The sequence below is a fragment of the Dyella sp. S184 genome (assembly GCF_009766065.1).
GTDB lineage: Bacteria > Pseudomonadota > Gammaproteobacteria > Xanthomonadales > Rhodanobacteraceae > Rhodanobacter.
Genome location: NZ_LMUE01000009.1, coordinates 619,701 through 666,271, shown reverse-complemented (window position 1 = coordinate 666,271; position 46,571 = coordinate 619,701). Strand labels below are relative to the sequence as shown.

Annotated in this window: 36 protein-coding genes (1 of these 36 only partly in view); 20 read left to right on the top strand and 16 right to left on the bottom strand. The window is 63.7% G+C overall.

The features are described from left to right. Positions 1 to 66: 66 nt before the first annotated feature. Complete coding sequence (locus GSQ75_RS15250) at positions 67 to 363, bottom strand: transposase (protein WP_158755692.1); 297 nt, start codon at positions 361 to 363, stop codon at positions 67 to 69. A gap of 102 nt (positions 364 to 465) precedes the next feature. Here GSQ75_RS15250 and GSQ75_RS15245 point away from each other — a divergent pair, with 102 nt between their 5' ends. Further along, the gene (locus GSQ75_RS15245) at positions 466 to 897 is read left to right on the top strand and encodes a hypothetical protein (protein WP_158755691.1); all 432 of its coding nucleotides are present in this window, start codon (positions 466 to 468) and stop codon (positions 895 to 897) included. An 11-nt stretch (positions 898 to 908) separates the two neighbouring features. Here the strand turns inward: GSQ75_RS15245 and GSQ75_RS15240 are convergent, their stop codons facing one another. Then, entirely contained in the window at positions 909 to 1,154 is a 246-nt protein-coding gene (locus tag GSQ75_RS15240) for a hypothetical protein (RefSeq protein WP_158755690.1), read from the bottom strand. 98 nt (positions 1,155 to 1,252) lie between these two features. On the opposite strand from GSQ75_RS15240, the gene GSQ75_RS15235 reads away from it, so the two are divergent. After that, positions 1,253 to 1,474 carry a hypothetical protein gene (locus GSQ75_RS15235; RefSeq protein ID WP_158755689.1) on the top strand — a complete coding sequence of 74 codons (222 nt, stop codon included), beginning with the start codon at positions 1,253 to 1,255 and terminating at the stop codon, positions 1,472 to 1,474. A gap of 200 nt (positions 1,475 to 1,674) precedes the next feature. Here the strand turns inward: GSQ75_RS15235 and GSQ75_RS15230 are convergent, their stop codons facing one another. Further along, positions 1,675 to 3,450 (bottom strand): acyl-CoA dehydrogenase C-terminal domain-containing protein, encoded by a 1,776-nt coding sequence (locus tag GSQ75_RS15230; protein ID WP_158755688.1) that lies wholly within the window; start codon positions 3,448 to 3,450, stop codon positions 1,675 to 1,677. Positions 3,451 to 3,505: 55 nt separating this feature from the next. Next, entirely contained in the window at positions 3,506 to 3,988 is a 483-nt protein-coding gene (locus GSQ75_RS15225; RefSeq protein ID WP_158755687.1) for a hypothetical protein, read from the bottom strand. Between the two features lie 122 nt (positions 3,989 to 4,110). Here GSQ75_RS15225 and GSQ75_RS15220 point away from each other — a divergent pair, with 122 nt between their 5' ends. Genes GSQ75_RS15220 through GSQ75_RS15185 form a run of 8 tightly spaced genes read left to right on the top strand, consistent with a single transcriptional unit; the run spans position 4,111 to position 11,791 of the window. Next, the gene (locus tag GSQ75_RS15220) at positions 4,111 to 4,578 is read left to right on the top strand and encodes an SET domain-containing protein-lysine N-methyltransferase (RefSeq protein WP_158755686.1); all 468 of its coding nucleotides are present in this window, start codon (positions 4,111 to 4,113) and stop codon (positions 4,576 to 4,578) included. Next, positions 4,530 to 5,183, top strand: coding sequence for an RDD family protein (locus GSQ75_RS15215; protein ID WP_254058599.1), 654 nt, complete (start codon positions 4,530 to 4,532; stop codon positions 5,181 to 5,183). Before GSQ75_RS15220 ends, GSQ75_RS15215 begins: the two co-directional genes overlap by 49 nt. Then, positions 5,183 to 5,863, top strand: coding sequence for an RDD family protein (locus tag GSQ75_RS15210; RefSeq protein WP_158755684.1), 681 nt, complete (start codon positions 5,183 to 5,185; stop codon positions 5,861 to 5,863). The genes GSQ75_RS15215 and GSQ75_RS15210 overlap by 1 nt, the downstream gene beginning before the upstream one ends. Then, the gene (locus tag GSQ75_RS15205; RefSeq protein ID WP_158755683.1) at positions 5,860 to 6,837 is read left to right on the top strand and encodes a stage II sporulation protein M; all 978 of its coding nucleotides are present in this window, start codon (positions 5,860 to 5,862) and stop codon (positions 6,835 to 6,837) included. Before GSQ75_RS15210 ends, GSQ75_RS15205 begins: the two co-directional genes overlap by 4 nt. After that, the gene (locus GSQ75_RS15200; protein ID WP_158755682.1) at positions 6,827 to 8,356 is read left to right on the top strand and encodes a DUF4129 domain-containing protein; all 1,530 of its coding nucleotides are present in this window, start codon (positions 6,827 to 6,829) and stop codon (positions 8,354 to 8,356) included. The genes GSQ75_RS15205 and GSQ75_RS15200 overlap by 11 nt, the downstream gene beginning before the upstream one ends. Continuing rightward, on the top strand, positions 8,353 to 9,480 hold the full coding sequence (locus GSQ75_RS15195; RefSeq protein ID WP_158755681.1) for a DUF4350 domain-containing protein: 1,128 nt from the start codon (positions 8,353 to 8,355) through the stop codon (positions 9,478 to 9,480). The genes GSQ75_RS15200 and GSQ75_RS15195 overlap by 4 nt, the downstream gene beginning before the upstream one ends. Then, positions 9,477 to 10,484 (top strand): MoxR family ATPase, encoded by a 1,008-nt coding sequence (locus GSQ75_RS15190; RefSeq protein WP_158755680.1) that lies wholly within the window; start codon positions 9,477 to 9,479, stop codon positions 10,482 to 10,484. The genes GSQ75_RS15195 and GSQ75_RS15190 overlap by 4 nt, the downstream gene beginning before the upstream one ends. Continuing rightward, positions 10,484 to 11,791: a DUF58 domain-containing protein gene (locus GSQ75_RS15185; protein WP_158755804.1), complete on the top strand. Its 1,308-nt coding sequence runs from the start codon at positions 10,484 to 10,486 to the stop codon at positions 11,789 to 11,791. Before GSQ75_RS15190 ends, GSQ75_RS15185 begins: the two co-directional genes overlap by 1 nt. 19 nt (positions 11,792 to 11,810) lie before the next feature. Here GSQ75_RS15185 and GSQ75_RS15180 read toward each other — a convergent pair whose 3' ends face one another. From GSQ75_RS15180 to fusA, 3 genes are all read right to left on the bottom strand, one after another. Beyond that, complete coding sequence (locus tag GSQ75_RS15180) at positions 11,811 to 12,320, bottom strand: GreA/GreB family elongation factor (protein WP_158755679.1); 510 nt, start codon at positions 12,318 to 12,320, stop codon at positions 11,811 to 11,813. Between the two features lie 103 nt (positions 12,321 to 12,423). Further along, the gene (locus GSQ75_RS15175; RefSeq protein ID WP_158755678.1) at positions 12,424 to 12,978 is read right to left on the bottom strand and encodes a DUF6438 domain-containing protein; all 555 of its coding nucleotides are present in this window, start codon (positions 12,976 to 12,978) and stop codon (positions 12,424 to 12,426) included. 87 nt (positions 12,979 to 13,065) lie between these two features. Beyond that, positions 13,066 to 15,105 carry an elongation factor G gene (gene fusA, locus GSQ75_RS15170; protein WP_158755677.1) on the bottom strand — a complete coding sequence of 680 codons (2,040 nt, stop codon included), beginning with the start codon at positions 15,103 to 15,105 and terminating at the stop codon, positions 13,066 to 13,068. Between the two features lie 327 nt (positions 15,106 to 15,432). On the opposite strand from fusA, the gene GSQ75_RS15165 reads away from it, so the two are divergent. After that, positions 15,433 to 16,377 (top strand): hypothetical protein, encoded by a 945-nt coding sequence (locus tag GSQ75_RS15165; protein WP_254058598.1) that lies wholly within the window; start codon positions 15,433 to 15,435, stop codon positions 16,375 to 16,377. Between the two features lie 41 nt (positions 16,378 to 16,418). Continuing rightward, positions 16,419 to 18,398 (top strand): hypothetical protein, encoded by a 1,980-nt coding sequence (locus GSQ75_RS15160; protein WP_174236739.1) that lies wholly within the window; start codon positions 16,419 to 16,421, stop codon positions 18,396 to 18,398. 673 nt (positions 18,399 to 19,071) lie between these two features. Here the strand turns inward: GSQ75_RS15160 and GSQ75_RS15150 are convergent. The 4 genes from GSQ75_RS15150 to GSQ75_RS15135 are packed head-to-tail and all read right to left on the bottom strand — an operon-like array spanning position 19,072 to position 23,764. Continuing rightward, positions 19,072 to 19,545 carry a hypothetical protein gene (locus GSQ75_RS15150; RefSeq protein WP_216840694.1) on the bottom strand — a complete coding sequence of 158 codons (474 nt, stop codon included), beginning with the start codon at positions 19,543 to 19,545 and terminating at the stop codon, positions 19,072 to 19,074. 59 nt (positions 19,546 to 19,604) lie between these two features. Continuing rightward, positions 19,605 to 21,860 (bottom strand): molybdopterin cofactor-binding domain-containing protein, encoded by a 2,256-nt coding sequence (locus tag GSQ75_RS15145; protein ID WP_158755675.1) that lies wholly within the window; start codon positions 21,858 to 21,860, stop codon positions 19,605 to 19,607. After that, the gene (locus GSQ75_RS15140; protein WP_158755674.1) at positions 21,857 to 22,393 is read right to left on the bottom strand and encodes a (2Fe-2S)-binding protein; all 537 of its coding nucleotides are present in this window, start codon (positions 22,391 to 22,393) and stop codon (positions 21,857 to 21,859) included. Before GSQ75_RS15140 ends, GSQ75_RS15145 begins: the two co-directional genes overlap by 4 nt. Positions 22,394 to 22,444: 51 nt before the next feature. Further along, positions 22,445 to 23,764 carry an amino acid permease gene (locus GSQ75_RS15135; protein ID WP_158755673.1) on the bottom strand — a complete coding sequence of 440 codons (1,320 nt, stop codon included), beginning with the start codon at positions 23,762 to 23,764 and terminating at the stop codon, positions 22,445 to 22,447. Between the two features lie 307 nt (positions 23,765 to 24,071). Here GSQ75_RS15135 and GSQ75_RS15130 point away from each other — a divergent pair, with 307 nt between their 5' ends. The 7 genes from GSQ75_RS15130 to murD all read left to right on the top strand — a co-directional run bounded on the left by GSQ75_RS15130 (position 24,072) and on the right by murD (position 32,888). Then, a complete protein-coding gene (locus tag GSQ75_RS15130) occupies positions 24,072 to 24,353 on the top strand; it encodes a hypothetical protein (protein WP_158755672.1) in 282 nt (93 codons plus the stop codon). Positions 24,354 to 24,495: 142 nt separating this feature from the next. Continuing rightward, positions 24,496 to 24,690, top strand: coding sequence for a hypothetical protein (locus GSQ75_RS15125; protein ID WP_216840693.1), 195 nt, complete (start codon positions 24,496 to 24,498; stop codon positions 24,688 to 24,690). Positions 24,691 to 25,137: 447 nt separating this feature from the next. Next, positions 25,138 to 25,719, top strand: coding sequence for an outer membrane beta-barrel protein (locus GSQ75_RS15120; protein ID WP_158755670.1), 582 nt, complete (start codon positions 25,138 to 25,140; stop codon positions 25,717 to 25,719). A 140-nt stretch (positions 25,720 to 25,859) separates the two neighbouring features. Continuing rightward, complete coding sequence (locus GSQ75_RS15115) at positions 25,860 to 27,374, top strand: fumarate hydratase (protein WP_158755669.1); 1,515 nt, start codon at positions 25,860 to 25,862, stop codon at positions 27,372 to 27,374. A gap of 158 nt (positions 27,375 to 27,532) precedes the next feature. Continuing rightward, positions 27,533 to 30,145, top strand: a complete 2,613-nt coding sequence (locus GSQ75_RS15110; protein ID WP_256369806.1) for a bifunctional aspartate kinase/diaminopimelate decarboxylase — start codon at positions 27,533 to 27,535, stop codon at positions 30,143 to 30,145. Positions 30,146 to 30,171: 26 nt separating this feature from the next. Then, positions 30,172 to 31,515, top strand: a complete 1,344-nt coding sequence (gene murL, locus GSQ75_RS15105; RefSeq protein WP_158755668.1) for a UDP-N-acetyl-alpha-D-muramoyl-L-alanyl-L-glutamate epimerase — start codon at positions 30,172 to 30,174, stop codon at positions 31,513 to 31,515. After that, a complete protein-coding gene (gene murD, locus GSQ75_RS15100; protein WP_158755667.1) occupies positions 31,515 to 32,888 on the top strand; it encodes a UDP-N-acetylmuramoyl-L-alanine--D-glutamate ligase in 1,374 nt (457 codons plus the stop codon). Before murL ends, murD begins: the two co-directional genes overlap by 1 nt. A 51-nt stretch (positions 32,889 to 32,939) precedes the next feature. On the opposite strand, the gene GSQ75_RS15095 is transcribed toward murD, so the two are convergent. From GSQ75_RS15095 to GSQ75_RS15075, 5 genes are all read right to left on the bottom strand, one after another. After that, a complete protein-coding gene (locus GSQ75_RS15095; RefSeq protein ID WP_158755666.1) occupies positions 32,940 to 35,015 on the bottom strand; it encodes a M13 family metallopeptidase in 2,076 nt (691 codons plus the stop codon). 219 nt (positions 35,016 to 35,234) lie between these two features. Then, positions 35,235 to 36,926, bottom strand: coding sequence for a DUF3300 domain-containing protein (locus GSQ75_RS15090; protein ID WP_216840692.1), 1,692 nt, complete (start codon positions 36,924 to 36,926; stop codon positions 35,235 to 35,237). A 537-nt stretch (positions 36,927 to 37,463) separates the two neighbouring features. Further along, positions 37,464 to 41,252: a translocation/assembly module TamB domain-containing protein gene (locus GSQ75_RS15085; RefSeq protein WP_158755665.1), complete on the bottom strand. Its 3,789-nt coding sequence runs from the start codon at positions 41,250 to 41,252 to the stop codon at positions 37,464 to 37,466. 10 nt (positions 41,253 to 41,262) lie between these two features. Continuing rightward, positions 41,263 to 43,032 (bottom strand): autotransporter assembly complex family protein, encoded by a 1,770-nt coding sequence (locus tag GSQ75_RS15080; RefSeq protein WP_158755664.1) that lies wholly within the window; start codon positions 43,030 to 43,032, stop codon positions 41,263 to 41,265. A 143-nt stretch (positions 43,033 to 43,175) separates the two neighbouring features. After that, positions 43,176 to 45,803, bottom strand: a complete 2,628-nt coding sequence (locus tag GSQ75_RS15075) for a glycosyltransferase family 2 protein (protein ID WP_158755663.1) — start codon at positions 45,801 to 45,803, stop codon at positions 43,176 to 43,178. Between the two features lie 271 nt (positions 45,804 to 46,074). On the opposite strand from GSQ75_RS15075, the gene GSQ75_RS15070 reads away from it, so the two are divergent. Beyond that, positions 46,075 to 46,571: the beginning of a pitrilysin family protein gene (locus GSQ75_RS15070; RefSeq protein WP_158755662.1), read on the top strand. 2,167 nt of this gene lie beyond the right edge of the window; only the first 497 of its 2,664 coding nucleotides appear in the window; it begins with the start codon at positions 46,075 to 46,077; the stop codon falls past the right edge of the window.

The following is a 46,571-nucleotide window of genomic DNA, read 5'->3' as shown; positions in this document are numbered from 1 at the left end:
CTGGCCGAAACATGCCAGAAAGTTCTACTTCTGTGGCGTCTACCTAGCGGGGGAGCTTACGGTACTTCATGGCAACTCCTTGGCGAAGTAAGCCGCCGCTTTTTTTAAAATGTCTCGCTCCTCCGTGACGCGAGCCAACTCGCGCTTGAGGCGCACGATCTCCGAGTCCTGATCTGCGGGCTTACGCCCGGAGCCCGGGAACGACAGCTCGCCCAACCGAACCTGTTCGGCCTTCCACTTGTAGAGTTGATTTCGGCGGATGCCCAAGTCGATTGCCACTTCTGACGCCGGGCGTTCGCCGGCGTCGAGCAGCCTTACCGCTTCGCGCTTGAACTCGGCAGTGAATCGTTGACGCTTGACCATCTGACACCTCCCAGGGGATTGTCCCTGTTCAAAGGTGTCCGTCAAACCCGGGCCAGCTCAACCTGACCCCGTTCCGGCGAAAACCCTGTCAGTGAGCAGATTATGACTCAAAGAAGCACCAAAAAAAGATACTGGCTTTATGTGCTGGGTATCGTTACAGGCCTCTCAGGCCTTGTAATTACATTAGTTTATTTCAGTGATTTTCTAGTGCGACTCTTTGGCATTTTTATGACATTAGGCGGTGCGTATTTGGTGAGAATTTCTAGAGCGCCAAGCTTGGTAAGATCAAGTGAAACGACCGCAAATAGCTCTTATTTAGTGAGTGTCAATCGGACAAGGCGTCGCTGGGTGTGGTTCTTAGGTGCCATCTCATTAGTCGCATCAGGAATTTCGTTTGCTTTTATGTATAAGGATGCACTAGATGGTTACAATCATGCTTGGCCTCTCTATGCATTTGCCTTAAGCATGGCGGTTTTTGCGCTAACTTCGAGTTACCTTGTTGGTATATTCGTAAGAAATTTGTTTTCTCGTTAGTCCGCGTAATTCTACGTGTTGCTCTCGGTCATCCCTACGACCTTGTATTCGTCGAACGTCACCACCTCCTGCCCCATCCACTCGTTGAGCTGCTGGAAGCGTGTCTGCAGCGGCAGTAGCTCGTTGATCGCGAACACCTGCGCTGCTGGAATGACTGAGCCGAACCCGGTCGTGCCCGCTGGCGCCAGGCCGAGCAGTTGCGGCGGCACACGGTGTGCCCCCAGTACGTCATCACGCGTGACGTTCTTGATGTTCAAGAACTCATCTTGGACGCTGCCCCGTTGTCGTTATCGACATCCCGCAGCCAGACATCGGTCTGCCTTCAAGTTGGCAAGCCTATTGCATAGCCTGTCGCATGAACGATCATGCCTACGACATCTCCTATCTGCTTGAGTCCGAACCGGCCCGGGTCGAAGTGCCTGATCTGCGGGTGGCAAGAGCTGCGCCCGCGAAGCCGCCCAAGCCGTCCGTCGCCGACGCGCAGGAAGCCATGGCGCGAGAACTCTTGCAGGCTGCCGAAGCCCACGAAGAGCTGATCCAGCAATACCTGCGGTTCAGTAGCAGTACCGTTCAGTAGTCACTTCGGACAGTGATGCGCTCATGGTCGCTGAGCGATGCCGCTCATGAGCCAAACATGACCAAGTTCGGCACATGTTCCTGCGAGTTGTCGAAAGCATCAGCTTTCGGTTGAATAGTTGTCGCTGCTACCCGCGGTACAGTCCCAAAAAAAGCCCGGGCAAGCCCGGGCTTTTTGTTGCCTGATGATCAAGTTGTGTTTCAGGCGATCTCGGGCAAGCTTGCCACGCCGGCCTCGATCGCCGCCTTGTGCACCAGCGTGCGCGGCAGGATGCGCGTGAAGTAGAAGCTGGCGGTGTCGCGCTTGGCCTGCTTGAACGCAGCCGACTGCGTGCTGGCTTCGGCGGCAGCCACGCTGCGTGCCCATAAATAGGCGAGGCTGACGTAGCCGGAGTAGTACAGGTAGTCGGTGGCGGCGGCGCCGAGTTCTTCCGGATTGGCCTGCACGCGCTGGGCGAGCTGCAGGGTGAGGTCGCCCCACTGCTTGGTGGCGATCGCCAGCGGGCCGATCAGGGTGCGCAACGCTTCATCGGCGCTGTGCTTCTGGCAGAACACGCTGATCTCCTGCAGGAAGTGCTTGAAGCCCACGCCTTGCAGCTGGAGGATCTTGCGGCCGAGCAGGTCGGCGGCCTGGATTCCCGTGGTGCCTTCGTACAAGGTGATGATGCGGGCGTCGCGGACGAACTGCTCGACGCCGTTCTCGGCGATGTAGCCATGGCCGCCATAGATCTGCAGGGCTTCCTTGGTGCATTCCTGCGCCAGCTCGGTGACCATACCCTTGGCGATCGGAATCAGGAATGCGACCAGTTCGCCAGCAGCCTTGCGCGCGGCTTCGTCCGTGCTGCGCGACTCGACGTCGGTTTGCAGCGCGGTATACAGCAGCAACGCACGCGAGCCTTCGACGAAGGCGCGCTGGGTCAGCAACATGCGGCGCACATCCGGTTGCACCAGCAGGTTGTCGGCCGGCTTGTCGGGGAACTTCGGGCCGGACAGCGAACGCGACTGCAGGCGTTCGCGCGCGTAATTGAGGCTGTTCTGCAGCGCGCGTTCGGCCAGCGCCAAGCCCTGCACGCCAACCGACAGACGTGCGGCATTCATCATGGTGAACATCGCCATCAAGCCCTTGTGCGGCTTGCCGATCAGGTAACCCTCGGCGCCGTCCAGGTTGATCACGCAGGTGGAGCATGCGTGGATGCCCATCTTGTGTTCGATCGCACCGGCGGCGACGGTGTTGCGCGCGCCCAGCGAACCATCCTCGTTGACCTTGAACTTCGGCACGATGAACATCGAGATGCCGCGGCTGCCTTCCGGCGCGTCGGGCAGGCGGGCCAGCACCAGGTGCACGATGTTCTCGGTGAGGTCGTGCTCGCCGGCGCTGATGAAGATCTTGGTGCCGGTGATCTTGTAGGCATTGTTGTCAGTGGGTTCGGCACGGGTCTTGAGCAGGCCGAGGTCGGAGCCGGCCTGCGGCTCGGTCAGGCACATCGTGCCGGTCCAGCGACCCTCCACGATCGGCTTCATGAAGCGTTCGCGTTGCCACTCTTCACCATGCATTTCCATGGCGTGGGTGGCGCCCTCGGAGAGCAGTGGATACAGGCTCCACGCCAGGTTGCCGGATTGGAAGATCTCGGTGGTGGCGGTGCCGAGTACGCCGGGCAGCGCCTGGCCGCCATATTTTTCCGAGTTGGTCAGCCCGGTCCAGCCACCCTCGGCAAACTGCTTGAACGCTTCCTTGAAACCCTTCGGTGTGGTCACCGCCTGGGTGGCCTTGTCGAAATGGCAGCCTTCCTCGTCGGCGGGGCCGTTGGTCGGCGCCAGCAACTGCTCGCTGAGGCGGCCGGCTTCCTCCAGCACCGCGTCGAGCAGGTCGCGGCTGTGTGCCTCGCCGCCCTGCAGCGAGGTCAGGGTCGATTCGGCGCCAAGCACGTCGAACAGGGCAAAGCGCAGATCGTCGAGCGGGGCCTTGTAGATGGTCATGGTGATTCCTTGGTGTCGGGGCGTAGTGGCGGGCGTGGGTCGAGGGTGTTGCGGGTCAGCGATAGGTGTTGGGGATGCCCGGTACCGGCGAGAGCCAGTCGTTGCCGCTGAAGTCGAAATCGCGAAGCTGCTTTTCCTGTTCGGGTTTGGCGCTGGCGCTGCCGCTGACGCGGTAGGCCAGTGAGCCGGCGCTGCCTTTGCCGGCGATGGCCTGCAGTGCCTTGCTCATCGGGGCCGTGGGCAACACGTCAAGCTGGACCACGTCGCCGACGAGTGCCGGGACGTCCAGCTTGAAGTTCGCGTGCAGCCGGATCGGCACCAGCTCGGCGATCTGCAGCTGGCCGTCGAACGACTTGAAATCCATCTCGCCGTAGCTGTTGTTCTGGATGCGCACGGTCAGTTGCCACTGGCCGTTCGGCAGCACCACCAGTTGCTGGATGCTCAGCGTGGGTGGATAGACGCTCTTCTTCTGCGGTCCGCAGGCGATCAGGCCGGCAGCCAGGGCGGCAAGCAGAAAGCCTCGCAACAGTCGTTTCATGGCTTCTCCTCAAACGATTGTTTGAATCTTATCCCAGCCGGCATGACAAAGTCAGCGGCGGTTCCCATCGCGAGGTGCAGCAGGCATCATCGCGGGTCTTCCCTTGCCAGCAGATTCCTTACATGACCCGTCGCATCACTGCCCGCCGCTCGCCGATCCACGGCAACGGCGTATTCGCTACCGCCCCGATTGCCAAGGGCGAGGAAATCATCGAGTACAAGGGCAAGCTGTTGACTCATGCCGAGGCCGACGACTTGTACGGCGACGGCGGCGAGACCGGCCATACGTTCCTGTTCACGCTCAACGACGACTACATCATCGACGCCAACCAGCACGGCAACAGCGCGCGCTGGATCAACCACAGTTGCGCACCGAACTGCCGCGCCGTGGTCGAGGAAAGCGCCAGCGGCGATCCGCGCAGGGATCGGGTGGTGATCGAGACGATCCGCGCGATCAAGCCAGGCGAGGAACTCACCTACGACTACGGCATCGTGCTCGAGGTGCCGCACACCGCACGGCTGAAGAAGCTGTGGGTGTGCCTGTGCGGTTCGCCGAAGTGCACCGGTACCCTGCTCAAATCCAAGCGGTAGTCAACGGTCAAAATTCGCTTCTATACTCGCCATCGTTGCCCGACATGGGGGAGGGCAATGGGGACAGCATCAAGGGGAAGGGCGCGATGGAAGCGAATCCGTATGCCGCGCCAGCGGCCGTGGTCGATGATGTGGCTGCATGGGATGCGTACGATCTGGAAAACCGCAAGGCCGGGCGTGGCAAACGCCTTGGTGCTGCACTGCTGGATGGCCTGGTCAGCCTGATCTGGATTCTCCCGATCATCTGGGGTGCCACCATGGTGGTTGACGTCAGGCATGGGCTGAAGCCTGCCGCACCCATGGTGGGTTTGATTCTGCTGGGTCTGGCCCTGTTGATCGGTGTATTCGTCGTCAACTGCATCATGATTCATCGCAGCGGGCAGACGATCGGCAAACGTGCGCTGGACATTGCCATCGTGCGCACCGACGGCAACCGCGTCGGCTTGGCACGCTACATCTTCCTGCGGGTGATGCCGGTTGTTCTGATAGGCCTGATCCCTTTTGTGGGAAAGCTGATCAATCTGGTTGATCCGCTGCTGATCTTCGGCAAGGAGCGGCGCTGCTTGCATGACCTGATCGCCGACACCATCGTCGTCGACGCTTGATGCTCGACACGGTACGCGAGATCGAAACACCCGAGGGGATCAGCCTGCGCCTGCGCGCGGCCGGTGCGTTGCCACGCGCGCAGGCATGGATGCTCGATGCGCTGCTGCGGCTGGGGGTGTTCATGCTGGCGATGATCCCGCTGTCACTGCTCGGCGTCGGCGGTAACGGGCTGGCCATGCTGTTGATGTTCGGGCTGATGTGGGCCTACTCGGTGGTGTGCGAGGTCTGGATGAACGGCCAGACCGTGGGCAAGCGCATGCTTGGCCTGCGCGTGGTCAATGCCGATGGCACCCCGGTTACCTGGGTGCCATCGGTGGTGCGCAACCTGCTGCGCGTGGTGGATGCGCTGCCAGGCGTGTATGGCGTCGGCCTGGCCTGCACGCTGATCGATCCGCATGCGCGTCGGCTCGGCGACATCATCGCCGGCACGATGGTGGTGCATACGAGCGAGCTGCCGGCCGGCGCACAGGTACCGACCGTCGCAGCGATACCGCCGCCGGTCGTACTGGCGGCCGACGAGCAGGCCGCACTGGTGGAGTTCGCCGAACGCTCCGGTCAGCTCACGCTGCAGCGGCAGGAGGAACTGGCCAATCTGCTGATGTCGCTGACCGGGCGTCGTGACACCGCTGCGGTATCGCAGCTGATCGCCCACGCCAACTGGCTGCTGGGGCGCGCATGAAGCAGGAGCGTTTCGTCGCCATGCACGGTCGCGAATGGGACAGCCTGCAGTCCTGGCTGAGCGCGCTCGAGCGGCAGCCGCAGCGCACGATGCGACAGGAGCATGCGCTGGATTTCCCGCAGTCCTATCGGCGCTTGTGCCATCAGCTGGCGCTGGCGCGAGGGCGTGGCTATAGCCGTGAGGTCACCGATCGCCTGCAGCGTCTGGTGCAGCAAGGGCATCGCGTGCTGTATCGACCACCGGCGCCGCGCTGGCATCGAGTAGCTGTTTTCCTGCTCGCGGGGTTTCCGCGCCTGGTGCGCTCGCAGTGGCGCTGCATGACGGCGGCGGCGCTGCTGTTCTATCTGCCTGCGCTGATCACCCTGGTGCTGATGCAACTGCGTCCCGAGTTTGCACATACGGTATTCAGCAGCGCGCAGCTGGCGCAGTTCGAAAAAATGTATGACCCAGGCAATCCCCACATCGGGCGCAGCAGTGGAACTGACCTGCAGATGTTTGGTTTCTACGTGATGAACAACGTCAGCATCGCATTTCGCACCTTTGCCTCGGGACTGTTCTTCGGCGTCGGTGCGATCTACGTGCTGGCTGCCAACGGCGTACTGATTGGCGGCGTCGCTGGGCACCTCAACGCGATCGGTTATGGCGGCCCGTTCTGGCGCTTCGTGGTGGCGCACTCGGCGTTCGAGCTGAGCGCTTTGGTGATTGCCGGCGGTGCCGGCCTGCAGTTGGGCCTGACCCTGCTGATGCCGGGTCGGCAACGGCGCGGCCCGGCCATGGTCGCCGCCGGCTGGGTCGGTGCGCAGCTGGCGTTGGGCGCGTTTGCGATGCTGCTGGTCGCCGCTTTCATCGAAGCCTACTGGTCGTCGATCGCGGCGCTGCCAAACGAGGTGAAGTTCGGCAGCGGCGCGTTGCTGTGGTTGCTCGTGCTGGGCTGGTTGTGGCGCGGTGGTCGGGAGCGCAGCAATGGAGCTTGAACGGATCAGTGTGGTACTGCGACCGCGCGCGCCACGCGAGGCGTTGGACCTAGGTGCCGTCATGCTGCGGGCAAATGCGCGTGCGGTGTGGTCGGCATGGTTTGCGTTCACCTTGCCGGTGTTCGTGACCTGCAATGCACTGGGTGTTGCGCTGGGTCTGCCCTGGCTGGGTCTGGTGTTGATGTGGTGGCTCAAGCCGTTGTTCGATCGGCTGCCGCTGTACGTGCTGTCGCGTGCGGTGTTCGATCGCGCTCCGGGCTGGCGTGAGACGCTGCGCGGCCAGGGCCAGTGGCCGTGGGGCAACACGTGGGTGGCGCTGAGCTGGTTGCGGATCGACAGCAACCGATCGCTGCGCCTGCCGCTGGAGTTGCTCGAAGGCCTGCCGGGCAAGCAGCGTTCGGCGCGCTGGAGCGTGCTGCGGCGGCGCATCGTGGCGGATGCCAGCCTGTTGACCTACGGTTGCCTGCAGTTCGAGCTGGTGTTGTTTCTCAGCGTATGGTTGCTGGCGCTGCTGTTGATCCCACGCGAATGGTTGCCGGATTCGTTGCCAGCCTTCTTCCGCGTCGATGTGCATGCAGCCTCGACGGTCTGGATGCTGCTGACATCGGCCGTGGCCTATCTGGCGATGAGTGCGATCGAGCCGCTGTACGTGGCGTGTGGATTCGCGCTGTATCTCAACCGTCGCACGCAGCTGGAGGCGTGGGACATCGATCTCGCATTCCGTCGCCTGCGCGAGCGGCTGCAGGCGAGTGGCAAGACTTTGGCTGTGCTGCTGGCGTGCGCCTGTTGCTGGCCGCTGGCGGGTCATGCAACCAGCAGCCCGCAAGGTTCACGGGTGACGACGCCGACATCGCTGGAACAGGTGTTCACGCAACCCGTAGACGGAGCTGACCAGCAACGTTTCGAAGCCGCCGCCACCGAGGTCTATCGCGACCCGCGCTTCGGTGGCGAGCGCAAGGTGCGCGAGTGGGTGCTCAAACACCCGTCGGCACCGCAGCCTACGGCCACGCCGATGCAGCCGCTGTTTCCGGCGTTCGCAGGCATGGTGGCGACGATTCTGAAGCTGGCGCTGTGGTTGCTGGTGGCGGTGGCGATCGGGGCCTTGCTGCGCTTCGTCTGGCGCTGGCGCGGCACGCGCGTCCACATCGATGTGGGGTCCACCACTCCGCTGCCGACATTGCGCACACACGTGGTAGCGGATGTGCCGTTGCCGGCGGATCTTGCCGGGGCGATCCGTACACTCTGGCGCGCACAGCGCCAGCGCGAGGCGCTGGCGCTGCTGTATCGTGGCTGCGTGGAACAGACCACGCGGCTGCTGCAGCTGCCCATGTCGATCGATGCGACCGAGGCGTACTGGCTGCGTCAGGCCACGACGATGGCCGACCAGGCGCGTGCCCAACGTGTCGTCGCGATCGTGCGCACCTGGCAGTTCGCGGCCTACGCCGGGCGTTATCCGGATGACGCTGTGGTCGAGAGTCTGCTGGTCGGCTGGCCGGTGCAGGTGGGAGCACCCGCATGAACCGCAACGCGTTCTATGTGAGCCTGTTGGCGCTCGGCGTGCTGCTGCTTCTGGTCGGGGCCTTCTTCGCCACGTTCGAGCGCAAGGATGTGACGCAACCGGTGGCCGCACATGGCGAGGCGAGTTTCAACCGCTTCTTCGCGCTTGAGCAGATGCTGAGCCGGCTGGACTTTACGGTGAGTTCGCAGACCTCGCTGAATCCGCAACAGATGCCACTCAGGCCCGGTGACACCCTGGTGCTGGGTGACGATGTCAGCCGCATCGATGTCGATGACGCCAGGCGGATCGCCGCGTGGGTTCGCACCGGCGGTCACCTGCTGCTGTCGCCGGGCTCGGTCGTGGCTGCCACGCACACGCCGCTGTTCGAGGCGTTGAACCTGCTCGATGCGCGCAAGGCGGAGTTCGCCTGCAGCTTGATCCATCCGGTGGGTGGTGTCGGTGACAAGGAGAACGATGATGTGCAGTTGTGTGGCCAACGCTTCCGCTTGAACCCGGTGGCTGGCGCGGCGGTCGATGCGGCGATCGGCAATCTGCAGGATGGCTATCTGTTTGCCCGCACGAAAGTGGCGGCCGGTACGGTCAGCCTGCTGGTCGACATGGACATGATCTCGCGCGAGCAGTTGCGCAAGACCGCGGCCCAGCAGTTTGGCTGGCGCCTGCTGGCGCCGAATCTCGGGCAGGGGCAGATCTACCTGGTATACGCACTGGACGGCATGTCGTTCCTGAAACTGCTGTTGCTCAAGGGCTGGCCGGCGCTGCTGGCACTGAGCCTTCTGCTGGCCGCGTGGATGGCCATGCGCAGCGAGCGGTTCGGGCCGCTGATGCCGGCACCGGCTTTGCATCGGCGCGCCCTGCTCGAGCATGTGCAGGCGGCCGGCGAATTCATCTACCGTCGCGACAGCGGGCGCAGCCTGCACAACCTGGCTTGCCAGGCGGTGCTGACACGCCTGCGTCGACGCGACCCGGCCTGCGCCATGCTCAACGGCGATGCCCTGTATGCGCGCCTCGCGCTGCGCAGCCAGCTGGCCCCGGAGCAGATTGCCCAAGCTTTCCAGTCCCCCGCGAACGCACAGGCGTTTCGCGCATGCATCATCACCCTGGCGCGACTCAGGAGCCGCCCATGACTACCGAAACCCTCGATGCCGCGCCGGTCACATCGCCGGTATCGCTTTCGCTCGCCGAACTCGGCGCGCATGCGCGTGCCCTGCGCGAGCAGGTCGCACACGCCTTCATCGGCCAGACCGAGGTGTTCGACCAGGTCTTGCTGGCCTTGCTGGCGGCCGGCCATGTACTGATCGAGGGCGTCCCTGGCCTGGGCAAGACTCTGCTGGTGCGTGCACTGGCTGCGTCAGTCAGTTGCACCTTCGGCCGTGTGCAGTTCACGCCTGACCTGATGCCTGCCGATGTCACCGGCCATGCGATCTACGATCCCAAGAGCGAGCGTTTCCAGATCCGCCGCGGCCCGGTGTTCGCGAACCTGCTGCTGGCTGACGAGATCAATCGCGCACCGGCCAAGACCCAGGCGGCGCTGCTCGAATCGATGCAGGAAGGGCAGGTCACCATCGAGGGCCGGCGCTTTGCGCTGCCGGCGCCATTCATGGTGGTGGCTACGCAGAATCCGATCGAGCAGGAGGGCACCTATCCATTGCCCGAGGCGCAGCTCGACCGCTTCCTGATCAAGGTGGTGATCGGCTACCCCACGCTGGAGGACGAGCGCCGCATGGTCGCCAGCGTGGTCAACGGCAAGGTAGCCGCCGATCTCGATGTCTCGCGGGTGAAGCCGGTAATGGGACAGCCGGAACTGCTGGCGTTGCAGCAGGGCGTCGCTGCGATCCGCATGGATGCCGCAGTAACTGACTATGCCGTGCGTATCGTGCGCGCCACGCGCGAATGGTCGGGCGTGATCGGTGGCGCTGGTCCACGCGGTGGCTTGGCGCTGGCGCGGCTGGCGCGCGCGCAGGCGGTACTCGATGGACGTGATTTCGTCACCCCGGACGATGTGCGCGCGGTGGCGCTGCCAGCGCTGCGGCATCGCCTGCTGCTGGCACCCGAGGCGCTGATCGAGCGCCAGCGCGCGGACGACGTGCTTGGCGCGCTGCTGCACAAGGTGCCGGCACCTCGCCAATGATGCGACCGGCACCGCTCCTGTTGTGGCTGCTGGCCGGCTGGACCGTGCTCGGCGTGCTGGCCAGTCTGGGCTGGCTGCCGTTGCCGACATGGCTGGCCTGTGGCCTCGCCGTCGCGATGCTGGCGCTGTTCGATGGCTGGCGCCTGCGCAGAGCGCCTTCGCCGCAGCTGCAGCGCGAAGTGGCGCCGGTGATGCCGCTGGGTCCGGAGGCGCGCGTCAGTCTGCGTCTGCGCGCAGTCACCCGGCGCACACAGCAGTTGCGACTGCACGACCTGCATCCGGGTGGCTGGACGGTGCGTGGAATGCCGCGCAAATTGTCGTTGCAGTCTGGCAACGAACTGCTGCTCGATTACACGGTGACGCCGGATGCCCGCGGCCAGTTCAGCTTTGACGGTTGCCATCTGCAACTGCGCTCGCCGTGGTACTGCTGGACGTCACGCCGGGTGATTGGCGCAACCTCGACGGTGAAGGTGTATCCGAATTTTGCGTCGCTGGCGGAGTTGGCCGGGCTCAGCGTGGAGCTGGCCTCACGCAGTGTCGGCGCGCGGCTGCAACGGCGTCGCGGCGAAGGCACCGAGTTTCAGGAGTTGCGCGATTACCGCGTCGGCGACAGCCTGCGCAAGATCGACTGGAAGGCCACAGCGCGCAGCAACCGGTTGATCTCACGCGAGTACCGCGACGAGCGCAACCAGCAGGTGGTACTGATGCTCGACTGCGGCCGGCGCATGTTGGCGCAGGACGATCATCTGGCGCATTTCGATCACGTGCTGAACGCGTCACTGGCGCTGGCCAGCATCGCGCTGCGCCAAGGCGATGCGGTCGGCATGCTGGCCTGCACCGGCCAGCAGCAACGCTGGTTGCCGCCACAGCAGGGCAGTGGCGGCATGGACATGCTGCTCGCCGCCGGTTACGACCTGCAGGCGATGCCGCTGGCGACCGATTACCTCGCCGCGGCCAGCGCACTGCAGGCACACCAGCAGCGTCGCGCGCTAATCGTGCTGATCACCAACGTGCGCGACGAGGACGATGCGGAATTGCGTGCAGCAGTGGCGATGCTGGCGCAGCGTCATCTGGTGATGCTGGTCAGTCTGCGCGAGGTGGCGCTGGACCGGGTCGCCGCCGAGGCCGGCGACAGTCTGGAAACCGGCATCCGCAGTGCAGCGGCGATGCACTACCTGAGCGAACGTGAACGCGTGCACGAAGGCCTGCGCCGCGAGGGCGTGAACACGCTCGACGTAAGCTGCGGCGAATTGTCGGGTGCACTGATCGAGCGCTATCTCAGCGTGAAGCGGGGTGGCCGGCTTTAGTGTGCTGCTGCCGTGGCCTTCATGGCTGCGTCTCACCGTCGTAGCCGATCGCGACCACCTCGATCGACAGGTCGCCGGCCGGGCGTTTCCAGTTCACCTCGTCACCGACGCGGGCGCCGAGCAGGGCCTGCGCCAACGGCGACAGATAACTGACCCGATGCTGTTCGGCATCGGCTTCGTCCTCGCCGACGATGCAGTAGCGCTGTTCGCCTTCGACGCTGTCCACGGTGACGATGGCGCCGAACGCGACGCGGTCCTGCGGCTGCGACAGCAGATCCACTTCGATCGCGCTGTTTATGCGTGCGTGCAGCCAGCGCAGCTCGCGTTCCAGCGGCGCCAGTTCGTTCTGCTGCGTCATCGTGTCGGTCGAGGCTTTCAACGCATCGCGTCGCGTGGTGGCCGCCTGAAGCCGCGCACGCAACTGCGCCAACCCATGCGGGGTGACGTAGTTCGGGTGCTCGCTCAGTGGCAAGTCCGGCAGCGCCGGCGCATCGCCGCCGTCGGGTTCCTTGGTGAAGGCTCGGCTCATCGTGTTCTCCCGCGACCATGCGCAGTGCACGTGCTGATGGATGTAAATGGCGGCCATTCCGCCATGAATCAAGCGTCGGCGTGACGACCATGGCGATCGGGTGTCAGCGATCGGCTCTTTCCGCGTCGCCCGGCGCTGCCGGCTTGCCGATCCAGCGTGCGGTGTCCAGTTGCCGGTCGATGGTGTTGGCCAGTTGTTCAATCCTTGGGCGCACCGCATCGGCAGTGGCACCCGCGCAACCGTTGTAGAAATCAACGCTCTTGCTGCCTTCGCTGTCGACGACAGTGATCTTGATGCCTGGCATGTCGCTCATCACCGGTTCGCAGCCATCGTCGTGCGAGACATAGCTGTCATGCATCGAGCGGAATCCGACCTGTTCAACTGCGGCGAGAATGTTCGCCAGCTGCGCCGGTGTGGCGTGGCCGCGCGCGCTGCCGGTCCGCATATGCAAGTGGCCCTCGAAGCTGATCTCGCCATCCGATGCCGCCGTCACGGTATAGCTGGGGCAGTTGCCGAAACAGCTGCTGCGCTGCAAGGTGACACTCATGCCATGCGTTGGCTGGTCCGGCGCAGCATCGACGCGCAGCCCGCAGGCGCCTAGCCATAGCGCAGCGCAGGTGATGATGCTGCGGCCGAGCGGGATGCGAGCCGGATTCATCGGATTCTCCATGGTTGTCTTCGGATGTTGCCAGCTCGCCGGTGCGGCACGATGCCGGACCCGCTTCAAGCCTGCAGTTGTTGTACATCAGTCCTCATCCACATGCGGCTTCCATGCCTCGCTGAGCTGTTTCTGCACGTTCGGCGGCACCACTTCGTAATGGCTGAGGTCCAGGCTGTAGCGGCCACGTCCCCCCGTCATCGACTTCAGTTCGGTGGGATAGTCGATCAGTTCGGCCAGCGGCGCCTGCGCCTTGATTACCAGCTCGCCGCCGCGCTGGGTGTCGGTTCCCATGATGCGTGCGCGTTTACCGGCGAGGCCGCCGGTAACGTCGCCGACATTGTGCTCGGGTATCGCCACCTCGACATTCACGATCGGCTCCAGCACCACCGGGCGCGCCTTGCCGATGGCGTCGAGGAAGGCCTTCTTGCCGGCGCTGATGAACGCCACCTCCTTCGAATCGACCGGATGGTATTTGCCGTCGTAAACGGTTACCCGCAGATCCTGCAGCGGGTAGCCGGCAATGGCGCCGTGCTCCATCGCCTGCCGCACGCCTTTCTCGATCGCCGGCAGGTACTGACCGGGAATCACGCCACCCTTCACTGCATCGACGAATTCGAAACCGACGCCGCGATCGAGCGGCTCCACCCGCAGGAACACCTCGCCGAACTGGCCGGCACCGCCGGTCTGCTTCTTGTGCCGGTGATGGCCTTCGGCGTGGCCGGCAATGGTTTCGCGATAGGCGATGCGTGGCGGATGGGTTGCAACCTCGACGCCGTAGCGCTCACGCATGCGTTCCAGCATCACCTTCAGGTGCAGGTCGGATAGCCCACGCACCACCGTCTCGTTGAGTTCCTTGTGGTGCTCGACGCGAAAGCACGGGTCCTCCTCGGCCAGCCGTGCCAACGCGTTGGAGAGCTTCTGTTCCTGGCCTTTGTGCTTCGGTTCCAGCGCGAGGCCGAACATCGGTGCCGGAAATGCCAGCGGAGCGAGCGTGATGCGATCCTCTTCGTGCGAATCGTGCAGTACCGCATCGAAGTGGATGTCCTCGATCTTCGCCACCGCGGCGATGTCGCCGGGAATGGCGGCCTCGATTTCCACATGCGTCTTGCCCTGCAGGCGGAACAGATGGCCGACCTTGAATGGCTTGCGGCCGTCGTCGATCAGCAACTGGCTATCGCGACGGATCGTGCCCTGCCACACGCGGAAGATGCCAAGCTTGCCGACGAACGGATCGTTGACGATCTTGAACACATCGGCGATCACGTGACTTTTCGGATCGGGATTGATTTCCAGTGCGGTGCCGTCGCCACGCACGAACGGTGGCGGGTTGCCCTCGGCCGGGTTCGGCAGCAACCGCGCGGCGACTTCAAGCAATTCGTGGACGCCCGCTCCCGTACGTGCGCTGACGAAGCAGATCGGCACCAGGTGCCCTTCGCGCAGGCACTGCTCGAACGCGTCGTGTAGCTGCTGCGGTGTCAGTGCAGCTTCGCCGGCGTCGAGGTAGGTGCCCATCATCGTCTCGTTGATCTCCACGACCTGATCGAGGATGCGCTGGTGCGCCTCGGCCAGCGAGGAGAAATCAGTGGCCCCCTCGCTGTGGAAGAAGCAGTCGAGCACGCGCTTGCCGTGGCCCGCGGGCAGGTTCACCGGCAGGCATTCGCTGCCGAACTCCTCGCGCAACGTGTCCACCAGAGCCGCGAGGTCGGCGCCATCGAAGTCGATCTTGTTGATCACCAGCATGCAGGCCAGTCCGCGTGAGCGCGCATGCGCCATCATGCGACGGGTGCCGTGCTCGATGCCGTTGATCGCATTGACCACCACCGCCACGGTTTCCACCGCCGCCAGTGCGGACAGCGTGGCGCCGCGGTAGTCGGCGTAACCGGCGGTGTCGATCAGGTTGAGGTGATAGCCAGCACGATCGATATGCGCAACGCAGCTGTCGATCGAGTGGGCGCGCGCCTTTTCCTGGCTGTCGGTATCCGAGACGGTGGTGCCGCGCTCCACCGAACCGGCGGTCTGGATCGCGCCGCCGGCCAGCAGCAGTGCTTCGAACAGCGTGGTCTTGCCCACGCCGGAGTGGCCGGCGAGCGCGATATTGCGGATGCTTTCCGTGGTGTACGACACGATGCGACCCTCCCATGACTGGGCGCGGGTCGTGCCGGCTTGGACAACGGCGCCGCACGAAGCCGCGCGTTGGCGACTGAAGTGGCGGGCCGTCATGGTCGTCCGTGAGGGCGGTCATGGCGGGGCGGCGAGTGACGCCGCCCGCCTAGCCTTGAGCGAATGCGGTGCGTGGTCAAGCTGCACTGCGGGGAACCGGCGCGGCCCTGCAGCGGTCTGTCATGGGCGCGTGAATTCCCCATGCGTCTGCGAGTCCCCCTGGGTTCAAACGCCATCCGGCATCCTGTCGGCAATGATTCGTGCCATTGAGGTGTCGTCATCGTTCATCCGTTGCAGGTCGGGCAGCACAGCCAGCCATCACACGATGGCTCGCCAGGTCGTGGGCTGTCCCCGCTGGATGGGCCGACACGGGCGCGGCTGCGGCAGCTGCGCTGGCGCGATCCGTGGCATGAGCGACGCTGGCACGGCCTGGCGTTGGTCGTGGCGCTGCTGCTGCATGTGCTGTTCATGCTGGTGATCTGGGGCGAGATGCGCCCGCAGCCGATATCGACGATGCAGCATGCGCAGCCGCAGGAAGTGCTGGAGGTGCGCTTCATCACGAATGCGCCGGTTGCCGTGGTTCCGCCGCCGCCGGCACTGCCGCCGCTGGTCGTGAAACCACGCGCGTTGCCGAAACCGCGCGAGTTGGAGCCGGTGTCGAAGGACGCGATGACCGTGCAGTTGCCGCCACCGAAACCGGTTGACGCGGCGAAGTTGTACGACAAGAACGGCGCGCTGCTGTTGCCGACATCGGCCGCCAGTGCCCCGACTTCCGGCTACGTATCGAACATGCCGCAGGGCAACACCCAGATCATGCAGCACAGCAGTCCGGTCAATTACCAGGCGACGCGCTTCGAGAAGGATTGGAACGGCAATGGCAATGTGGTCGACGATGCATTGCAGAAGCTGGTGGACAAGACCACGGTCAAGAAAACCATCAACCTGCCCGGTGGCGTGCGTCTTCATTGCGGTATTTCCCTCGCCATGCTCGCCGGTGGCTGCGGCGGCGATCCGCCACCACCGCCCTCGGCGAAGGATGGCGACGAGCGTTTGAGCATGGCTCCCCGGCCGCTGGCGGTCGATCCGCATGCAGCCAGGCCACCCAGCGTGGAGGCATGCATCGCGATGTACCGTGCCGGCAAACCGCTGGCGTCGGGTTGTCCGGTGGATACGCCGAACCGCGCAGTCGATGCCGAGCTGCATGATCGTGCCGCGGGTGCCGCCAGTCATCCCTGAGTGTCACGCGGAACCGCGGCTGCGCCTATTACACTTGTCGCATGCCCTTGCCGCCCCCGGATCAGCCTGACACCAGCCGTCCCGCCAGCCATCCGTCGCGGGCGATCCTGAGCTCGCCGCGGGCCGCTGCTGCTCGTGCCAGTGTCTACCGTCGGCGCAACCGGGAAAGCCCACGCGAGCGGGGCATACGTATCATCGCGGCGGTGGGTGCGCTGCTGCTGCATCTGGTATTCCTGTTCGCCTTCGTGCTCGGCCCGGCGTATGTAGTGAAGCTGCCGCCTGAGTCGAAGGAGCAGTTTCTGCAGGTGCGTTTGATCGAAGCACCCGAGCCGCCGCCACCGCCGCCCGTGCTCGGCACGCCGCCGAAGGAATTGGGGCCGCGCCACCAGGGGCGCGCCAGCCGGCCTTTATCCAGCAGCCAGAGCAGCGCGGGTATGCAAGTGACCGTTGCCGAAGCACAGCCTGCCCCGGCGCCGCCAGTCGTTGCACAGGCGCTGAAATCCAGTGCTTCGACTCCAAAACCGGTGGCCGCACCCACGCCTCCGGTGAGCCTGCCGAAGCCGGCACCGGCACCTCAGCTGCAACCGATTCCGCTGGCTGTCGAGCCGCCGACAGTGAACCTGCCGATACCCTCGTTGCAGCCGCCGGTGCCGCCGAAGTTCCAGCCCGAATCGGTGCGCAGGCCACAACTCGAAGGCACTCGTCCGCAACCGCCGCCCGCATCGCTGGCGCTGCCTGAGTTGCCGATGCAGGCAGCGCCGCCGATTACCATATCGAGCATCACGTTGAATACCATGGTGCCCAAGTCCAGCGCGCCAGCCAGCGTGACACCGGTTCGTGCAGATATATCTGCCGCTCCACCAGTACCTGAGCTGCAACCGATTCCGCTACCGGCGCAGCCGGCGCCCACGGTAAATCTGTCGGCCCAGTTGAGCGTGCCTAGTCCAACGGTGCCGCACGAGAAGCCACAGCTGCAGGCGCCAAAGATCGAGGTGGCCGAGGCCGAGCTGGCAGCCGTGCCGCTGGCGCCAGCGGCACCCGCACAAGTGCCGCTGCCAGTGCCGACGGTGAAGATCGAGGACATCAACAAGGCATCCGCGCCGGCCATCCAGCCATCCATCGAGCGACCACAACTCAGCGCGCCGCCCGAGGTCGCCACGGCACCTGCCCAGTCACCGTCGACGGCGAGCAAGCCGGTCGAATCGACATCACCTGCCGCCAGCGAACAGCCGGCGACCGCACCGAACTCGAGCCAGGCCGGCACGGAACGTGACGTCAGGACCGCGCCCAATGCCACTCCAATGGGCAGCGACACCGCTACGCCGGGTGTGCCCAGTGGCGTGGCGACCGCGCCGGAGAGCGAAAGCAGCCATGCCAATGGAGCCGAGCCCAAACCCGGGCAAGGCAGCGCCAAGGGCGTCGGTGGCAAGGAGCAGGGGCCGGGCCAGCTCGGCGGCAACCAGCCTGGCGCTGCCGAGGGCGCGAAGCAGGGTGCGCTTGGCGGTTACGTGCAACTGAAACCGCAAGGCGACGCCGAGGTCATGGGTCACGGCACCCCGAATATCGGCTACAAGCCGACACGCTTCGACAGCGACTGGACACCGGAAGGCGAGAGCTCGGTCGATACTGCGCTGCGTCATGCGGTGGAAAAAACCACCGTGGCGCATACCTTCCATTTGCCACGTGGCGTGCGCGTGGAATGCAAGGTGGTACCGCTGCTGCCGATGGCTCTATTCGGCTGCGACAACCCTGATCCGCCGCCCGCACCCGTCGCCGCCAAGGTCTATGACCGCCTGCACCTGGCACCGGCTAATCCGGTGGCCGCGCCCGCGCCTGCGATCAGCACCGCTGCTCCGGTAGCCCCACTCAAGCTCGACAACAGTGTGCAATGCGCCGAAGCACGCGTTGCCGGCGGCCCACCGCCACCTGGCTGTGAAGCCATCACGCTGCCAGTCAAGCTGGCCCATCCAGCAGGATCGTCGTCCAGCTCATGGGTGCCGGCGAGCGACCAGTTCCATTAGTGTTTTCTACACAGGTAATGTATCGCCGACATTTCCACTTATGGCGGCGCGAGAATTGACCTGCTCTTTGCTGCTTCTCTTGACGCGAATCCTATGTGAATCGTCTCGATCTCCTCCGCACCGCGATGATTCCAACGAGAATGGATGGAAGCAAAAGCATTGCGCCCAGGACGCTTTCGATTTCGTTATTCAGTCTGGTCACGGGATCACCAAGGATAGATACGCTTGGGTCGGTTGCGCGGTAATAGACCGTTACCGAATCTCCAGCTCTTAATGACTCAAAAGGAGGGTTGCCAAAACCTAAGTCGCCGAATCCTTTGTACGTCCTGTCGTCCACGCGATAAGAATAATGAATGGTCTGATGATTGCCGGGCTCCAGAGATAGAACTATCCCCGATGACATGACACCGTCCGAAGCCATTGCGCGATATCGAACAAGGTTTACTGAGCCAGTTAGCGCGCCAACTAGTAGAGCCATCGCAATCCAAATCGAAGCGTAGAACACGACGGGGTGATTTGAATGCTGCTCTATCATGCTCGGCTCTCACTGGTTTGCGTCACAGCGTATCAGCGAGCGGTTGAACCCGCCGTCGAGAGCGGAAATTCACGGTTCCATGCGATCCAATCGATCTTGTCCGACTCGTTCAGTGGGACGCAGCACGGGCTGGCCTTGTTATGCCGCGGAGACGAATTCCTTCGGCACATTGGCATCGATCCAGTGGGTGATGAACACCTCGAGCGCCACCCGCTGGGGAACCTGGATACCGGCTTCCCGCACGAAAGCAGCGGCGGCCTGGATGAACGACTGCTTCGACTGGCTGGAGGCTTGCCGTGCGGCGGCCTGCTGCTGCCGGAGCTGGACGATATGGGGCGATGGCTGCCCTGCTTTGGCGAACTTCTGGTGGCGACGCAGCTCGCCGGCGACCAGCTCGGTGTCGAACGACGCCTGCAGCGTGGCCTTGCGGGCTTTCAACAGCTGGATCAGGTAGCCGGCGGCTTTCGTCAGTTCCTCGGTTCCATCCGAAGCGAAAAGAATCCGGGCCAGGAGCGGGGAAAGCGGTACGCCTGCTGCCTGCAGAGCGGGCGCGTCGGGAAGTTCCAGATGGCTCAGGAAGCCTTCCTGAGGAAAGAGCATTTTCGTTGCCATGGGGAACCTGGTTCTGGGGAGCATGCACGATACGCCCTCACCAGCGGGGCGCCACTCGGTCACAGCAGCCGCAGCAACTCCTTCATCAGCGGCAGTCGCCGAACGCGTACGGCGGTGGCGCGGAACACCGCGTTCGCCAGGGCCGGAGCAGCGGTGGGCATGGCGAGAAAACTGGCGCCGATGGGTGGCAGGTCATCATGGGGAACCACGATTACTTCCACGGCATCAGGCAGTTGGGCCATGCTGGCCAGCGGGTAATCCTTCAGGTTGTGTTGCTGGATCTGGCCATCCTTGAAGGTGATCGCCAAGTTGAGTGCGATGGAGAGCGCGTCGAGAGTTGCGCCAGCGACCTGGCCTTCCAGTCCTGTCGGATTGATGACGCGACCGACGTCGACGGCGCAGACGGCGCGCTCGATGACCAGCTTCTCACCCTGCATCGCCACCTCGATCGCGTGCGCCACATAAGCGCCTTCGACATGCCAGCAGGCGATGCCCAGCCCGTTGACGCTGTGCAGCCAGTTCTTCCAGCCGATGCGGTCGGTGACCAGCTTCAGCACGTTGATCAGGCGCGCGGTGTCCAGCACGCCGCCCGCGCTCAGCGACAGCTGGCGCGGTGTACCGAGCAGGCGCATGTGGGTGTCGAGCGGATCCTCCTTCATGCTGTGCGCGATTTCGTCGATGAAGCTTTCCACCGCGAATGCGTTGCTCAGGTGCGGCATGCCGCGCATCGGGCCACGCGGGATCGCAGAGTTGAGGGCGTACCAGTCACTGCGATAGTTCGGCACCAGCGCGGCGGGCAACTGGTCGGCCTGCAGTTCGGAAGTCCACAGGCGGTTGTCCGGTACACCGCGATGCACCAGGGCCGAAGCGCTGGCCATGCGCTGGTCCCAGCCGATCAACTGGCGCTTGCGATCCATGGTCATGCTGAGTTGGTGCACGCTGCCGGAGCGGTAGTAGTCGTGCTCGAGATCCTGTTCGCGCATCCATAGCAGGCGCACCGGTTTGTTGACGACCTTGGCCAGCATCACCGCTTCGGCAACATAGTCGTGGTCAAGCCGGCGGCCGTAACCACCACCGACGCGCGGCACGCTGACCTCGATCTGGTCGGGGCCGAGGCCGGTGAGGCGTTGCACCACGGCCCAGGCTTTCTGTGGCGCCTGGGTCGGAACGACCACGCTGGCGTGATCCTTCTCCAGTCGCACCATGCAATTCATCGGCTCGGCGGTGGCATGCGCCAGCCACGGCTGGTAATAGCTTGCCTGCAGCCGGCGCGCGGCTTTCTTGCCGGCGGCATCGACGTCGCCGTCGTCGCGCACGCGCGAGGTGGGAGCTGTCTTGCCGGCAAGCAGGGCATCGGCCTGCTGTTCCAGTACGGCGCTGTTTTCGCTGCCGCTGGCACCGGGCTTCCATTCGAGCTTGAGCTTCTGCCGTCCCTGCAGCGCCGACCAGGTGTCTTCGGCCAGCACGGCCACCGCCGGTGCAATCACCGTGCTGCCCAGCGGCTGGCCGGGCTCGGGTTTGAGCGAGATCACGTCCACCACGCCCTTGACGGCCTTGGCGTCGGCGAAGTCGAAGCTTGCCAGCGTGCCATCCGGCCAGGGGCAATGCACCAGTACGGCGACCAGCGCGTCGCCGTAGTAGTGGTCGATCGCATATTGCGTCTGACCGGTGACGATCTCGCGTGCATCCACGTCGCCGGCGGGACTGCCGATCAGCTGGTAACGATCAGGTGTCTTGGGTGCTGGTGGATTGTTCGGCAGGGCGATCTTGCTGGCGTCGCCGGCGAGGCTGCCATAGCTGAGGCGGCGGCCGTCCGGCGCGATCACTGTGCCGGAATCGCAGCGCAGTCGATCGGCCGCCACGCCAAACCGACGGGCCGCAGCCTGCAGCAGCAGCCAGCGTGCCAGCGCGCCCACGCTGCGCAGATCGTTCCAGGCGGCAGGAATCGATCCGCCGGTGCCACCGACCTGACGTCCGTAGGTCCAACGAGGCTGGCCGTTGTTGTCAGTCACGCCGAGCCCGAGCGGCACCACGCTGACGCTTTTCCAGTCGGCATCGAGTTCATCGGCGATGATCCGCGGCAGCGAGGTGGCCACGCCAGTGCCGGTATCCGGATCGCGCGCGCCGATCAGCACATTGCCGTCGCTGTCGATGCGCACGTACGCGCCGAGGTCGTAAAAAGTATCGCCGAGCATGGCAGCCGGCAGCGGCGCATCGGTCGCGCTGGCCGTACGGATGCCGACCAGCAGCACGCCGGCGCCACCGGCCAGCACTTGCAGGAAACGGCGACGCGAAAGTCGGATGCTGTCGCTCATAGCTGGCTCACCTTGCCGGCGGCAACGCGCTTGATGGCACGGCGCACGCGAGTCTGGCAGCCGCAGCGGCACAGATTGGGCAGCTGGTCGATATCGTCATCGGTCGGATGAGGCTTGCGCTTGAGCAGGTCGACCGACGCAATCAGCCAGCCGGGCGTGCAATAGCCGCAACCGATCGCATCCTCGTCGATGAAAGCCTGTTGCACCGGATGCAGGCCGCCGTCGTTTGCAGCCAGCCCCTCTACCGTGGTCACCGACTTGTCGGCCAGTTTCGCCATCGGCTGGGTGATCGCCGAGACGGCATTGCCATCTATGAGCACCAGATCGGCACCGGTGGAGTCGTGGCCGCCGGCGTACTTGGTGCCAGTCAGCCGCAGTATGTCGCGCAGGTACCACAGCAGCGGCATCTGCGGATCGCCCGTGTGACGGTAATGCTCGCCGTTGATCTCGAGATCAATGCCGTCGCGCACCTTCTCGGCCACGATGCTGCTGTCCGAAGTGACCGGCACGGCCTGGGCTTGCACTGGCGCCATCCAACATCTCCTTGAGTCCTATCCGCACATTGTGGCATTGCTGCCGATGACTTAGGTGCGTGCGCGACTGAACAAGTGGCGCCAGACCAGATACACCGGCACGCCGGCGGCCATGATCAGTGCGCCGATGCCGGCGTTGCGCGGGTTGTCGCGCATCGTCATTACCACCACCCACGCCACGGTGCCGATGAACAGCAGCGGCAGCCATGGGTAGCCGGGGACCTTGAAACTGGCCGAACCGCCATCGCGGCGGCGATACCAGAACAGTGTGGCGACGCCGGCCGCGCAGGCCAGCCAGTCGCCGAACGTGGCGTAATCCAGCAGTTGGCCATAGCTGCCCGACAGTGCCAGCACGATCGCCCAGCCGGCCAGCAACAGCAACGCCGTGTTCGGCGTGCGATAGCGCGGATGCAGCCGCGCCACCGCGTGGAAGAACAGCCCATCCTCGCCCATCACTTGCAGCACCCGCGCGCCGGCGACCAGGGTGATGTTGCAGAAGCCCAGCGTGGAGATCGCCACCCCCAGCGCGATCACCTTGGCACCGAGCGGGCCGAATACCTGCTGCATCACGTCCGCTGCCGGCGCGCGGCTGGCCGCGAGCCCGGCATGACCGAGCACGGCCAGATAAGCCACGTTGACCAGCACGTAGGCGGCGATCACCAGCAGCATGCCGAGGAACAGTGCACGTGGCAGCGTGCGTTGTGGATCGCGCACTTCGCCGGCCAGATTGTTGAGATAGGTGAAACCGGAATAGGCAAACAGCACCGGCAGCGCCGCACCGATGAAACCGACGTCATTACGGGCCGGGTCGACGGCCAGGATCTGGCCATGACCGGCACCCGCGAGGAACAGGCCGCATACCACCAGCACCGCCACCGCCAGCAGCTTGAGCAGGGCGAACAGGTTCTGGATCTGCGCGCCCAGGCGGATACCGAACAAATTGATCCCGCTGACGAATACCAACGCGCCGATGGTCAGCGGCAACGCCATCGACGGTGGCAGGCCGAACGCCGCCGCCGTATAGCTGGCGAAGATGGTCGCCACCGCGGCGGTGGAGCCGGAATAGATCACCAACAGCATGGTCCAGCCGAACAGGAACCCGGCCAGCGGCCCGAACGCCTCGCGCAGGTACACATAAGTGCCGCCCGCGTGGGGTCGACGTGCACCGAGCTCGGCGTAGCACAGCGCGCCGATCAGGGTGAGTACACCGGCGCCGGCCCACATCAGCAGCAAGGTCAGGCCCGAGTCGGTGCGCTGCGCGGCAATGCCCGGGTTGAGAAAGATGCCGCCGCCGATAATGCCGCCGACCACGATCAGCGCGGCGTCCCACGGACGTAGACTGCGCTGGTAACCACTATCGGGTCTGGGCATGGCAAGCGGCTTTAACCAAGGAAGGCCGAAGCATGACGGCCGCGTCGCCACGCGGCAAGCGCGCCCCGCATGTGCAGATTGGCAATGACGATAGGCGTGCTGGCGATCCATATAGTCAACCGTTACATGCATGTCGCGCTGTGCATGATTACGTTGAGCTGTCTTGCAAGATCACCAGGGACAAAAGCACGTAAAGACGAACTCAGAAAGTTGCCATCTGCATAGATTCTTGAGCGGCATTCACTGATCACTGTCGAAAAAGGAAAATCGCAATGAACAAGTTGATGATGGCTGTGTGGGTCTGGCCATGGGTGGTATTTCCACGGGTTCTTTGGCGGATGGCGGCAACTTCTACGTGAATGTCGATGCCGGTCAGGCGGATTACAGCGTCGCCTCCACGTACAACACAGCTCACTACAATTTATACATTGGTGGCAACCCGGATACGAAGGATACGGCCGGCGCGCTGCGTTTTGGCTACCGCTGGCATAGCGTGGCGGACTTCGGTGTTGAAGCCGGTTATGTTGACCTGGTCAGTCCATGCGGACATTGCCGGGATTTGCCAACAACTACTACACGAATGACGTGAAAAGTCGCGATTGGTTGCCGGGCGGCAACCTGAAGTACAACATCAATGACAACTGGTACGTGTCGGCTCGTGGCGGCTGGTTCCACTCACAAGTCGAGAGCGAGGGGACGGGATTCATGACTGCGCCTCCCTTAAAACGTATATGGCAGTGGAACACTACAATTTTTCTTCAACCGGCACTGGCGAGTATCTTGGTGTGGGTGCGGGGTACAACCTGCCATCGAATGTCAGTATTGGCCTGAGCTACGACAACTACCACGCGCACCCAATCAGCAATGGCACGGGCACCGGGGTCAATGTCGCGTTGTATTCGGTGTCCGCCGAATACCGCTTCTGAACCGAGCGCACGCTACGTAACGGGCAATGGAAACGGCCCAGCAGCCACCTCGCGTGGCCGTTGGCGTTTTCGGGATGGGTCAATTTGGCGGCAGGTTGCCTAGCCAAGCTCGAGTACACACCAGTCACGCGGCCGCCGGCCGTGCAGAGTTGTTCTATCGCTTGGCCAGGCCTTGCCGCGTTTCGTCTACTCGTAGTGCCTCCCGTCAGCAGCACGGCGGTCCCCCTGAAGATTGCCGGACCCAGCCCCAGATCCTGCGAAACCGCATGCTCCATTTACCGGGCGAAAGTATCGCCTGGAAGTAGGTTTTTGCGACGCGACTGGTTGATCCATTAAGCGCTGCGCATTTTTCTGCGTCGATTGCTTATGTGCCGGCAAATTAGCAAGAATGCGCGTTCTCGCGTGCATGGGGCTGCGAGGGGCAAATACGACCAAACAGGGAAGCTTATGAATAAGCGATTTCAGATAACCGCCATTGCTGCCGTGCTGATGGCAGCTTCGGGCAGTTCGTTCGCCACCGATCCAGGCACATTTTTCATCAACGGCAATCTGGGGCAGTCGAGTTATAACAGCGGTACCGCGACCAACAACACGGCTTTCAGCTCCGCCATACGTGCGGGATACACCTGGTATAACGACACCTGGAATTTTGGCGTCGAAGTCGGTTATGTCGACCTGGGTTCGATCCACGGCCCGGTAAACATAGACGGCATCAGCGCCCGTGCCACCGATCAGGGCAAGGGTCCATTGGCAGGCCTCAACCTCAAGTACAAGTTTGGGAATAATTGGTACATCTCCGGTCGCGGCGGCTATCTCCATTCCACGCTTAAAGCAAGCGTCAGCGGTTACGGTTCGCAAAGCATCAGTGGCAATGGCGGTTACGCCGGTCTCGGCGTCGGTTATGACATCACGCCACACTTCAGCCTTGGCTTGGACTACGACCTATATCGTGCAAGAGCGAGGGCCGATGGCCTGCAGTTTCGCGGCTATATCGGGGTGACCTCGGCATTTGCCGAATATCGCTTCTGAATGATCGCACTTGCGTCAAAACAGCGGCCGCCCTGTGCGGCCGCTGTTTTTTGAGGCTGGGCCAGGTTGCGGCACAATAGGCGGCTTGCGCGCTGCGGACGGTCGTTCCGGCGCCTTCCCCCGAAGTCGAAGCCATCGCCATGACCATCATCAAGCAAAACGATCTGATCCAGTCCGTCGCCGACGCGCTGCAGTACATCAGCTATTACCACCCGGTTGACTACATCAAGGGTCTCGCGGCCGCCTATGAGCGCGAGGAAAGTCCGGCGGCGAAAGACGCGATGGCGCAGATCCTGATCAACTCGCGCATGGCGGCTGAGGGTCATCGGCCGTTGTGCCAGGACACTGGCATCGTCACTGTGTTCCTCAAGGTCGGCATGAACGTGCAGTGGGACGCAACGCTTTCGCTGGATGAGATGGTCAACGAGGGTGTACGCCGTGCCTACAACGACCCGGACAACAAGCTGCGCGCCAGCATCCTGGCCGACCCCGCGGGCAAGCGCATCAATACCAAGGACAACACGCCGGCGATCATCAATGTCTCGATCGTGCCGGGCGACAAGCTCGATGTGATCGTGGCGGCGAAGGGCGGCGGCTCCGAGGCGAAATCGAAGTTCGTGATGCTCAATCCGTCCGACTCGATCGTCGACTGGGTGTTGAAGACCGTGCCCACGATGGGCGCCGGCTGGTGCCCGCCAGGCATGCTCGGTCTCGGTATCGGCGGCACCGCCGAGAAGGCGATGCTGCTGGCGAAGGAGGCGCTGATGGAGCCGATCGACATTCAGGAGCTGATCGCTCGCGGCCCGAGCAATCGCGCCGAGGAACTGCGCATCGAGCTGTACGAGAAGGTCAACGCGCTCGGCATCGGTGCGCAGGGCTTGGGTGGCCTCACCACCGTGCTTGACATCAAGATCAAGGATTACCCGACCCATGCGGCGAACCTGCCGGTGGCACTGATCCCGAACTGCGCCGCTACCCGCCATGCGCACTTCACGCTGGACGGTTCCGGCCCGGTGATGCTCGATCCGCCGTCGCTGGAAGACTGGCCGAAGCTGACCTACGACAGCTCGAAGGGCCGACGGGTGAACCTCGATACGGTGACGCGCGAGGAAGTGGCGAGCTGGAAGCCGGGCGAAGTGCTGCTGCTCAACGGCAAACTGCTGACCGGACGCGATGCCGCGCACAAGCGCATGGTCGAGATGTTGAACAAGGGCGAGTCGCTGCCAGTCGACTTCAAGGGCCGCTTCATCTACTACGTCGGCCCGGTCGACGCGGTGCGCGACGAAGTGGTGGGCCCCGCCGGTCCCACCACCGCCACCCGCATGGACAAGTTCACCGAGCAGGTGCTGGCACAGACCGGTCTGCTCGGCATGGTCGGCAAGGCTGAGCGCGGTCCGGCCGCGATCGAGGCAATCAAGAAGCACCAGTCGGTCTATCTGATGGCCGTGGGCGGTGCGGCCTACCTGGTGTCCAAGGCGATCAAGGCTTCGCGCGTGGTCGGCTTCGCCGATCTCGGTATGGAGGCGATCTACGAGTTCACCGTGCAGGACATGCCGGTGACGGTGGCAGTGGATTCAGCGGGTACCTCGGTGCATCAGACCGGTCCGAAGGAATGGCAGGCGCGGATCGGCAAGATCCCCGTGGTCGTGGCCTGACGTGCGTCGCGCTGTCCTTCTGTGAACGGTAATGATCGTATGTCGCGCATGCGACATACGCGGACGTTTGGACGTCCAAACATTTTGCCATTGCAATCCGGCTGCTGCGGCGCAACACTGGCCGGATTATTTTCCCACCACCGCCACTGAAGGTAGCCGTGAATCCGCAAAGCCCCGCGTCGCTCCACGCTGACGCATCCTGGATCGTGATGAAGTTTGGCGGCACCAGTGTCGCCACCCTGCCGCGCTGGCAGAACATTCTGGAGCTGGTAGCCAGCCGTCGTGCCGAAGGCGCGCGGGTACTGGTGGTCGTTTCGGCGCTTACCGGCATCACCGACGCACTCAAACAACTGTGCACACAGGGCGACAAGGGCAAACGCATCGAGGCTGCCAAGGCGATCGCACAGCGTCACTACGACCTGCTCGACCACATGCAGCTGGCGGTTCCGGATACGCTCGATGCGCGGTTGACCGAACTGGCCACGCTGGCTGAAGGTGGCTCGGCTGTGTTGGGCGAGCTGGCATGGGCAGCGGCGATCCAGGCCCATGGTGAGCTGCTCTCCAGCGCACTCGGCGCGGCCTTTCTCAGCCATAGTGGGTTACCCACACAGTGGCTTGATGCGCGCGACTGTCTCGCCGCGATCGCGTTGCCGAATCAGAACGAGCGCACCCGGCTGCTGTCCTCAATGGTCGATTCGCGACCCAACCCGGTGCTGGCTGCGCGACTGGCCACACTGGGCGACGTGTTCATCACCCAGGGCTTCATCGCCCGTGAGTCGCAAGGTCGCACCGTGCTGCTGGGTCGCGGTGGCTCGGACACCTCCGCCTCCTACTTCGGCGCGCTTCTGAAGGCACAGCGGGTGGAGATCTGGACCGACGTGGCCGGCATGTTCACTGCCAATCCCAGGCAGGTGCCGGGTGCGCGTCTGTTGCAGCGACTGGATTACGAGGAGGCGCAGGAAATCGCCTCCACCGGTGCCAAGGTGCTGCATCCGCGCTGCCTGTCGCCGTTGCGCGAGTCGCGCGTGCCGCTGCTGATCAAGGACACCAACCGGCCCGAGCTGGATGGCACGGTGATCGGTCCGGAAGTGCGCGCACATGCGCCCAGCGTCAAGGCGATCAGCGCGCGCAAGGGCATCACCCTGGTATCGATGGAATCGGTCGGCATGTGGCAGCAGGTCGGTTTTCTGGCCGACGTATTCACGCACTTCAAGCAGCATGGGCTGTCGGTGGACCTGATCGGCTCGGCCGAGACCAATGTCACGGTGTCGCTCGACCCCACCGAGAATTTGCTCGACTCCGATGCGATCGCGGCGCTGGCCACCGACCTCGCCAAAGTGTGCCGGGTCAAGGTGATCGCGCCATGCGCGGCGATCACCCTGGTCGGCCGCGGCATGCGTTCGCTGTTGCACACGTTGTCTGGCGTGCTGGCCGAGTTCGGCCAGTTGCGCGTGCACATGATTTCGCAGTCGTCGAACAACCTCAATCTCACTTTCGTGGTTGATGAGGAAGTGGTCGACACGCTGTTGCCGCATCTGCATGACCTGCTGATCGCCGCCGGCGCCTTGCGCACCGATGACAGCGCGTTGTTCGGTCCCAGCTGGCAGGCGCTGTATGGCAGTGGCGAAGCGTCCGGAACTGCGACGGCCTGGTGGCGCGAGTCACAGCGGGCACGCCTGCTGGAACTGGCCGCCGAAGCCACACCGCGTTACGTCTATCACCTGCCGACGGTGCGCCAGCAGGCGCGCGAGCTGAAGTCGCTCACGGTAGTCAATCGACTGCACTACGCGGTCAAGGCGAATACCCATCCGGAAATCCTGCGCACGCTGGTCGCGGAAGGTTTCGCGTTCGAGTGTGTCTCGCCTGGCGAATTGAAAGCCGTCAGTGCGATCGTGCCAGAGGCTACGCCGCTGCTGTTCACGCCGAATTTCGCACCACGCGAGGATTACGTCTTTGCGCTTGGTACCCACGCCACAGTGACGCTGGATTCGTTGTATCCGATCGAGCATTGGGGCGAATTGTTCCACGACAGAGAGATCGTGCTGCGGGTGGATCTGGGTCGCGGCCTGGGCCATCACGAGAAAGTGCGCACGGGCGGCAGCGGCAGCAAGTTCGGCCTGCCGCTGGACCAGCTTGCCAACTTCCTGCAACTTGCCGAAACCCACAACGTGACGATTCGTGGCCTGCATGCGCATCTGGGTTCAGGTGTACTCGATGCCAGTCACTGGGGCGAGGTCTACGCGCAACTGGCCAGCCTTGCCGAGCGCATCGGCAGCGTGGCGTTCCTGAATATCGGTGGCGGTCTCGGCGTGCCATCGCACCCGGGTGAGGCGCGGCTCGACATCGCCGAACTCGATCGCGTGCTGCGCGAAGTGAAGGCGGCCTATCCGCAATATCAACTGTGGATGGAACCCGGCCGTTACCTGGTCGCCGATGCCGGCGTACTGTTGACGCGGGTAACCCAGCAGAAGGGCAAGGCTCAGCTGCGTTACCTGGGTGTCGACACTGGCATGAACAGCCTGATCCGTCCCGCGCTGTATGACGCCTGGCACGAGATCGTCAATCTCACCCGGCTCGATGAGCCAGCCACCGCGCTGTACCAGGTGGTGGGTCCGATCTGTGAGAGTGGCGATGTGCTGGGCACCGATCGCCGCCTGCCCGAGGCGTTGGAGGGTGACGTGATGCTGATTGCCCAGGCCGGTGCCTACGGCAAGGTAATGTCCTCGCCGTACAACCTGCGCGACGAAGCCGACGAGATCGTGATCGAATAGGCGCCACGGCGCTGGAGAAAGTATTGGTGAGCAACATGATTCAACCGCGGTTGACCCGGCTGTTCCGCTTCGTGCGCGGTAGCTATGCCGATGGCGTGGCCGAGCTAGTGTATGCATTCGACGACGGCGAGGAGCTGGTCGAACGGATCCATTTCCCGAATGCGCCGGCGGTACCTGCGGAACATGCCGCGGCATTTGATGCTGCGTTGAAACTGCTGCATCTGATTGCCGGCGTCAGCTACTACAAGGCTGGCGTACCGCCGAAGATCGAGGTGGCCAGCGGTCCACTCGACGATGCCACCGCCGAGCTGCTGGATCAGCTGTACCTGCACGGGCTGGCCGAGTTTGCGTATCGCAACGGGCTGGATCTGCGTGGGCGTATTGCGTTCCCGCGTGGTGGCGCAGTGCCGTCGGAGGTAAAGGCCGCAGGTTTGCCTAAACGCACCTTGGTGCCGATCGGCGGTGGCAAGGATTCGCTGGTGGCGATCGAGGCGATCAAGTCGATCGGTGGCGACGCGACTGCCGTATGGGTCGGCAATTCGGCATTGATCGCTGCCTGCGCCGAGCGCACCGGCCTGCCGATGCTGAACATCCAGCGCGAACTGGCGCCCGGACTGTTCGAGCTGAACCGGCTCGGCGCGTGGAACGGGCATATCCCGGTGACCGCGGTGAACTCGGCGATCCTCGCCGTTGCCGCGATCCTCTATGGCTACGACTCGATCGCGTTCGCCAACGAGCGTTCCGCCTCGGCAGCCACGCTGGAGTACGAAGGCCAGCAGGTGAACCACCAGTGGAGCAAGGGCTACGCGTTCGAGCAGCTGCTCGGCAACTGGCTGCACACGCATGTAGCCAGCGATCTCGATTACTGCTCGCTGCTGCGGCCGTATTCGGAGCTGGCCATCACTCGCGCCTTCGCGAAGCTGACGCCGTACTTCGATGTGTTCTCCAGCTGCAACCGCAACTTCCGGATCCTAGGCCCGAAGCCGGCCGATCGCTGGTGCGGGCAGTGTCCGAAATGCCATTTCGTGTTTCTCGCGCTGGCGCCGTTCCTGCCCAAACCACGGCTGCTTTCCATCTTCGGCCGCAACCTGCTGGATGACGAAGCGCAGGCAGGTGGCTTCGATGCGCTGCTGGAGTACCAGGACCACAAACCGTTCGAATGCGTGGGCGAGGGCGCTGAAGCACGCGCCGCGATGTATGCGTTGAGCCAGCGCCCGGAATGGCAGGAAGACGCGCTTGTTGCGCGCTTCGGCAGCGAGATCCTGCCGCAACTGGATGCTACGCAACTGGCGCTAGAGCCGTGGCTGCGGGCATCGGCTGAGCAACGCGTTCCGCTTCGATTGCAGCCCGCACTGGCGACGATCGGCTAATGCGCATTGCCGATCTGGATGGCCAGCGTGTCGCTGTCTGGGGCTTCGGTCGTGAAGGACGTGCGGCGATCACGGCGCTGCGCAAGCGATTGCCGCGGCAATCCTTGACGTTGTTCTGTTCGCCTGCTGAGGTGGACGCGGCACAGGCATTCGATGCGGCGCTCGACGTGCATGCCGTGGAGCCCGATACTGTGGTACTCGCGGCCTTCGATATAGTGATCAAGTCGCCCGGCATCTCGGCCTACAAGCCTGCACTGCTGGCGGCACAGGCACAGGGCACGCGTTTCACGTCCGGCACCGCGCTGTGGTTTGGCGAGAACGGCATCGATCAAGGCCGGCCTGCGCGCGTGATTGCCGTCACCGGTACCAAGGGCAAGAGCACCACCAGTGCGTTGATCGCGCATCTGACGCGCGCGCTTGGCATGCACACCGCACTCGCGGGCAATATCGGCCTGCCACTGCTGGAGCTGCTGGATCAATCGGCCGATCTGTGGGTGATCGAGCTGTCCAGCTTTCAGACCGGCGAGGCGGGTCCACTGGAACTTGGCGTGGTCACCAGTCTGTATGAGGAACATCTGGACTGGCATGGCTCGCGTGAGCGTTACGTCGCGGACAAGCTGCGTCTGGCTGACGTCTCGCAACAGCTGCTGGTCAATGCGCTGCAGCCGGCGCTGCTGGAACGCACACAGGGGCATCCGCACCGCGTGCAGTTCGGTCAGCCGACAGGCTGGCACGTCGCCGACGGTTTCATCCGCCGTGGCACGCAGGACGTCTTTCCGATCGATCAGCTCGCCGCGCCGGGCCTGCACAACGCACTCAATGCCTGCGCCGCGCTGGCGGCGCTGGCCGCGGTCGGCATGGATGCCTTGGCTGCGGCACCGGCATTGGCGCATTTCCGGCCGTTGCCGCATCGCCTGCAGACGCTGGGCGAATACGCTGGCTGGTACTGGATCAACGACTCGATCAGCACCACGCCGCTGGCGACCCTGGCAGCGCTGGAAAGCCTGCACGGTCGCGCGGTGAGCGTGCTGGTCGGTGGGCATGACCGCGGGCTGGACTGGACGCCGTTCGTCGAGGCTATGGGTGGCACACCACCGAACGCGATCATTTGCATGGGCAACAGCGGTACCCGCATCGAGGCGGCATTGCGTGCGGCCGAAGTGCGTTGCCCGATCGTGCGCGTCGACGATCTCGCCAGTGCAGTGGCCGAGGCGAAAGCGCGCACGCCGAAGGATGGCGTGATCCTGCTGTCACCCGGCGCACCCAGCTTTGACCAGTTCAAGGACTATGCCGAGCGTGGTCGGCGTTTTGCCGAGATCGGCGGTTTCGATGCTGGCACAATCGTCGGTATCGAGGGACTTGGTATCAGCTAAGCCGTCCTGTCGCAGGGCTTGCGATGGATTGCCGCAAGCCCTGCACCACACTTACCAGATCTTCACCCGATCCTTCGGCGCGAGATACAGCTTCTCGCCCGGCTTGGGCGAGAACGCGTCATACCAGGCATCGAGGTTGCGCACGGTTTCTGCGCGAAAGTTGCCGGGTGAGTGACCGTCGGAAATTACCTGGGCGCGCAATGCCGCATCGCGGGTTTTCTCGCGCCAGGACTGGGCGAAGGCGAGGAAGAAGCGCTGGTCGCCGGTGAGGCCGTCGATCACCGGCGCCTGCTTGCCGCCCAGCGACTTGTGATAGGCGAGCCAGGAGATGGTCAGGCCCGACACGTCGGCGATGTTTTCGCCCAGCGTCTGCTGGCCGTTGATGTGCAGGCCCGGGAGCGGCTCATAGGCGCTGTACTGCGCCACCAGTTTCTGGCCGGCGGCCTTGAAGTGGGCTTCGTCTTCCGGTGTCCACCAGTTCGCCATGCGGCCGTCCGCGTCGAAGTCGGCGCCGGTGTTGTCGAAGCTATGACTGATCTCGTGACCGATCACCGCGCCGATCGAGCCGTAGTTCGCCGCGGCATCGGCTTTCGGATCGAAGAACGGTGCCTCGAGAATCGCGGCGGGGAAGTTCAGCGCATTCTGCAGCGGCAGGTTCACCGCGTTGACGGTTTGCGGGGTCATCCACCACTCGCCCTTGTCCACCGGCTGACCGAGCTTGCCCAGCTGGTGCTGGTATTCGTGTTCCTCGGCGCGCAGGTGGTTGCCGACCGCGTCGTCCGGGCGGATTTCCAGATCGGCATAGTTGCGCCAGGTTTCCGGGTAGCCGACGCCGACACGGACGGTGGCGATCTTCGCCTTGGCCTTCTGCTTGGTTGCCGGCGTCATCCAGTCCAGCGCATCGACGCGGTCGGCGAAGGCAGCGAGGATGTTGCTGACCATCTGCTGTACCTGCGCCTTGGATGAGGCCGGGAAGTATTTCTTCACGTAGATCTGGCCGACCGCATCGCCGAGATCGTTGTTGACGGCGCCGATCGCGCGCTTCCAGCGGTCACGCTGCTTCGGTGTTCCCTGCAAGGTGTGGCCGTAGAACTCGAAGCTGGCGTCGGCAAACGCCTTGGGCAACATGCCGGCGCTGTGGTTGATGGTATGGAACGCGAGATAGGCTTTCCAGGTGTCGAGTGGCTCGCTAGCGACCAGCGTCGCCAGGCCGGTGATGGCGCGCGGCTGCCATGCCACGATCTGCTTCTGCGTATCGAGGCCGGCAGCATGGAAATAGGCGACCCAGTCGAGGCCGGGTGCCTTGCTGGCGAAGTCCGCCATGCTCCATGGGTTGTTTGCCTTGTGTACGTCCTCGCTGTCGACCAGGCTCTCCTGCGCCTTGGCAATCTTTGTCTCCAGATCGAAGATGGCCTTCGCCTTGGCGTCTGCATCGACCACGCCGGCTTCCTCAAGCTGCGTGGCGATGTAGACCTGGTACTTCGTTCGGAAGCCGGCCATGTCCTTGTCGGGGTCGAGGTAATAGTCGCGGTTGGGCATGCCCAGGCCGCCTTGCAGCAGGTAGGCCACGTTGTGCGAGGGATCTTCCAGTCCCTGCGTCACGAACAGGCCGAACAGGTGTTCGGTGCTGAAGTTGGTGGCGTTGATCGGATCGACATCCGCGCGCAGCTGGCTGCCCAGCACGCTGGCTAGATCGCTGCGGGTCCTGATCGCGTCGATCCTGCGCAGTTGTGGCCGCAGCGGCCTCAGGCCGTGTGCGTCGATGCTGGCCTGATCCATGTAGGCCGCGTAGTAGTCCGCGATCTTGCGCTCGTTGCTTCCGGTCGGTGCTTTGTTCGCGGCAGCGGCCTTGATCAATTCGGCATTCCGCTGTTCCGCCTTCTCGAACACCTGCAGGAAGATGCCGGTGCTGGCGCGGTCGGCCGGGATCACTGCGGTCTTGCGCCAGGTGCCGTTGGCATAGCCGTCGAAGTCGTCGCCCGGCTTCACGCTGTGGTCGATGCCCGCCAGGTCCACGCCGGAGGGGTTGCTGCCAGCCTGCTGCTGCGCCATCGGCATGGGCGTGACTGCCCATGCGCTTGAGCCGCATAGCACCGCGGCGGTCAGGATCCAACGGACATGTCGCATGGCTTCTATCCCGGCAGGAGTCAGACGCCCACGATAGTCCGCCGGCCCGGCTTTGTGCGCATGACTTATGGGCTAGCGGATAGCTGCGTCACGCGTGATGCCGACTGAAGCCAGCCGTACTCATCGGGGCGGAAGATGGCCATTGCCGGCTGGACGACAGGCTCGTGCTGATCTATGCGCCCGCGCCATCCCTGGCGATGCGGGCGTGACAGCGTCAGATCAGGAATGGCCGTTCTTGTCGTCTTTCTTGTCTTTGTCGGTATTCGGGTGCGCGGGAGGTGCTGGATGCGCTGCATTGGGACGTGGCGCCTGAACCTGACGCGGTGCAGCAGGCTGGCGGGGCGGTGCAGCCTCACGCGGTGGTGGGGCTTGACGCGGTGCGGGAGCCACGTGAGGTACTGGCACAGGTCGTGGTGCAAGGCGAGGAGCTGCTTCATGCGGTGCCACGGGGCTGGCGTGCTGCGGCATCGGCCTGGCAGCTTCGCGCGGCGGCTGCGGCTGCGGTGGTCGGGCAACGGGTGCAGGACGCGCTTCACGGTTCGGTTCGGTTACCGGCGCATGGGTCGGCAGGGTATGCAACATGCTGGCATGAGGTGCCCCTTCAACATGAGGTGCCCCTTCAGCTGGTCGCGTCAGGTTGTTCGGCACGTGCGACAACGGACGCTCTCCTGCGGCGGTTGCAGCCTGCGGTGGCGTGTTGCCGAAATGCGGCATCGACATGCCTCCACGCGGCGCTGTCGCCGGATTTTCGTTGGTGGCCGGACGCGGGAAATTATTGGCGATTTGATTGCTGGCGTTGCGGTTCTGCACGACCTGGTTGCGGCTGTTGTTGACGTTATTTACATTGTTGATCGTCGTGCGGCTGTTGTTGACGTTGTTGGTGGTGTAGCGATTGACCACGGTGGTGGAGTTCGACACGTAGGTCGAATTGTTGTGGATGACCGCTGGCCGCTGCTGACCACCGCCGGCACCACGACCGCCCCAGTTCATGCCCCAGCTGTTCCAGCCACCGCCGGGCGGTGGCTGATTGTTGTAGCCGCCGCCGTCATGGTGATGGCCTTCCAGTAACGACCCGATCAGGATGCCCGCGCCGAAGGTAATGGCGCCGGCCGTCACGATTTCACCGGTGCTGTAACCCTGCGGCTGGTAGCTGTAGCTCGGGTAGACCGGCACATCGCCGCCGTAGACGGTCTGCGGGTCGTAGCTCGGTACATAGACCGTGTCCGATTGCGCCGGCGCGATTTCGATGTATTGGGGCGGCGCCTCCACCACGGATGGACCGTCATAGGCAGGTTGCTGCCCGTCGTCGGCATACGTGGCGTTATCAGCGGCTGTTGCCGGCTGGGTTTGGACGACCTGCTGCGCCGTGCTGCGCAGATTGCCCTTCTGGGACGCGCGCTGACGCATCACCTGGATGGCGTTCATCACATCGGTCGGGTCGTTGACGTAGGCCTCGCCCAGGGCGCTGGTCCACTGGGCGTTCCTGGCCATCTGATCAAGCACGGAAGGGAAGGTGGTCAGTGACTTGACGCTGGCATCCCACGGCTGCGTGTTGACCTGCGCCAGCAATGGGGCGCCTTTCAAGCTCGGGTTCTGGGTCAGGAAATTGTCCGCGGCCGTGATCTGGTCCGGAAAGGTCGATCCGGCCAGCACCTGGGCGACCAGGTTGTCCGGGAACAAGGCGATGGGAGCCACCAACTGGTACAGCTGATCGGCTGTAGGTGGTGTGTATGGTGCCGCCTGCGCGGCTGTGGATTGCGCCGGCGCTGGTGCCGAAGCGGCCGAGGATGCCGTGGATGTGCCGGCCGGCCCTGCGGCAGGTGCGGGCGCTTGATTGCAGCCGGCGAGCACCACGAAGCCTGCGCAGAGCAGGGTATACATCGCATTACGAGCAAGTGGCTTGCGGATCAAGGGAGTATCTCCAGGTGGCAGGGTAAACGTGCTGGGTTGAATCGATTATCAGGGCGATGTTTGAACGTGCGCTGTCACGACGCAATATTCAAAGCGATAACTTGCGCCATCATCACAGCTCGCCAGCATGCAGGGCGTGACGCATGCCGAGGGCACGTTCGAGTTGCGCTGACGGGCTGTTTGACTATCAATCAACACGCTACGGCACGCGGTTTTCCGCCCCCTGATTGAAAATCCTTGGATTGACTCATCTTCTCAATCTGGACAGCATGCCCCCGCCATGGCTCATGAAGCGCCCACTATCGCCGCGTAGAGCGAACAAGGTGGCGCGATAGGCGGCAGTGAACCGGTTGCAGTACAGGCTACGTATCTTGGCGTAAGCCCAACGCCATTCTCTCTTTTCTGATTCCGTCATGGTTTCCACTTGAACAGCAGTGGCTGTAACCACTATCGGCAGAATGGGTTACGAAATTGTGATCATGAGGTTAGGTGTTGATGCGGCCGTGCCACTGCAACAGGCCTTCATGAGGTCAGGTCTTATCTTTCGTAGCGGTAGTTGAAGCTGGCACGGTCGAAGTCGGTAGCGTTCTGTATCTCGAAATTCCAGCGATGACTGAATCGGTAACGCAGAATGATCACCTGGCCGGGTTGGAACAACCCAACGCCATAGCTGAGGTACAGACGCGGCGACAAGTACTTGCCGACCGTGAACGCGGAATTGCCGCCGAGCGCTTCGTTGCTTGAGACGCCGATCTCATCCACGCCGAGCTTGGAGCCCACATTCTTGGCGAGCAGGTCGCCGGCAGCCGAGCCGAGCGCCTGCGCAGCGGCGCCGACCATGTCGCCTTCGCCGCCCTTCACCTGCGACAGCGGCTTGCCGGTGACCAGGTAGGACAACGCATCGGACTGTTCCATCACCGGGTTGGAGAACACGGTGAGGATCGGCCGTTGCGCCGTGCCGGATATCAGCAAGCCGACTTCCTGGCCTTCGTCGATGGTGGCGGTCGGGTTGAGCTTGCGCACGGCGCGGATGTTCAGGCCCGGGTTGTCGATCGGCGTGCTGGCGAACAGCAACTGGCCGCGCTGGATCTGCAGGCTTTGGCCGTAGGCGCGATAGGTGCCGTCGACGGCGATCTGGCCCTGGCCGGTGGTGGCGCGGCCGGGACGTTCATTGACCGTGAGTACCCCGCTCAGCTTGCCATCCAACCCCATGCCGATCAGGTGGGTCTTGCGGCCGAGGTCCACCTTGACCAGTGCGCTGATCGGCAGCTGGCCGGCGGCCTGTTCCTGCTGCCTCTGGTCGATCACCACCACGTCGGGCGATGCTTTGGTGGCGCCGGCGCCGGGCAGCTTGTCTGCATTCACGTCGGCACTGTCCAGGGTGACGGTGCCACCAATGTCGATGCCCTTGGCATCCTGCTTGACGAGCAGGTCCGGCGAGATCGCCACCTTGGCGGAAGGGATATCCGCGGCAGTGAACTGACTGCCCTTGAGCGTGATCGCGGTTTGCGCGCTGGTGCCGAGTCCGGCGACACCATTGATCGCCACGCTTCCCTTGCCGGACTGCACGCTGCCATCGATACGGAACTGCTGCGCATCGCTGGTGCTGATCGCGAGCCGGCCCTGGCTCAGCTTGAGCCCTGCCGTGGGCACTTCAGCGACGAAATCGGCGACCGTGGCATGGCCACTGATGGCCGGCTGTTTCAGCGTCCCGTCGAAACGGAATGCACCATCGAGATTGCCTTTCACGTTCGCCACTTCGTTGCTGAACAGTTCGACGAAAGCGAGGCTGTTCATGCGCAGCGTGAGCTGACCACCTAGTGATTGCTGGCTGCCGGCGATGGTGATCTGGCCATCCAGAAGGCCACCCTGGTCGAGTCCACTGTGCACGTCGATACGCTGGCTTGTCGGGCCGAGTTCGGCATTCAGGCGCAACTGGTCATAGCTCAGCAGCGGTGCGTCGGCATGATCGGTATAAGTGATGCTGCCGCGAGCCGAAGTGATGGAGGCGGCACCGTTGAGTGCGCCGGCTGCGCTGCGATGGAGCTTGCCGTTGCCTTCCAGCACGCCGTCGGCCCGCACCGGCAATGCGGCTTCGCCGGCAGCGTTCAGCAGCAGGGCCAGTGGCAGGGCATGCAACCGATAGCTGGCATCGAGGTTGCCGCCCTTGTCCCGTTTTGCGGCGATGCACAGCAGGGGCTCACCGGCACTCAGGCAGAGTTCGGACAGGCTCATCGCGCCATCGTTGTAACCCAGCTGTGCGGGTTGTTGCAGCCGCCAGCCCGGCATGCCTTGCGGATCGAAGTTGAGGGTGGCCAGCGTGCCGTTCCAGACCGTGCCCTTGAGTGCGCCGTGTACGGCCAGCTGGCCGGAGAGTTGCGTGCCGCGCACGTCGAGGTCCAGCCGGTGATCGCCCTGGCTGCCTTCGGCCAGCAGGTTGACCTGCTGGAAGGTCAGCCCCTGCAGATGCACGCCGGCGGCCTGCAGATCCAGCTTGCCGGCCGGGTGGCTGATGTCGGGAATGCCTGCAATCAGCCGCAGCGTGTCTGCCCGCTGTTGCTGCCAGACCAGCGACTGTCCCTGCAGCTGGCCATTGATGCTGAGTTTCGGCAGCTTCCCGCCGATATTGAAATGGCCGTCCAGATGGCCGCCAGCATTTGGCAGCCAGTCGCCGAGTGAGGCGATTGCCAGTTTCAAGTCGGCGTCGTTGCGCACACCGGGTCTGGCATCGACCAGCACCGTACTGCCGCCCGAGTTGAGCTTGAGTTGACCGTCGACGACATCGTTTGGTGACAGATGTAGCTTGCCGCTGCCGCCGATGCTGCGATCACGCAGCTTGCCGGCAAGCTTGTGGATCTCCAGCGTGACGTCGGGGCGATCCTGCGGCAACGTGCCACTGCTGGCGATGTCGAAATCCAACGCGCCACTCCAGCCGGCGAACAACTGGCCGGGATCGAACCGGGTGGCGTTGGCTTCGGCCTGCCAGGTCAGCGCCGGTTGCAGGGTCACTGTGCCGTTGGCCTGCAGGCCCCCTTGCGGCTGTTTCAACGCTAGCGTGTGCAGGGCGATCTGCTTTGGTGTGCCATCCAGATTCAAACTCAAGCTGGCGAGCTTGCCAGGTGGACCGATCGCGACATCGCCTTCGGCGTGATAGGCATCGACGCTGCCGTTTACCTTCAGCTCGCCGTGGCTGAGCAGGGTCTGGCCGACCAGATCGGCCGGAAGCTGCAGATCATTCCAACGGATATCCAGCGTGGCATTGAGGGGGTTTGCGCCAAGCTGCACGACACCGCTTGCAACGATACTGCCCTTGACCTGCGGCGAAGCAAGCTTGAGCTGCTGCAGCGTCAGCGTCTTGAAGTCATCGCTTAACTGCGCATGCAACGGTTGCAGCAGCAGCTGGTATTCGTTGAGATCGAGCCGGCCATCGAGCGTGCCAGCATGGCGGTCGCCGTGAGCTTGCATGGCGATCGCCAGTGTCTTGATCGCGCTGGTCCCAAGCAGTGGCGCAGGATCGAAACGCGGTGTGTCGAGCGTGGCGGTCCACGCGTCGCCGCCATCCTGGTTGAGATCCAGCTGAAGTTGTGCCGCGATCGGCTGGCTGAGCCTGAGATCGAGGTGGGCGAGCTTGCCGTCGCTGTGGCCGGCGAGGTTGCCGGCGTAGTCGGTGCTGCCGACTTTCCAGGCAAAGCTGGCGTTGCCGTCACCCTGATAGCGCTGGCCGATCGCCAGCTTGCCGATGAGGGCGGCGTGGCCGTCCGGGGCCTGCAGTGCGAGCCGGTTCAGTGCGATGCCGCGGCTGGTCCAGCTGCCGGCGAGGTCGAGGCTATTGGAGGCGAAGACCAGCTGGCCGCCCTGCGTCACCTGCACCGCGCCGACATGCACGCGATCCAGCAGCAGCTCCAGCGGCGGCTTCAGCGAAAACGAACTGCTGCCCTGTTCCTGTGGTGAGCTTGGTGGCAACGTCACCTCGACACCATCGACATCGAGCGTGACGACATGCACGCGCCTGGCCAGCAGCGACCATAAACGCAGGTCGAGGTGTGCCTTCGCCAGGTTGAGCACGGTGCCGTTGCCGTCGTCGTAGTGGACGCCGACAAGATCGAATGGCCCGAGCAAGCGGCCTTGCGCCTGCTGCACGCGGAGCGCGCCGTGGGTGGCGCTCTGAGCGCGGGCGAGTACGAAACGCAGGCCGGAAGCCGTGCCGAGTAACCAGCTGCCGGTGCCGACCAGCAGCACGATTGCCAGCAGCAAGGCCAGCCCGAGCCAGCGCAGCCAGCGGCGGCGTGCCTTGGGCGTGGTGGTCTGGCTGCTGGTCTCGGTCATCGCATGTACCTCACAGATCCGGCCCGATCACCACGTGCAGCTCTACACCGCGGCGCTGCGGATCGTTGACGGGCGTGCCGAGGTCGATACGGATCAGGCCCACCGGCGAACGCCAGCGCAGGCCGAGGCCCGTGCCGACCTTTGGGTGGTAGTTGGTACCATCGAACGCATTGCCGGCATCGACGAAGCTGGCGATACCCCAGTTGCGGGTGAAGTAATGTTCGACCTCGGCACTGCCTACCAGCAGGTTCTTGCCGCCGATCACGCGGCCATCGCTGTTGAGCGGTCCGATCGACTCGAAGCTATAGCCGCGCACCGAGCGGTCGCCACCTGCGAAGAAACGCAGCTGTGGTGGCAAGGCAGTGAAATCATTGGTCCAGGTCGCACCGGCACTACCGCGCAGGATCAGTCGGTTGTTGCCAGCGAAGGTGCGGATCCATTTCGCATCGACCATCAGCTGGCTGAAGCTGGCAGTCGACAGCAGGCTGCCGGCAGTGCTGCGGGCAGTGACATTGAGCGACCAGCCGTTGCGTACGAAGGTGGGATTGTCGGCCTGCTTGCGCGACAACGAGGCCTCGGCGAACACCTCGGTGCTGCGGCCATGTTCGATGCCAGGTGTATCGTCCGGTTCGTCGCCGATCTTGCCCACGGTGAAGGTGCCATCCAGCGCATGTAGGCCGAGCGTACGGGTCCAGCCGTGCCACAGCTCCGTCTCGTTGCCGACCAATTCGAGCGTGCGCGACTGCGAGGTCTCGGTATTCGCATCGCGGTAATTCGCACCGAAGTTGAGGCTGCGCTGGTTTTCGCCGGGCAGCGGGATCGAATACAGCGTGGAAACTGTCTTCAAGCGTTGCGCCAGCACCAGCTCGTTCTTCCACTTGTGTCCGCGCCGGTTCACCCAGCGTCGCTCGATGCCGCCACGCACGCCGAGGCCGGTATCGGTACCGATGAACGGGCCGCCGGTATAGATCGTGCGCTTGGCCGGCGCCAGCTGCACGCAGACATCGACCACGCCGTTCCTGGCTTCGTCCACTTCCGGTACCACGTTGACTACCGCGAAATAATCGGCACCGTTCAATGCCTGCTGCAGTTCCAGCAGCTGGTCCTGCGAAAAATAGTCACCGGATTTGAACGGCACGTAGCGATCGAGGAAGCCGTCATTGAACTGCGATCCCTCGAAATGCACCTGGCCGTAGCGGTAGCGCTGGCCCGCCTGCCAGGCCAGCTTGACCGTGGCGCTGCGGCTGGCGCGGCTCACCTCGACCCGGTGGGTGACCAACCGGGCATCGAGGAAACCGTTGGCGGTCAGCTGCGCGCTCAGGGCGTCGCGTGCGGCGTCGTAGGTGCCGTGGTTCAACGGCTTGTCCTTCAGCCGGTCGATCGCGCGTTCCGCACGGCGGATCGGGGCAATCTTGGCGGCGACGTTGTCCAGTTGTATGTCGACCGCGGTGACCATCACTGGCTCGCCCGGTTTCAGGTGCAGGGTGACCCGCCAGTCCTTGCCGACCTGTTGCAGTTCACCGGTGACGGTGGCGTCGTAATAGCCGTACGGCTCGAGCGAGGATTTCACCTGCTCGGGAGCGCGTGCATACAGTCGACGTACTTGCGCGTCGCTGACATCACGCGTGGCGTATTGCGACAGTTCGGCACCTGCGACCACCGCGCTTTTCAGCGGATCGTCGACCCCGTCCACCACCAGTTGCACGCCGGCATGCGCCAGCGACGTCAACAGCAGCAGTGGCAACGCCAGCAGGATCAGGCGTCGGCGGGTTCGGCGCATGCGGCGGGTTCCGTCCTTGAGAGCGTGTTCGCAGGTAATTGCAGCTTACCCAAGTCGTTGTTGGCTGGGTATGAATACTGCTCGTTACTTCGGTATCGGAGCCAAAGCGCCGTGCTCGAATTGCTGATGCGACCGAGGTCGCATCAGCCGGCCTTGTCGCCTGCCTTGTGCGCGATCCAGGCCCCGGTAATCGCCGAGACGTATGGGATCGACTGCGCGGCGAGGATGAACATCCACAGGGTGCCTTCGATATAGCGCGTGCCATAGCCGAGCGCCATGCCGACGATGCACAGCACCAGCGCGATTGCCATCAAACCTTCCTCACGCACCGGTGCGAAGGCGGCGAAATTGCTGCCACCGAGACGACGGCTCTTGGCGGTGACCACGAACGAAGTCTTCTCGCGGGTCAGTCCGTGCAGGATGCCGCGGGCGATCGCATGCGACAGCCCCATGCTGGCCAGCGAGGCCATCAGCGTGTCGTACCAGCTGCACGGTACACGGGCGCGGTACAGCACGATGCCGAAGATCGCCTTGGCGAAGAAGAAGCCGATCACCGGTATCAGGAACAGCTGCATCGGCAGGCTGAAGTACTGCGGCAGCGCGATCATGCCGGCGGTCCAGAACAGCGCCATCAGGGTGAAGATCAGATGCAGCGCGTCGGCGAACCAGCTGAACCAGCCGGTGAGGAAGTGGAAGCGCTGGCCCGCGCTGAGCGGACCGCGCTGGGTCATCCAGCTCCAGCGACCCTTGAGGATCTGCATCGCGCCGAAAGCCCAGCGATAGCGCTGGCTCTTGTAGGCCTTGAAGTCGGCCGGGGTCAGGCCCTTGCCCATCAACTCGTCGACGTAGACCAGGTCATAGCCGGAGTGCATCAGGCGCAGGCCCAGCTCGGCGTCCTCGCAGATGGTCCACTCGGACCAGCCGCCGGTGCCCTCCAGCGCGGTGCGGCGGACCATCGTCATGGTGCCATGCTGGATGATCGCGTTGCGCTCGTTGCGATGATGCATGCCGATACGGAAGAAGCCGTCGTATTCCCACGCGGTCATGCGGCGGAAGGTATTGTGCTCGAACTCGCGATGCGCCTGCGGGCACTGCACCACGGCTACCTTCGGATCGTGGAAATGACCGGTGAGGGTGGCCAGCCAGTCCGAGCGCACCTCGTAATCGGCATCGATCACTGCCACCACGTCGGCGCGCGGGTCGGTTTCCTTCAGGCCGAAGTTCAGCGCACCGGCCTTGTAGCCGGGCCACGGCTCCAGATGGAAGAAGCGGAAGTGCTTGCCGAGCTTCTCGCAGTATTCCTGCACCGGCTTCCACACTGCCGGATCCTTGGTGTTGTTGTCGATCACCAGCACTTCGAAATTCGCGTAATCGAGCGCGGCCAGCGAATCGAGCGTGACAATCACCATCTCCGGTGGCTCGTTGTAGCAGGCCAGGTGGATCGACACGAACGGCTGCTTTTCCGGTGGATCCGGCCGCAGCATGCCGGCGTGGCGCATCCATTCGCGCCGCCACAGCACCTCGGTGAACTCGAAGCCGTTGATCAGCAGGATGGCCAGGATCGCGATCTGCGCCGGGAACAACAGCACCAGCATGGTCCAGTCGATCCAGCTCAGGTAGAAGTTGAACGGCAGCGTGGCCGACCAGGTGATCAGGCCGCAAGCCAGCTGGATCAGCATGCAGAAGAACAGCCGCCCCATCAGCTTGAAGCGGCTGAAGCGGCGTGCGAAGAAGATCATCGGCAGCAACGCCAGCAGACTCGCTGCGATCGCCTTCCACGGCCAGCCGGTGTCCTCGGTGACCGGGCCGGTGAACGGGAATTTCGGCTGACGATCGGCGTTGAAGATGCCCCAGTAGGCCTCGGTGCGACCTGAAAGCTGTTCCTTCCATGGCTGGTCGAACGCTTCCATCAGGTAGTAGTCGATGTTGAGCTGCTTCGCCGCCAGCAGCCATTCGCGAATGAAGATCGCTTCGTTGGAGACGGACGGGTCGGCGTGCTCGTGGCGATCGCCATTGGACGGCCAGCCGATCTCGCCGACCACGATGTGCTTGTTCGGGAAGCGTTGCTGGATCACGTGGTAGGAGCCCAATGCCGCGTTCAATGCAGCATTGCGTTGTGCGGGGTCGAGGGTATTGGCTACGACCGGTATGCCATTCCAGAACGGGAAGATGTGGATGGTGATGAAGTCCACATGGTCGGCCAGCTCGGGGTACTTCAGCCAGATGTATTCCGGCTCGGCGATCGACACCGGCTGGTGCAAGGCGGCGCGCACGCGATCGAGGTAGACCATCATCTGTTCGGGTGTGAGGTCGTTGCGGAACAGCACCTCGTTGCCCACGATCACCCGCTTGATCGTGTTGGGATAGCGACGCGCCATCGCAATCAGCGTGTCGATCTCCTTCTCGTTGTTCTCCATGCGCCGGCTGATCTCGGCGCCGGCCATCACTTCCAGGCCATCCTTCTCGGCCAGCCGGTAAGTCTGAGGATTGACCTGCATCGAGTAGGTGCGGATGCGGTCGGAGTACTGGGCGATCAGCTTGAGGTCGCTGTCGATCTGGTCGTCGCTCGGGAAATCGTGCTTGATCGGATCCTGGTAGCGCTGGAAAGCGGAGAACGCGAAGCCGCCGATCTTGCCGTGCCAGTCCTGCGGGCCGTGCGGCAGGTTGCCCCACCACCACAGCCCGATATTCATCGCGGCCACGACCAGTGCAAGCACCAGGGCTGTGAGCAGGGGATATCGGCTGTCGTGGTTTACTGCAGTGGCGCTCAAAAAAGTTCCCGGGGAAGCCTGAGCAACAGGCGATGAAGACTGACGAGCTTAACCAATGCAGGGCTGCAGGCTCAACAAACATCGTCGGCGGTGGTCAGTGCAAGGTCAGGAGTGGCGCGGTTTGCGGTAACGTTGACGCCTATCCGCACCCATCTTCCCACCGTGAAACGGTCACCTAGGCAACGGTGTCCAAGGCCTGTTCGTCGTCTACCAGTGAACTAGTGGCGGACTTGGCTTGAAGCCTTTGCTGTAAACATTCCGAGGAAATCTTGTGAAAAACCATGTGAAATATCTGGCCGCTGCGCTGGCACTGGCCCTGATCGGCAATGCGGCCGCGAAGACCAGTGACGCCGATGTCACCCGCGCCACCCTCGACAACGGCTTGCGCGTGGTGATCGTGCGCGATGCACTGGCGCCGGTGGTGACCACCGAGATGAATTATCTGGTGGGTTCGGACGAAGTGCCGGACGGTTTCCCCGGCAGCGCACATGCGCTGGAGCACATGATGTTCCGCGGCAGCCCAGGGCTGAGCAAGGACCAGTTGGCGGCGATCTCTGCAAACATGGGCGGCAGCTTCAACGCCGACACCACCCAGGGCGTGACCCAGTACTACTTCGTGGCGCCCTCGCAGGACCTGGACGTGGCGTTGCATACCGAGGCACTGCGCATGCGCGGCCTGGATATCGCCGATGCCGAGTGGGCGAAGGAGCGTGGGGCGATCGAGCAGGAAGTCTCGCGCGACCTGTCCAGCCCCGATTTCAAGTTCTA

What these genes read in the sequence shown, in the direction of transcription:
- GSQ75_RS15220 (WP_158755686.1), top strand. Translation starts at nt 4,111, where the DNA reads ATGACCCGTCGCATCACTGCCCGCCGCTCGCCGATCCACGGCAACGGC.
- GSQ75_RS15185 (WP_158755804.1), top strand. Translation starts at nt 10,484, where the DNA reads ATGCGACCGGCACCGCTCCTGTTGTGGCTGCTGGCCGGCTGGACCGTG.
- GSQ75_RS15235 (WP_158755689.1), top strand. Translation starts at nt 1,253, where the DNA reads ATGAACGATCATGCCTACGACATCTCCTATCTGCTTGAGTCCGAACCG.
- GSQ75_RS15095 (WP_158755666.1), bottom strand. Translation starts at nt 35,015, where the DNA reads ATGCGACATGTCCGTTGGATCCTGACCGCCGCGGTGCTATGCGGCTCA.
- GSQ75_RS15225 (WP_158755687.1), bottom strand. Translation starts at nt 3,988, where the DNA reads ATGAAACGACTGTTGCGAGGCTTTCTGCTTGCCGCCCTGGCTGCCGGC.
- GSQ75_RS15140 (WP_158755674.1), bottom strand. Translation starts at nt 22,393, where the DNA reads ATGGCGCCAGTGCAAGCCCAGGCCGTGCCGGTCACTTCGGACAGCAGC.
- GSQ75_RS15210 (WP_158755684.1), top strand. Translation starts at nt 5,183, where the DNA reads ATGCTCGACACGGTACGCGAGATCGAAACACCCGAGGGGATCAGCCTG.
- GSQ75_RS15145 (WP_158755675.1), bottom strand. Translation starts at nt 21,860, where the DNA reads ATGAGCGACAGCATCCGACTTTCGCGTCGCCGTTTCCTGCAAGTGCTG.
- GSQ75_RS15160 (WP_174236739.1), top strand. Translation starts at nt 16,419, where the DNA reads ATGCCCTTGCCGCCCCCGGATCAGCCTGACACCAGCCGTCCCGCCAGC.
- GSQ75_RS15150 (WP_216840694.1), bottom strand. Translation starts at nt 19,545, where the DNA reads ATGGCAACGAAAATGCTCTTTCCTCAGGAAGGCTTCCTGAGCCATCTG.
- GSQ75_RS15230 (WP_158755688.1), bottom strand. Translation starts at nt 3,450, where the DNA reads ATGACCATCTACAAGGCCCCGCTCGACGATCTGCGCTTTGCCCTGTTC.
- GSQ75_RS15130 (WP_158755672.1), top strand. Translation starts at nt 24,072, where the DNA reads ATGGGTGGTATTTCCACGGGTTCTTTGGCGGATGGCGGCAACTTCTAC.
- GSQ75_RS15245 (WP_158755691.1), top strand. Translation starts at nt 466, where the DNA reads ATGACTCAAAGAAGCACCAAAAAAAGATACTGGCTTTATGTGCTGGGT.
- GSQ75_RS15205 (WP_158755683.1), top strand. Translation starts at nt 5,860, where the DNA reads ATGAAGCAGGAGCGTTTCGTCGCCATGCACGGTCGCGAATGGGACAGC.
- GSQ75_RS15195 (WP_158755681.1), top strand. Translation starts at nt 8,353, where the DNA reads ATGAACCGCAACGCGTTCTATGTGAGCCTGTTGGCGCTCGGCGTGCTG.
- GSQ75_RS15180 (WP_158755679.1), bottom strand. Translation starts at nt 12,320, where the DNA reads ATGAGCCGAGCCTTCACCAAGGAACCCGACGGCGGCGATGCGCCGGCG.
- GSQ75_RS15135 (WP_158755673.1), bottom strand. Translation starts at nt 23,764, where the DNA reads ATGCCCAGACCCGATAGTGGTTACCAGCGCAGTCTACGTCCGTGGGAC.
- GSQ75_RS15190 (WP_158755680.1), top strand. Translation starts at nt 9,477, where the DNA reads ATGACTACCGAAACCCTCGATGCCGCGCCGGTCACATCGCCGGTATCG.
- GSQ75_RS15175 (WP_158755678.1), bottom strand. Translation starts at nt 12,978, where the DNA reads ATGAATCCGGCTCGCATCCCGCTCGGCCGCAGCATCATCACCTGCGCT.
- GSQ75_RS15125 (WP_216840693.1), top strand. Translation starts at nt 24,496, where the DNA reads ATGGCAGTGGAACACTACAATTTTTCTTCAACCGGCACTGGCGAGTAT.
- GSQ75_RS15200 (WP_158755682.1), top strand. Translation starts at nt 6,827, where the DNA reads ATGGAGCTTGAACGGATCAGTGTGGTACTGCGACCGCGCGCGCCACGC.
- GSQ75_RS15120 (WP_158755670.1), top strand. Translation starts at nt 25,138, where the DNA reads ATGAATAAGCGATTTCAGATAACCGCCATTGCTGCCGTGCTGATGGCA.
- murD (WP_158755667.1), top strand. Translation starts at nt 31,515, where the DNA reads ATGCGCATTGCCGATCTGGATGGCCAGCGTGTCGCTGTCTGGGGCTTC.
- GSQ75_RS15085 (WP_158755665.1), bottom strand. Translation starts at nt 41,252, where the DNA reads ATGACCGAGACCAGCAGCCAGACCACCACGCCCAAGGCACGCCGCCGC.
- GSQ75_RS15080 (WP_158755664.1), bottom strand. Translation starts at nt 43,032, where the DNA reads ATGCGCCGAACCCGCCGACGCCTGATCCTGCTGGCGTTGCCACTGCTG.
- GSQ75_RS15115 (WP_158755669.1), top strand. Translation starts at nt 25,860, where the DNA reads ATGACCATCATCAAGCAAAACGATCTGATCCAGTCCGTCGCCGACGCG.
- GSQ75_RS15250 (WP_158755692.1), bottom strand. Translation starts at nt 363, where the DNA reads ATGGTCAAGCGTCAACGATTCACTGCCGAGTTCAAGCGCGAAGCGGTA.